This window comes from Micromonospora sp. NPDC005305 (assembly GCF_040607315.1).
Taxonomy (GTDB): Bacteria; Actinomycetota; Actinomycetes; order Mycobacteriales; family Micromonosporaceae; genus Micromonospora.
Genome location: NZ_JBEXGL010000008.1, coordinates 1 through 56,717 on the forward strand (window position 1 = coordinate 1; position 56,717 = coordinate 56,717).

At 73.7% G+C, this 56,717-nt stretch carries 49 protein-coding genes and 1 pseudogene (1 of these 50 running past the window's edge); 13 read left to right on the forward strand and 37 right to left on the reverse strand.

What is annotated here, in order from left to right:
- The 4 genes and pseudogenes from ABZS80_RS15520 to ABZS80_RS15535 form a co-directional block, all read right to left on the reverse strand.
- Positions 1–1,467, reverse strand: a pseudogene (locus tag ABZS80_RS15520) (hypothetical protein); the annotation flags it as partial.
- On the reverse strand, positions 1,467–2,957 hold the full coding sequence (locus tag ABZS80_RS15525; protein ID WP_355056313.1) for a replication-associated recombination protein A: 1,491 nt from the start codon (positions 2,955–2,957) through the stop codon (positions 1,467–1,469). The gene ABZS80_RS15525 and the pseudogene ABZS80_RS15520, both read right to left, overlap by 1 nt.
- Positions 2,958–3,031: 74 nt before the next feature.
- Positions 3,032–3,244: a hypothetical protein gene (locus ABZS80_RS15530; RefSeq protein ID WP_091309808.1), complete on the reverse strand. Its 213-nt coding sequence runs from the start codon at positions 3,242–3,244 to the stop codon at positions 3,032–3,034.
- Positions 3,245–3,353: 109 nt separating this feature from the next.
- Positions 3,354–3,908, reverse strand: a complete 555-nt coding sequence (locus ABZS80_RS15535; protein ID WP_355056314.1) for a GNAT family protein — start codon at positions 3,906–3,908, stop codon at positions 3,354–3,356.
- Between the two features lie 26 nt (positions 3,909–3,934).
- On the opposite strand from ABZS80_RS15535, the gene ABZS80_RS15540 reads away from it, so the two are divergent.
- Complete coding sequence (locus tag ABZS80_RS15540; protein ID WP_355056315.1) at positions 3,935–4,675, forward strand: GNAT family N-acetyltransferase; 741 nt, start codon at positions 3,935–3,937, stop codon at positions 4,673–4,675.
- A 134-nt stretch (positions 4,676–4,809) separates the two neighbouring features.
- Here the strand turns inward: ABZS80_RS15540 and ABZS80_RS15545 are convergent, their stop codons facing one another.
- The 4 genes from ABZS80_RS15545 to aspS form a co-directional block, all read right to left on the reverse strand.
- The gene (locus tag ABZS80_RS15545) at positions 4,810–6,186 is read right to left on the reverse strand and encodes an MFS transporter (protein WP_355056316.1); all 1,377 of its coding nucleotides are present in this window, start codon (positions 6,184–6,186) and stop codon (positions 4,810–4,812) included.
- A complete protein-coding gene (locus ABZS80_RS15550) occupies positions 6,183–6,776 on the reverse strand; it encodes a helix-turn-helix domain-containing protein (RefSeq protein ID WP_355056317.1) in 594 nt (197 codons plus the stop codon). Before ABZS80_RS15550 ends, ABZS80_RS15545 begins: the two co-directional genes overlap by 4 nt.
- 68 nt (positions 6,777–6,844) lie before the next feature.
- Positions 6,845–7,654 (reverse strand): sugar nucleotide-binding protein, encoded by an 810-nt coding sequence (locus tag ABZS80_RS15555; protein ID WP_355056318.1) that lies wholly within the window; start codon positions 7,652–7,654, stop codon positions 6,845–6,847.
- Positions 7,655–7,715: 61 nt separating this feature from the next.
- Positions 7,716–9,521: an aspartate--tRNA ligase gene (gene aspS, locus ABZS80_RS15560; RefSeq protein ID WP_151461866.1), complete on the reverse strand. Its 1,806-nt coding sequence runs from the start codon at positions 9,519–9,521 to the stop codon at positions 7,716–7,718.
- A gap of 137 nt (positions 9,522–9,658) precedes the next feature.
- Between aspS and ABZS80_RS15565 the strand changes: the two genes are divergently transcribed.
- Complete coding sequence (locus ABZS80_RS15565) at positions 9,659–10,372, forward strand: DUF998 domain-containing protein (RefSeq protein ID WP_355056319.1); 714 nt, start codon at positions 9,659–9,661, stop codon at positions 10,370–10,372.
- Here the strand turns inward: ABZS80_RS15565 and ABZS80_RS15570 are convergent.
- The 3 genes from ABZS80_RS15570 to ABZS80_RS15580 form a co-directional block, all read right to left on the reverse strand.
- Positions 10,341–11,945, reverse strand: a complete 1,605-nt coding sequence (locus tag ABZS80_RS15570; protein WP_355056320.1) for an MFS transporter — start codon at positions 11,943–11,945, stop codon at positions 10,341–10,343. The two genes, ABZS80_RS15565 and ABZS80_RS15570, sit on opposite strands and share 32 nt — an antisense overlap.
- Before the next feature lie 96 nt (positions 11,946–12,041).
- Positions 12,042–13,094, reverse strand: a complete 1,053-nt coding sequence (locus tag ABZS80_RS15575) for a S1 family peptidase (protein WP_355056321.1) — start codon at positions 13,092–13,094, stop codon at positions 12,042–12,044.
- Positions 13,095–13,301: 207 nt separating this feature from the next.
- Entirely contained in the window at positions 13,302–13,775 is a 474-nt protein-coding gene (locus ABZS80_RS15580) for a helix-turn-helix domain-containing protein (protein WP_355056322.1), read from the reverse strand.
- A 56-nt stretch (positions 13,776–13,831) separates the two neighbouring features.
- On the opposite strand from ABZS80_RS15580, the gene ABZS80_RS15585 reads away from it, so the two are divergent.
- Positions 13,832–14,341 (forward strand): PaaI family thioesterase, encoded by a 510-nt coding sequence (locus ABZS80_RS15585; RefSeq protein ID WP_355056323.1) that lies wholly within the window; start codon positions 13,832–13,834, stop codon positions 14,339–14,341.
- Between the two features lie 79 nt (positions 14,342–14,420).
- On the opposite strand, the gene ABZS80_RS15590 is transcribed toward ABZS80_RS15585, so the two are convergent.
- The 3 genes from ABZS80_RS15590 to ABZS80_RS15600 are packed head-to-tail and all read right to left on the reverse strand — an operon-like array spanning position 14,421 to position 17,525.
- Entirely contained in the window at positions 14,421–15,356 is a 936-nt protein-coding gene (locus tag ABZS80_RS15590; RefSeq protein ID WP_355056324.1) for an acyl-ACP desaturase, read from the reverse strand.
- Positions 15,357–15,407: 51 nt separating this feature from the next.
- Entirely contained in the window at positions 15,408–16,748 is a 1,341-nt protein-coding gene (hisS, locus tag ABZS80_RS15595; RefSeq protein ID WP_355056325.1) for a histidine--tRNA ligase, read from the reverse strand.
- Between the two features lie 57 nt (positions 16,749–16,805).
- Positions 16,806–17,525, reverse strand: coding sequence for an MBL fold metallo-hydrolase (locus ABZS80_RS15600; RefSeq protein WP_355056326.1), 720 nt, complete (start codon positions 17,523–17,525; stop codon positions 16,806–16,808).
- A gap of 258 nt (positions 17,526–17,783) precedes the next feature.
- Between ABZS80_RS15600 and ABZS80_RS15605 the strand changes: the two genes are divergently transcribed.
- Both ABZS80_RS15605 and ABZS80_RS15610 read left to right on the forward strand, forming a co-directional pair.
- Positions 17,784–18,653 (forward strand): peptidylprolyl isomerase, encoded by an 870-nt coding sequence (locus ABZS80_RS15605; protein ID WP_355056327.1) that lies wholly within the window; start codon positions 17,784–17,786, stop codon positions 18,651–18,653.
- Between the two features lie 65 nt (positions 18,654–18,718).
- Positions 18,719–19,558 (forward strand): peptidylprolyl isomerase, encoded by an 840-nt coding sequence (locus ABZS80_RS15610; protein WP_355056328.1) that lies wholly within the window; start codon positions 18,719–18,721, stop codon positions 19,556–19,558.
- Between the two features lie 72 nt (positions 19,559–19,630).
- Here the strand turns inward: ABZS80_RS15610 and ABZS80_RS15615 are convergent, their stop codons facing one another.
- From ABZS80_RS15615 to ruvC, 8 genes are all read right to left on the reverse strand, one after another.
- Complete coding sequence (locus tag ABZS80_RS15615) at positions 19,631–22,075, reverse strand: bifunctional (p)ppGpp synthetase/guanosine-3',5'-bis(diphosphate) 3'-pyrophosphohydrolase (RefSeq protein WP_355056704.1); 2,445 nt, start codon at positions 22,073–22,075, stop codon at positions 19,631–19,633.
- A gap of 257 nt (positions 22,076–22,332) precedes the next feature.
- Positions 22,333–22,899 (reverse strand): adenine phosphoribosyltransferase, encoded by a 567-nt coding sequence (locus ABZS80_RS15620; RefSeq protein ID WP_355056329.1) that lies wholly within the window; start codon positions 22,897–22,899, stop codon positions 22,333–22,335.
- Positions 22,900–22,994: 95 nt separating this feature from the next.
- Positions 22,995–24,188, reverse strand: a complete 1,194-nt coding sequence (gene secF / locus ABZS80_RS15625; RefSeq protein ID WP_355056330.1) for a protein translocase subunit SecF — start codon at positions 24,186–24,188, stop codon at positions 22,995–22,997.
- Between the two features lies 1 nt (position 24,189).
- On the reverse strand, positions 24,190–26,136 hold the full coding sequence (gene secD, locus ABZS80_RS15630; protein ID WP_355056331.1) for a protein translocase subunit SecD: 1,947 nt from the start codon (positions 26,134–26,136) through the stop codon (positions 24,190–24,192).
- A gap of 224 nt (positions 26,137–26,360) precedes the next feature.
- On the reverse strand, positions 26,361–26,723 hold the full coding sequence (gene yajC, locus ABZS80_RS15635) for a preprotein translocase subunit YajC (protein WP_355056705.1): 363 nt from the start codon (positions 26,721–26,723) through the stop codon (positions 26,361–26,363).
- Between the two features lie 123 nt (positions 26,724–26,846).
- The gene (ruvB, locus tag ABZS80_RS15640; RefSeq protein ID WP_355056332.1) at positions 26,847–27,911 is read right to left on the reverse strand and encodes a Holliday junction branch migration DNA helicase RuvB; all 1,065 of its coding nucleotides are present in this window, start codon (positions 27,909–27,911) and stop codon (positions 26,847–26,849) included.
- Positions 27,908–28,510, reverse strand: a complete 603-nt coding sequence (ruvA, locus tag ABZS80_RS15645; protein ID WP_151461879.1) for a Holliday junction branch migration protein RuvA — start codon at positions 28,508–28,510, stop codon at positions 27,908–27,910. The genes ruvB and ruvA overlap by 4 nt, the downstream gene beginning before the upstream one ends.
- Entirely contained in the window at positions 28,507–29,034 is a 528-nt protein-coding gene (gene ruvC / locus ABZS80_RS15650; protein WP_189196227.1) for a crossover junction endodeoxyribonuclease RuvC, read from the reverse strand. The genes ruvA and ruvC overlap by 4 nt, the downstream gene beginning before the upstream one ends.
- Before the next feature lie 181 nt (positions 29,035–29,215).
- Here ruvC and ABZS80_RS15655 point away from each other — a divergent pair, with 181 nt between their 5' ends.
- Positions 29,216–29,998 carry a 3-hydroxybutyrate dehydrogenase gene (locus tag ABZS80_RS15655; protein WP_355056333.1) on the forward strand — a complete coding sequence of 261 codons (783 nt, stop codon included), beginning with the start codon at positions 29,216–29,218 and terminating at the stop codon, positions 29,996–29,998.
- A gap of 14 nt (positions 29,999–30,012) precedes the next feature.
- Positions 30,013–31,932, forward strand: a complete 1,920-nt coding sequence (locus ABZS80_RS15660; protein WP_355056334.1) for a helix-turn-helix domain-containing protein — start codon at positions 30,013–30,015, stop codon at positions 31,930–31,932.
- 15 nt (positions 31,933–31,947) lie between these two features.
- On the opposite strand, the gene ABZS80_RS15665 is transcribed toward ABZS80_RS15660, so the two are convergent.
- The 8 genes from ABZS80_RS15665 to ABZS80_RS15700 form a co-directional block, all read right to left on the reverse strand.
- Positions 31,948–32,556 carry a TetR/AcrR family transcriptional regulator gene (locus ABZS80_RS15665; RefSeq protein ID WP_151461883.1) on the reverse strand — a complete coding sequence of 203 codons (609 nt, stop codon included), beginning with the start codon at positions 32,554–32,556 and terminating at the stop codon, positions 31,948–31,950.
- Between the two features lie 11 nt (positions 32,557–32,567).
- Positions 32,568–34,133 (reverse strand): MFS transporter, encoded by a 1,566-nt coding sequence (locus ABZS80_RS15670; protein ID WP_355056335.1) that lies wholly within the window; start codon positions 34,131–34,133, stop codon positions 32,568–32,570.
- A 281-nt stretch (positions 34,134–34,414) separates the two neighbouring features.
- The gene (locus ABZS80_RS15675) at positions 34,415–35,434 is read right to left on the reverse strand and encodes a branched-chain amino acid ABC transporter permease (RefSeq protein ID WP_355056336.1); all 1,020 of its coding nucleotides are present in this window, start codon (positions 35,432–35,434) and stop codon (positions 34,415–34,417) included.
- Positions 35,431–36,312 carry a branched-chain amino acid ABC transporter permease gene (locus ABZS80_RS15680; RefSeq protein WP_151461886.1) on the reverse strand — a complete coding sequence of 294 codons (882 nt, stop codon included), beginning with the start codon at positions 36,310–36,312 and terminating at the stop codon, positions 35,431–35,433. Before ABZS80_RS15680 ends, ABZS80_RS15675 begins: the two co-directional genes overlap by 4 nt.
- Before the next feature lie 10 nt (positions 36,313–36,322).
- On the reverse strand, positions 36,323–37,573 hold the full coding sequence (locus ABZS80_RS15685; protein WP_355056337.1) for an ABC transporter substrate-binding protein: 1,251 nt from the start codon (positions 37,571–37,573) through the stop codon (positions 36,323–36,325).
- Positions 37,574–37,621: 48 nt separating this feature from the next.
- Positions 37,622–38,314: an ABC transporter ATP-binding protein gene (locus tag ABZS80_RS15690; RefSeq protein WP_355056338.1), complete on the reverse strand. Its 693-nt coding sequence runs from the start codon at positions 38,312–38,314 to the stop codon at positions 37,622–37,624.
- Positions 38,301–39,062 (reverse strand): ABC transporter ATP-binding protein, encoded by a 762-nt coding sequence (locus ABZS80_RS15695; protein ID WP_262283812.1) that lies wholly within the window; start codon positions 39,060–39,062, stop codon positions 38,301–38,303. The genes ABZS80_RS15690 and ABZS80_RS15695 overlap by 14 nt, the downstream gene beginning before the upstream one ends.
- Before the next feature lie 220 nt (positions 39,063–39,282).
- Positions 39,283–40,482, reverse strand: coding sequence for an FAD-dependent monooxygenase (locus tag ABZS80_RS15700; protein ID WP_355056339.1), 1,200 nt, complete (start codon positions 40,480–40,482; stop codon positions 39,283–39,285).
- A gap of 144 nt (positions 40,483–40,626) precedes the next feature.
- On the opposite strand from ABZS80_RS15700, the gene ABZS80_RS15705 reads away from it, so the two are divergent.
- Positions 40,627–41,547 (forward strand): TetR/AcrR family transcriptional regulator C-terminal domain-containing protein, encoded by a 921-nt coding sequence (locus tag ABZS80_RS15705; RefSeq protein WP_355056340.1) that lies wholly within the window; start codon positions 40,627–40,629, stop codon positions 41,545–41,547.
- Here the strand turns inward: ABZS80_RS15705 and ABZS80_RS15710 are convergent.
- From ABZS80_RS15710 to ABZS80_RS15720, 3 genes are read right to left on the reverse strand one after another with little or no spacing between them, the layout of a single operon-like run.
- Positions 41,531–42,607 (reverse strand): zinc-binding dehydrogenase, encoded by a 1,077-nt coding sequence (locus ABZS80_RS15710; protein WP_355056341.1) that lies wholly within the window; start codon positions 42,605–42,607, stop codon positions 41,531–41,533. The genes ABZS80_RS15705 and ABZS80_RS15710 overlap by 17 nt on opposite strands.
- The gene (locus ABZS80_RS15715) at positions 42,604–44,046 is read right to left on the reverse strand and encodes an aldehyde dehydrogenase family protein (RefSeq protein ID WP_355056342.1); all 1,443 of its coding nucleotides are present in this window, start codon (positions 44,044–44,046) and stop codon (positions 42,604–42,606) included. Before ABZS80_RS15715 ends, ABZS80_RS15710 begins: the two co-directional genes overlap by 4 nt.
- 44 nt (positions 44,047–44,090) lie before the next feature.
- Positions 44,091–44,744, reverse strand: coding sequence for a TetR/AcrR family transcriptional regulator C-terminal domain-containing protein (locus ABZS80_RS15720; protein WP_355056343.1), 654 nt, complete (start codon positions 44,742–44,744; stop codon positions 44,091–44,093).
- 232 nt (positions 44,745–44,976) lie between these two features.
- Here ABZS80_RS15720 and ABZS80_RS15725 point away from each other — a divergent pair, with 232 nt between their 5' ends.
- Positions 44,977–46,149, forward strand: coding sequence for an acyl-CoA dehydrogenase family protein (locus ABZS80_RS15725; protein WP_355056344.1), 1,173 nt, complete (start codon positions 44,977–44,979; stop codon positions 46,147–46,149).
- Between the two features lie 43 nt (positions 46,150–46,192).
- Here ABZS80_RS15725 and ABZS80_RS15730 read toward each other — a convergent pair whose 3' ends face one another.
- Both ABZS80_RS15730 and ABZS80_RS15735 read right to left on the reverse strand, forming a co-directional pair.
- Positions 46,193–47,230 (reverse strand): aminotransferase class V-fold PLP-dependent enzyme, encoded by a 1,038-nt coding sequence (locus ABZS80_RS15730; RefSeq protein ID WP_355056345.1) that lies wholly within the window; start codon positions 47,228–47,230, stop codon positions 46,193–46,195.
- Between the two features lie 159 nt (positions 47,231–47,389).
- Positions 47,390–48,778: a cation:dicarboxylase symporter family transporter gene (locus ABZS80_RS15735; protein WP_355056346.1), complete on the reverse strand. Its 1,389-nt coding sequence runs from the start codon at positions 48,776–48,778 to the stop codon at positions 47,390–47,392.
- 135 nt (positions 48,779–48,913) lie between these two features.
- Between ABZS80_RS15735 and ABZS80_RS15740 the strand changes: the two genes are divergently transcribed.
- Both ABZS80_RS15740 and ABZS80_RS15745 read left to right on the forward strand, forming a co-directional pair.
- Positions 48,914–50,500: a sensor histidine kinase gene (locus tag ABZS80_RS15740; protein ID WP_355056347.1), complete on the forward strand. Its 1,587-nt coding sequence runs from the start codon at positions 48,914–48,916 to the stop codon at positions 50,498–50,500.
- The gene (locus ABZS80_RS15745; RefSeq protein ID WP_151464336.1) at positions 50,497–51,177 is read left to right on the forward strand and encodes a response regulator; all 681 of its coding nucleotides are present in this window, start codon (positions 50,497–50,499) and stop codon (positions 51,175–51,177) included. The genes ABZS80_RS15740 and ABZS80_RS15745 overlap by 4 nt, the downstream gene beginning before the upstream one ends.
- Before the next feature lie 22 nt (positions 51,178–51,199).
- Here ABZS80_RS15745 and ABZS80_RS15750 read toward each other — a convergent pair whose 3' ends face one another.
- The gene (locus ABZS80_RS15750) at positions 51,200–52,096 is read right to left on the reverse strand and encodes a hypothetical protein (RefSeq protein WP_355056348.1); all 897 of its coding nucleotides are present in this window, start codon (positions 52,094–52,096) and stop codon (positions 51,200–51,202) included.
- A gap of 11 nt (positions 52,097–52,107) precedes the next feature.
- On the reverse strand, positions 52,108–55,641 hold the full coding sequence (gene dnaE, locus ABZS80_RS15755; RefSeq protein ID WP_355056349.1) for a DNA polymerase III subunit alpha: 3,534 nt from the start codon (positions 55,639–55,641) through the stop codon (positions 52,108–52,110).
- 183 nt (positions 55,642–55,824) lie between these two features.
- On the opposite strand from dnaE, the gene ABZS80_RS15760 reads away from it, so the two are divergent.
- Together ABZS80_RS15760 and ABZS80_RS15765 are read left to right on the forward strand one after the other, a co-directional pair.
- On the forward strand, positions 55,825–56,166 hold the full coding sequence (locus tag ABZS80_RS15760; protein ID WP_151464333.1) for a PadR family transcriptional regulator: 342 nt from the start codon (positions 55,825–55,827) through the stop codon (positions 56,164–56,166).
- On the forward strand, positions 56,163–56,717 hold the 5' portion of the coding sequence (locus tag ABZS80_RS15765; protein ID WP_355056350.1) for a permease prefix domain 1-containing protein. It continues 396 nt past the right edge of the window; the window shows 555 of its 951 coding nt (coding positions 1–555); the start codon lies at positions 56,163–56,165; its stop codon lies off the right edge, out of view. Before ABZS80_RS15760 ends, ABZS80_RS15765 begins: the two co-directional genes overlap by 4 nt.

The window sequence follows — 56,717 nt, forward strand, 5'->3', positions numbered from 1 at the left end:
GGCTCGCCGGCCAGCCGGCGGAACGTCCGCGCCGGGCCGGGGGCCCGCTGCGGCGCCGGCCGTGTTGCGGCGCGGGGTCGGGGCGGCGCCGTCCGGTCGGCGCTCGACGTCGGGACCGGCGCCGGGCACCGCCGGGGCGTTTCCGCTGCGCGGCACCACCGGCTGGTCCGGTTCCTCGGCACGACGACGGCCACCGCTCCGACCGCCGGCACCGTCCACGGTGGGCACACCGGCGGTGGACGGCTCGGCGCGGTGCGGGGCGCGGCCACGACGCGGCTCGGGCTCGCCCGGCGGCGGCCCGCCGGGCACCGGGCCGGTGGGCCGGCCGAGGCCGGGCGCGGCGGCGCGCGCCGAGGGCACACCGGTGCGGCCGGGATCCACGGCGGGCCGGCGGCCGGCACCGGAGACGGGCCGGACCGCGGGGTCGGCGGGGCCCGCGGCGGCCCGGCGGCCGGCGGCGGGCGGCGCAGCGTCCGGCACCGCCCGCCGGCCACCGCCGGCGATCGGTGGGACGCCGGGAGCCTGGTCGGGTGCGCCGCGACGGCCGGGTGCGCCGCCCTCGGAAGCCGGCCGGCGACCGGCGCCGGAGACCGGGCGGACGCCCGGGTCGGCGCCGTCGGGCAGGGCCCGGCCGCCGCCGGGAACGGGTCGCACCGTCGGGTCGACGCCACCCGGCCGCGGGCCGCCGGCCGGGCCGGCGGGCGCCTCGGCGCCGTGCCGGCCGCGCGGCGTGGGCGGAACCGCGTTCGGGGCACCGTCCCGGCCGGGCCAGCCGGGACCGGGATTCGGGCCGCCGTGACCGCGTTCGGGGGTGGGACCGGCGCCCGGACCGGCGCGGCCGGGAACCGGGCCCGCGGGGGGCGCGACGCGCGGGCCGGGCGGGCCGCTCATCCGGCCGGGAGCCGGTGGCTGCTGGCCGGTCGGCGCGTCCGGGTTCCGGCGCGGCGGGCGGGACAGCTCGCCGGGGCCGCGGGTGGGCTCGGCGGGACGCCGGGTCGGCTCGGGTGCGCCGGGCCAGGGGCCGTCGACGGGGCGACGCGCTGCGGCCGGAGCGGGGCCGCCGGGGCGGGCAGGTGGCGTGGCGGGGCCCGCCGGGCCGGTCTCGGGGGCACGGCGGGCGGGTGGGGTCTCCGGCCCGGGCCGGGCGGCCGGGGGCGGTGGCACCGCGCCCGGGCGGGCGGGCGCGGGCGGCGGTTCGGGCGCGGGCGGGCCGGGCCGGGGCCGCGGAGCAGCGGGCGGCAACCCGCCGCGCGCCGGCGGCACCGCGGCGGGCGCCTCCCCGTCCGGACCCAGGTCGCTGCGCTGCTGCTTGGCCGTCCGCAGGTCGTCGATCCAGCCGAACTCCTCGCCGGCGGTCGCCTCGGCCGGCTCGGCGTCGGCCTTGCCCCGCCCCCACCGGCGGCCCTTGGCACGCGGGTCCCGCCGCTCGTCGGGGCCGTCCGCCGGCTGCTCCGGACCACGCGCCATCACTGCTGACCCTCCCCCACGGCGTCGCTGCCGCCCTCGTTCGCGCCGTCGGCCCGCCCGGCGTCCGCGGGGCGGCCGCCGCTCACCGCCGCCTCGACCCGTGCCGGCGGCGCGGGCAGCCCGCGCACGATCCGGCGCAGCAAGGGCAGCCGGGTGGCCACCGCCCGCTCCGCGCCGTGCCCGCTGGGCTGGTAGTAGTCGGTCCCGACGAGGTCGTCCGGAACGTACTGCTGGGTGACCACCCCGCGCTGGTCGTCGTGCGGGTAGCGGTAGCCGGCCCCGTGGCCGAGGCCCCGGGCGCCGGCGTAGTGGGAGTCGCGCAGCCCCCGCGGCACGCCCCCGCCGCGACCGGCGCGCACGTCCGCGATGGCCGCGCCGATGGCGGTGGTGGCCGAGTTGGACTTCGGGGCCGTGGCCAGGTGGATGACCGCCTGGGCCAGGTTGAGCTGGGCCTCGGGCAGGCCGACGTATTCGACGGCGTGCGCGGCGGCGGTGGCGACGGTCAGCGCGGTCGGGTCGGCCATGCCGACGTCCTCGCTGGCGAAGATCACCATGCGCCGGGCGATGAACCGGGCGTCCTCGCCGGCCACCAGCATCCGGGCCAGCCAGTGCAGCGCGGCGTCCACGTCCGAGCCGCGCATGCTCTTGATGAACGCGCTGGTCACGTCGTAGTGGGCGTCGCCGTCGCGGTCGTAGCGGACGGCCGCCACGTCGACCGCCTGCTCGGCGACGGCGAGGTCGATGCGGTCCGCGCCGCGGGCCGTCGCGGTGGCCGCCGCCGCCTCCAGGGCGGTGAGCGCCTTGCGGACGTCGCCGCCGGCGAGGCGGACGAGGTGGTCCTCGGCGTCGGTCGCCAGGGTGAGCGCACCACCCAGCCCGCGCTCGTCGACGACCGCGCGGCGCAGCAGGCCGCGCACGGCGTCGTCGTCGAGCGGCTGGAGGGTCAGCAGCACGCAGCGGGACAGCAGCGGCGAGATGACCGAGAAGTACGGGTTCTCGGTGGTCGCCGCGAGCAGGGTGACGGTGCGGTCCTCCACGGCGGCGAGCAGCGAGTCCTGCTGGGTCTTGCTGAACCGGTGCACCTCGTCGATGAAGAGCACGGTGGGCGGGCCACCGGCGCGGCGCTGCCGGCGGGCGGTCTCGATGACCGCGCGGACGTCCTTCACCCCGGCGGTCAGCGCCGACATGGCGACGAAGCGGCGGTCGGTGGCCCGGGCCACGAGGTGCGCGATCGTGGTCTTGCCGCTGCCGGGCGGCCCCCAGAGGATCACCGACATCGGCGCGGCGGCCTCGACGAGTTGGCGCAGCGGGGCGCCGGGCGCGAGCAGGTGGTCCTGACCGACCAGCTCGTCGATGCTGGCCGGCCGCATCCGGACGGGCAGCGGCGAATCCGCCGCGGCGGCGGTGAACCCGTCGACGCCGCCGGAGCCCGCGGGGGCGCTGGGCGCTCCGGCGGGTTCGCCGAGGGTGAAGAGGGCGTCAGATTCCATCACGAGAACAGTACCGGGCCGGGCCGACGACGCTGGAATCGCGCCGCCGCCCGGCCCCGGATGGTCGTTTCCGGTCAGCCTCGACCCGGGCGCCGGCCCCGGTACCAGCGGCCGCCGCCACCGCCGCGCGGGCCGGACCCGACCCCGGCCAGGTAGAGGGAGAGCAGCAGGAAGCCGATGAGCATGAGGGTGTGGGTGTTGAACAGGTCGGGCGCGCCGAAGTTCGTGTTCAGGAAGTCGATCAACAGGGCGAAGCCGAACACGATGGCCGCGAGAATGGCGAGCATGGTCGTTCCTCCGGTGGGGGGTCCCAGTAGGTCGGCGACGGATGTACCCAATCGGTCTGTTCGTCAATCTCCACCGTGGAACGCCCCTGCCGCGGACGGCGGTTTCCCGTCAGCGGTCGGTGGCGAGGATCGCGTACCGGACGGAGTCCCACCAGGAGCCCCGGACCAGCAGGTGGTCCCGGCTGATCCCCTCGCACCGCATGCCGCCCTTCTCCAGCACCCGCCGCGAGGCGGCGTGGTCCGGCCGGGTCGTCGCCTCCACCCGGTGCAGCCCCACCGGCCCGAACGCGAGGTCGAGCAGCAGTCCGGCGATCCCGGTGCCGAGCCCCCGGCCCCAGTGGTCGGGGTGCACCACGTAGCCGATCTCGCCGCGCCGGTGCGGCATGCTCTCCACGGTGAGCGTGCCCAGCCCCAGCAACCGGTCACCGTCGACGGCGGCCAGCCGGTACGCCGGCCGCGGCTCGCCGCCCGCCTCCTCCCGCCAGGTGGACACGGCGTCGTGGACCTCGTCGCGGGTGGGCGCCCGCTCGTCCAGCACCCGGTCCAGCACGCGCGGCTCGGTCAGCAGCGCGTGCAGTGCGGGCACGTCCTCGTCGGCCCATTCCCGCAGCCCGAAGCCTCGGCCGGACAGTCGCACCGCTCGTACGGAGTGGATGGGGGTCATGAGTTCTCCTCTCGTAGGCTGGCCGCATGATCGCTGCCGACCAGGTCCTGCTGGGCCGGGACACCCTGCTCGCCGCCGCCGGCCACCACCCGTACGCCCGGCACGCCCTCTGGCGCGACCGGGCGGCGCGGGGCTGGCGGCGGGACGGCGCGGTGGGCTGGCTGCTCCCGCCGGAGCACGGGCCGGCGGGCGGCGCGCTCGGGGCGGCCGGGCCGGCGCTGGACGTGTTCGCGGGCCTGGTGGCGGACGGGACGCTGCACGCCGGCCAGTGGCTGCACCTGCCCCGGACCGACCCGGCGGAGGTGGCCGGCCGGTTCACGGTGGCGCGCCTCGACGAGTGGGACTTCCTCTGGACCACCACGGCCCCGCCGGAGCAGCCGGAGGAGGAGCGCGTCGTCCGCCTCACCGAGGCCGACCATCCGGCGCTGGCCGCGCTGATCGACGAGGCCTTCCCGAGCACGACCTCCCGCCCGGGCGACCCGCGCATCGTCGACTGGTACGGCATCCGCGCCGGCGACCGCCTGGTGGCCTGCGGCGCCGACCGCAGCCGGGGCGACATCGGCTTCCTGGCCGGGCTGACCGTGGCGCCGGACTGCCGGGGCCGCGGGCTGGGCGCGGCGCTCACCGCCGGGATGACCCGCGCCCTGCTGGCCCGGTACGACCAGGTGGCGCTCGGCGTCTACACCGCCAACGTCGGGGCGATCCGGCTCTACCGCCGGCTCGGCTACACCGGCACCGAGCCCCGCACCTCGGTCCACCTGGGCTGATCCACCGACCACGACCACCTCCCCGCTGCGGCTTCCCCGTCCACCCGGCCTGGCCACCGGGCCGGGCCGGCGACTGTCCCGCCGGCCCGGCCCCGCCCCTCGCCCGGCCTGGGCGGCGGGGCCGGGCACGGCGGTCAGTCCGACCGGGCGGGCGTGGAGACCGAGAGCTGCACGGGGTCCACCGGGCCGGCCGGGTCGAGCGCCGGGCCGGGGTGGCCCGGACCGGCAGCCGGCTCGCCGGGCCGCTGCTCGCCCGCGTCGGGCTCCGCCGCCGCCGTCCGGCGCCCGGCCCGCCAGGCGGGCACGTAGAGCGGGGCGGCCACGGCGAGCACCACGCCGCCCACCAGCATGGCGACGGTGATGCTGGTGGCGTCGGCCAGGGCGGTCAGCACCACGGCACCGAGCGCGCCGGCCGGCTGGGCCATCATCGAGTTCAGCGAGAGCACGCTCGTCCGGTAGGGGCCGTCGACCTGCCGGTGCAGCAGCCCCATGTGCAGCGGGTTCGAGGCGCCGTGCACGGTGTAGCAGGCCAGGTAGGCGATGAGCACGCCGACCGGGCCGGCGAGCAGGCCCATCCCGACCACGGTGACGCCCTGCAGGATCCGCATGAGCGCGGCGGCGGGCGCGGCGCCCAGCCGGCGCAGCATGAGCGGGGTCAGGGCGGCGCCGGCCGCGTTGGCCAGCCAGGCCGCCGAGCTGGCCGGGCCGAGCAGCGCGGCGGCCCGGTCGCTGTCGCCGACCACCTCGGCGAGGCGCACCGGGAGCAGCGACTCGAAGGTGATCATGCCGAAGCCCCAGAACAGCTCGACGGCGACCAGGGCGAGCAGCACCCGGTTGCGGCGCAGCAGGCCGAGCGCCTGGCCGACCATCCGGGGCGCCTCGGCCACGGAGGCCCGCACCGCGGCGGCACCCTGGGCCGGACGGTGCTCGACCAGCAGGACGGTGAGCGCGACCAGCGCGACCGCCTGGAGGGCGATGGCCACCAGCACGGGCAGGGTCAGCGCGCTGACCGGGCCGAGCGGGCCGAGCGCGACCAGGCCGCCGCCGATCAGCGCGCCGGCGCCGATGGCCACGCCGATCACGGTGCCGGCCCAGCCCAGGCCGCGCTCGTACTCGGCCTTCGGATCGGCGGCCAGGGTGGCGTCGACGTACCAGGACTCCAGGGGGCCGCTGTCGAGCGCCCGGTAGATCCCCTGCAATGCCCACACCAGGAAGAACATCCAGAACGAGTCGGCGAAGACGAAGAGCACCAGCGAGACCAGGCAGACCACCCAGGCGGCGAGCAGCACCGGCTTGCGGCCGAGCGCGTCGGCGAGGCCGCCGGTGGGCAGCTCCAGGGCCAGCACGAGCAGGCCCTGCGCGGTGGCCACCAGGCCGATCTGGGACAGCGACAGGCCGCGCTCCTGCATCAAGAGGATCATCACCGGGATGAGCAGGCCGGTGGGCAGCCAGCGCAGGCCGTAGAGGGTGAGGTAGCGGGACCGGACCTGGCGTACCGAGAGCGCGGTCACCGGAACTCCTTCAGCAGGGGGTAGGTGGCGAGGAAGATCTGCACCGGCTCGGCGCCGGGCTCGGCCGGGTCGGCCTCGACGCGGTGGCGTTCGAGGATCTCCCAGACCTCGGCCTGGATCTCCTTCAGCCGGGCGGCCGGGACGGTAAGGAAGCTGTCGCTCATGCCGAAGGCGTCCCGCCATTCGGGCGCCCACTCGTGCTGGGTGGCGAACCACTGCTCCGCGTGCTGGGCCAGGAGGCGCACCTGGTCACCCTGGATCCAGTCGATCGCGGCGCGGGCGTCCGGGTCGTCGTCGAAGTCGGTCGGTTCCCAGTTGGTGACGTCGTGCGCGGCCTGCCACCAGCGCTGCCGGCCGGTGCCCCGGTCCGGGTCCTCCACGACCAGCCCCACCTCGGCGAGCTGGCGCAGGTGGTAGCTGGTGGCCCCGGTGTTGGTGCCGAGCATCTCGGCCAGCGCCGTGGCGGTCGACGGGCCCTTCACCCTCAGGGCGCCGACCAGGCGCATCCGCAGCGGGTGGGCCAGCACCCGCACCTGTCGGTGGTCCAGCCGCACCTCACGCGGCTCGGGACGCGACGTCTCGTTCTCCATGCCATGCACAATATCTGTGCACAGTTTCTGTGCACAAGAGTTATGCACAGAAACTGTGCATCAGGTGGTCAGGCCAGCACCTCGCTGATCCCGCGCAGCCGGGTACGCAGCAGGCCGGCGGCCCGGGACGAGTCGAGGCGCACCTCGGCAGGGCGGTGCGGGCCGGCCTCGGCGATGGTCGACGTCTTCAGACCGGCCGGGTCGAGGCCCTCGTGCCGAGCCACCAGCAGCCCCATCCCGGCGCGGCTGACCGCCTCCGGGCCGGCCACGTTGAGCGGGCCGGCCAGGTCGGTGGGCACCAGTTCCAGCACCGCCGCGGCCAGGTCGGTCACGTGCACCGGGCAGCGGGCCTCGTCGGTGAAGAGGACGGCCCGGCCGGCCAGGGCGTCCCGGCAGAGCTGGATCTGCTTGCTCCCCTCCCCCACGATCAACGACGTCCGCACCAGCACCGCCCCCGGGTCGAGCGCCCGCACCGCCGTCTCGGCCGCCGCCTTCGCCGCCCCGTACGGGTGCAGCGGCGTGGGCACGTCGTCGTCGGCGTACGGCGTCGGCCGGCCGGCGTGCAGCGCGTCGCTGGACAGGTGCACGAGCCGCGCCCCCACCTCGGCGGAGGCGCACGCGATGTGGGCCGCCCCATCGGCGGTGACCGCCCAGTCGTCGTACCGGTAGGGGGTGGCCACGACGGCCTCGGGGCGTACCTCGGTCATCAGCGCGCGCACGGCGGCCCGGTCGGTGACGTCGAGCCGGCGCGGCGCGACGCCCGGCACCGCGACGGCGGCCGAGTGGTACGTGCCGCTCACCCGGTGCCCGGCCGCCACCGCCTGCCGGCACACCTCGGCGCCCAGGAAGCCGCTGGCCCCCACCACGAGCAGGTTCATCCGTCCTCCACACGTCGAAAGGCCCGCGCCATCATGACGCGGGCCCTTCGTCGACTCGGGATCAGGTGGGGTCGGCCACCGGGGCGGCCGGGCCGGCGGTGCCGGCGTGCGGGCCCGTGGGCGCCTTCGGCTTGGCGTCGATGCCGGCCTCGGCGCGCTGCTGGGCGGTGATCGGCGTCGGCGCGCCGGTCAGCGGGTCGAAGCCGCCGCGGGTCTTCGGGAAGGCGATGACCTCGCGGATCGAGTCCGCGCCGGCCAGCAGCATGCAGACCCGGTCCCAGCCGAAGGCGATGCCGCCGTGCGGCGGGGCGCCGTACTTGAACGCCTCCAGCAGGAAGCCGAACTTGTCCTGCGCCTCCTCGGCCGTGATGCCGAGCAGGTCGAACACCCGCTGCTGCACGTCGCCGCGGTGGATACGGATCGAGCCGCCACCGATCTCGTTGCCGTTGCAGACGATGTCGTACGCGTAGGCCAGCGCCCGGTCCGGCGCCTCCTCGAACCGGTCCACCCAGTCGGCGTTCGGCGAGGTGAACGGGTGGTGCACGGCGGTCCAGCCGCCCTCGTCCGTCTTCTCGAACATGGGCGCGTCGACCACCCAGCAGAACGCCCAGGCGCTCTCGTCGACCAGCTTGGCCCGCTTGGCGATCTCGATCCGGGCGGCGCCGAGCAGCTCCTGCGCCTCCCGGGCGTCGGCGCCGGCCGCGAAGAAGACGGCGTCGCCCGGCTTCGCGCCGACCGCGTCGGCCAGGCCGGCCAGGTGCGCCTCGGAGAGGTTCTTGGCCACCGGGCCGCGCGCCTCGCCGGTCTCCGCGTCGAGCACCACGTAGGCCAGGCCCCGCGCGCCGCGCGCCTTGGCCCAGTCCTGCCAGCCGTCCAGCTCCTTGCGGGTCTGGCTCGCGCCGCCCGGCATGACCACGGCGCCCACGTAGCCGCCCGCGTCGATGGCGCCCGCGAAGACCCGGAACTCGGTGCCGCGCAGGTAGTCGGTCAGCTCGGTCAGCTCGACGCCGTAGCGCAGGTCGGGCTTGTCGGAGCCGTAGCGGGACATGGCGTCGTGCCAGGTGATCCGCGGGATCGGCCGGGGGATCTCGTAGCCGGCCAGGTCGGACCAGAGCGCCGCGACGATCGCCTCGCCGAGGTCGATCACGTCGTCCTCGGTGACGAAGGACATCTCGATGTCGAGCTGGGTGAACTCCGGCTGCCGGTCGGCGCGGAAGTCCTCGTCCCGGTAGCAGCGGGCGATCTGGTAGTAGCGCTCCATGCCGCCGACCATGAGCAGCTGCTTGAACAGCTGCGGCGACTGCGGCAGCGCGTACCAGCTGCCCGGCTGCAGGCGGACCGGGACCAGGAAGTCGCGGGCGCCCTCCGGCGTGGAGCGGGTCAGCGTCGGGGTCTCGATCTCCAGGAAGTCCCGCTCGTGCAGCACCGAGCGGGCGAGCTGGTTGGCCCGCGAGCGCAGCCGCATGGCCTTCGCCGGGCCGCCGCGGCGCAGGTCGAGGTAGCGGTACTTGAGCCGGATGTCGTCGCCGGCCTCGATCTGGTCGTCGACCGGGAGCGGCAGCGGGGCGGCCTCGGAGAGCACCTCCAGCGCCGTGGCGGTCACCTCGACCTCGCCGGTCGGCAGGTCGGGGTTCTCGTTGCCCTCGGGCCGGCGGGTCACCTCGCCGGTGACCTTCACGCAGAACTCGTTGCGCAGCGCGTGCGCGTCCTCCTCGCGGAAGACCACCTGCACGACGCCCGAGGCGTCGCGCAGGTCGACGAAGATGACACCGCCGTGGTCGCGCCGGCGGGCCACCCACCCGGCGAGCGTCACCGTCGAGCCGGCGTCCGCGGCGCGCAGGCTTCCGGCATTGTGGGTACGGATCACGGCTTGCGTCTCCTCATCTGGTCCACGTCTGCTCCCCGCATTCTGTCAGGGCGGGCGGGCCGGCTCCCCGGCACCCGGCGGGCCGGTCCTGCGGCGAACCCCGGGCCGGGGCCGGGCCGGGCGGTTACCGTGGCCGGGTGCGTGCCGTACCGACCTGGACCGTGGTCACGGCGGCGGCCGCGCCCGTCCTGCTGGTGGCGGGCTGGACGGTGGCCGGCGCCCGCCAGCCCTCAGGCTACGACCCGGTGCGGGACACGATCAGCGAGCTGGCCGGCGAGGGCGCGACCGACTCGTGGCTCATGGCGGGCTGCCTGGTCCTGCTCGGCTGCTGCTACCTGGGCACCGCGCTGGTGCTGCACGCGGCCGGGCTGCCCAGCCGGTTCCTGCTCGCGCTCGGCGGGGCGGCCACCATCGCGCTGATCGCCTTCCCCCGGCCGCAGGTCGGCGGTTCGCCGGCACACGGGACGGTGGCGACGGTCGCGGTGCTCGCCCTGTCGCTCTGGCCGGCCGGGTCGGCGCTGCGGCTGCCCCGGGCGGTCCGGCGCGGCGTGGCCGCCTCGCCCGCCGGCACGCCGCCGTGGGCGTTCCGCCGGCCGGTGGCGCTGGCCGCGACCGCGCTGCTGCTGGTCCTCTTCGGCTGGTTCGTCGTGGAGGTGACCGGCGGGTCGCGGACCGGGCTGGCCGAGCGGGTGGCCGCGCTGGCCGTCGCGCTCTGGCCGTTGGCCGCGGTCCTCTCCGCCCGCCGGGCCCACCGGCACCTGTCGGCGCGGCGACCCGACCCGCCCCGGGCGGACCCGTCCCGGCCGGGCCGGCCGCCGGTCACTCCGGGTCGGCCGGGAGCAGGTGGTTGACCCGTACGTCGTCGTCGGCCAGCGCCCGGGCGCGCTCCTCGGCCGCCCGGTCCGCCCCGGTGAGCCGGCCGCCGTGCTGGCGCAGGTGCTCCTCCCAGGACGGGACCTGGTAGACCTCCACGAAGCCGTGCGTCCGCTCCCCGGCCCGGAACAGTCCCCAGCGCATCGCCCCGGTCCGCCGACGGGACCGCCCGACCGCCCGCATGGCCTCGACGAACTCGGCCTGCCGCTCCGGGCGGACCGTGTAGGAGACGGTGACCAGGACCGGGCCGCCGCGCGGCTGCGGCTCCAGGGCCAGGTTCGGCTCGGGCCAGTAGATCGCCGGGTCGCGGTCCACGCCGCGGGTCTCCCGCAGCGGCCAGAGCAGCACGCTGAGCGCGCCGACCGCCATCACCACGGCGGCCGCCGTGAGCGCCCCGACCAGGCCGGTGACCTCGCCGAGCGCGCCCCAGGCGACCGCGCCGAGCGCCTGCCCGCCGGCGAAGACCATCTGGTAGACCGACAGGCCGCGGGCGCGTACCCAGCCGGGGAGGAACAGCTGCATGGCGGCGTTGACGCTGGACAGGACGGTCATCCAGGCCAGCCCGGCGGGCACCAGCGCGGCCACCGCCACGGCCGGCTGCGGCACCAGCGCGAGCACCAGCAGCACCCCGGCGTAGAGCAGGCCGGCGAGGAGCAGCAGCCGGTTGGTGGAGAGCGCACGGCGCACCCGGGGCAGGACCAGGGCGCCGGCCACCGCCCCGACGCCGAGGGCGCCGAGCAGCACGCCGTACCCGCCGGCGCCCAGGCCGAGCCGGCGGCTGGCGACCAGCGGCAGCAGCGCCCACAGCGCGCTGCCCGGCACCACGAACAGGGCGGCCCGCAGCAGGATCCGGCGCACCACCGGGGAGTGCCGCACGTACCGGCCGCCGGCCCGCAGCGCCGCGGTGAACCGCTCCGGCGCCGGCTCGTTCTCCGGCCGGTCGGGACGCCAGCGCAGCAGCGCCAGCGCGAAGATCGCGAACGAGACGGCGTTGACCGCGAAGACCACCGCGACGCCGGCCCGGGCCACCAGCACGCCGGCCACCGCGGGCCCCACCGAGCGGGCCAGGTTGACGCTGATCGAGCCGAGCGCCGAGGCGGAGACGAGTTGCGCCCGGGGCACCAGTTCGGGGATCACCGCCTGCCAGGCGGGCAGGGTGAGCGCCTGCCCCACGCCGAGCCCGAAGGTCAGGGTGAGCAGCAGGGCCGGCGGCATCCGGTGGGCCGCGGTCAGCGCGGTGAGCAGGACGCCGACCGCGGCCAGGAAGCACTGCACGGCGATCAGCAGCCGCCGCCGGTCGAAGGTGTCGGCGAGGGCGCCGGCCGGCAGGGCCAGCAGCAGCACCGGCAGCATGCTGGCGGTCTGCACCAGGGAGACGAGGGTCGGCGCGTTGGGCTGGTCCACCAGCAGCCACTGCGCGCCGACGGTCTGCATCCAGGTGCCGACGTTGCTCGCCAGCACGGCCAGCCAGAGGCTGCGGAACGCGGCGATCCGCAGCGGCGCCCAGGCGGACGCCGGCTGCGCCGTCGGGGTGGTCGCGGGGGTGCTCACCGGGCGGAACGTACCCCGCCCGGCGGCGGTCAGTCCGGTGATCCACGAACGCGGACGGGCCGCCGGTCGCCCGGCGGCCCGTTCACGTGCGGTCGATCAGTAGACGCTGACGCCGTAGCGGCTCAGCACCTCGGTGACCGGCTGGAAGTAGGTGGTGCCGCCGGAGGAGCAGTTGCCGCTGCCACCGGAGGTGAGGCCCAGCGCGGTGCTGCCGGCGAAGAGCGAGCCGCCGCTGTCACCGGGCTCGGCGCAGACGGTGGTGCGGATCAGGCCGGAGACGCTGCCCTCGGCGTAGTTGACGGTGGCGTTGAGGGCGGTCACCGAGCCGCTGCGCACGCCGGTGGTGCTGCCGGAGCGCCGGACGCTCTGGCCCACGTACGCGTTGCCGGCGGCGGTGATGTCCTGGTAGCTGCCGTTGTAGAGGTAGACGTTGCCCGGCTGCGCGGTGGTCTGGTTGCTGTACCGCACGATGCCGTAGTCGTTGCCGGGGAAGCTGGTGCCGTAGCGGCTGCCCAGCAGGCTGGTCTGGGCGGAGTTGCTGTACCAGCTCGACGAGATGTTGGTGCAGTGCCCGGCGGTGATGAAGTAGTAGGTGCTGCCGGCGCGCACGTTGAAGCCGAGCGAGCAGCGCCCGCCGCCGCCGGCGTAGATCGCCTGGCCGCCGGAGATCCGGGTGCTGAGCACGCCGGCCTCGGCCTCGATCCGGACCGCGCCACCGGTGCGGGCGGCGGCGGCCTTGACCCGCTCCAGCTTGGCGCCGGTGACGGTGCTGTCCACGGAGACGACGACCTGGTTGGTGGCCGGGTCGGTCCACCAGGCGGTGCCCGGGATCTTGGCGGATCGCTCCAGCTCGTTGGTGGCCGCCGCGAGCTTCGCGGCGCCCCGGGTGACGAGCTTCGGGGTGGCGCCCGCGGCGCGGACCTGGCGGGCGGCCGCAGCGTCGGTCACCGCGACGACCATGCTGCCGCTGCTGTCGGCGTACGCGCCGGCGGCGCGGTCACCGAGCTTCGTGGCGAGAGCGGCGGCGGCGTCGGGCGAGGCGGGCGCGGGGGCCGCCTGGGCGGGCGCACCGAGCAGTGATCCGGTGACCAGGGTGCCGGCCACCGCGACGGCAACGGCGCGGCGGAGCGTGGACCTCGTGGGTCGCATGTAACAACCTCCGGGTGGGGGTAACGGGCACTGTCACGCGGACGCGCCCGGGGACAACCCGGCCGACCTGGGGAAACCGGCCGGGCGACCCAAGTATTCACATATTTAAGATCCTAAGCAAGACGTGACTTTGCCCGAATTCGCGGGGCCGTGCGATGTAACCGCGAAGCAACACCGACGACATCGGCTGTCAGAGCCGGCCGGCCACTAGACGCGGCGGTGGGCGCCCGGGCCGGGGCGCGGCAGGACGTCGCGCGGGTCGGTCACCTCGTGCCCCTCGGCGCACCGCAGCGTCGCCCGCACCTCGGCGCCGCAGTCGCGGTGGGTCACCGCCAGCGGCGAGCCCTCCGGGTCGGCCAGGTAGCGGTCGCCCCAGCCGAGCACCGCCACCAGCACCGGCCAGAGGTCGAGCCCCTTGCCGGTGAGCCGGTACTCGTGCCGCAGCCGGCTGCCCGGCTCCCGGTACGGCTCCCGGCGCAGCACACCCTGCTCGACCAGCATGGCCAGCCGGTTGGTGAGCACCTGCCGGGGGATGCCGGTGCGCACCCGCATGTCGTCGAAGCGGCGCACGCCGTTGAAGACCTCCCGGAGCACGACCAGGGTCCACCGCTCGCCGAGGATCTCCATGGCGCGGGCGATCGTGCAGTTGTCGACCGACCAGTCCAGTGCCGCGGGTCTCATGCCGACCAGGCTAAGTCTGATTGACAGACTCAGCAACGCGCTGCGAGGCTGAGTCCATGACACAGACGCAGGAGCGCACCCGCACCTTCACCTGGTCTGACCCCGTCGCCGGTGCCGCGCACATCGGCCGGCTCGGTGGCCTGGAGCTGCTGCGCGCCATGATCGCCGGGGAGCTGGCCGCGCCGCCGGTCATGCACCTCATCGACATGGCCCGGATGGAGGCCGACGAGGGCCCCGTCGCGGTCGAGCTGGTGCCGCAGGAGTTCCACTACAACCCGCTGGGCACCGTGCACGGCGGAGTCCTCTCCACGCTGCTGGACACCGCCGCCGCGTGCGCCGTCCACACCACCCTGCCGGCCGGCGTCGGCTACACCTCGCTGGACCTGAACGTGAAGTTCCTCCGCCCGGTCACGGTCGCCAGCGGCACCCTGCGCTGCGAGGGAACCGTGCTGCAGCGGGGCCGCCGCACCGCCCTGGCCGAAGCGCGGCTGACCGACGCGCGGGACCGGCTGGTCGCGCACGCCACGTCGAGCTGCCTGATCTTCCCCCTCGACCAGCCCGCCTGACCGGGGCGGAGCGCCGGAGCCGCTCCGGGCGCCGGCCGCCGTCCCGAGAGCCGGCGGCGGCCGCGCCCGGAGCCCGCGCTCAGCGGGCCGCGGCGAGGCGGGCGGCGCGGGCCGCGCGCTTCTCCTCGAACCGGGACGCCTGGGTCTCCAGGCTCTCCAGGTGGGCAGCGATCTCGTCGCGAGCGGCCTCGCCGTCGGCGTCCAGGCCGGTCGCCTCGAAGAGGTTCCACTGGCGCAGCACCGGGACCACCACCTCGTCCCGGTGCTGGCGCAGGTCGTAGATGCCGGCCAGGGCGATCGCCACCGACTTGCGGGCGAAGCCGTCGATGCCGACACCCGGCATCTGGAAGTCGGCCAGCACGTCGGCCACGGCGCGCATCGCCTGGCTCGGCGCCAGCTCGAAGGCGGCGCCGAGCAGGTTGCGGTAGAAGACCATGTGCAGGTTCTCGTCGGCGGCCACCCGGGCCAGCAGGGCCTCGCAGGCCGGGTCGCCGGTCGCCCGCCCGGTGTTGCGGTGCGAGACCCGCGTGGCCAGCTCCTGGAACGAGACGTACGCCAGCGAGTGCAGCACCTCGTCGTCGTGGGTGTTCACGTAGCCCGCCGACATGTGCGTCATCCGGGCCCGCTCCAGGGCCACCGGGTCGACCGCCCGGGTGACCGTCAGGTAGTCGCGGATCGCCGTGCCGTGCCGCCCCTCCTCGGCGGTCCACCGGTGCACCCAGGTCCCCCACGCGCCGTCCCGCCCGAACAGGGTGGCGATCTCGTGGTGGTACGAGGGCAGGTTGTCCTCGGTGAGCAGGTTGACGATCAGCGCGGTCCGCGCCACCTCGGGGATGGTCGAGTCGCTCTCCGTCCACGGCTCGCCGCCGAGCGGGCCGTCGAAGGTCCGGCCCTCGCTCCACGGCACGTACTCGTGCGGGAACCACTCCTTGGCCAGCGACAGGTGCCGGTCGAGGTTCTTCTCGACCACGGGTTCGAGCTCGAGGAGCAGGGCGGTCTGGCTGAGCACGGTCACGGCGATCTCCCTACGGTGGCGTAACTTACGCCACCGTAGGTCCAATCGTCGTCAGGCGCCAGCCGTCGACGGCCCGACCAGCGGCTTCAGGTCGGCCCGGGGCGGCGTCCACTCCCCCGCCGCGGCGGCCACCTGCTCGCCCGAGCGGATGTCCTTCACCTCGTCGCCCTCGGCGCCGGGGAACCAGACGTACGGGATGCCGCGCCGCTCGGCGTACCGGATCTGCTTGCCGAACTTCGCCGCGCTCGGCGACACCTCGGTGGGAATGCCCCGCGAGCGCAGCGCCTCGGCCACCCGGTTGCTGGCCGCCCGCTCCTCCTCGGCGGTCACCGCGACCAGCACGCAGGTCGGCACGTCCCGGGAGACCGACAGCGCGCCCGCGCCGAACAGCAGGCCGAGCAGCCGGGTCACCCCGATCGAGATGCCCACCCCCGGGAAGCGGGTGGCGCCGGAGCTGGCCAGGTTGTCGTACCGCCCGCCGGAGCAGATCGAGCCGAACCTCTCGTAGCCGATCATCTGGGTCTCGTAGACCGTGCCGGTGTAGTAGTCCAGGCCGCGGGCGATCCGCAGGTCGGCGACGCAGAGACCGGGCGAGTGCGCGGCGGCGGTCTCCACCACCCCGACCAGCTCCGCGATGCCCTCGTCCAGCAGCGGGTCGGTCACCCCGAGGGCGCGCACCGCGTCGGCGAACGAGGCATCCGGCGCGGAGATCTCGGCCAGCGCCAGGCACGCCTTGGCCTGCGCCTCACTCGCCCCGGCGGTCTCCGCCAGCAGCTCGGCGACCTTCGCCGGGCCGATCTTGTCGAGCTTGTCGACCGCGCGCAGCGCCGCCTCCGGGTCGGTCAGCCCCACGCCCCGGTAGAAGCCCTCGCAGATCTTGCGGTTGTTGACCTGGATACGCACCGGCGGGATCGGCAGCGAGCGCAGCGCGTCGCCGATCACCAGCGGCATCTCGGCCTCGTAGTGGGCCGGCAGGGTGTCCCGGTCGACGATGTCGATGTCGGCCTGGAGGAACTCCCGGTAGCGCCCCTCCTGCGGGCGCTCGCCCCGCCACACCTTCTGGATCTGGTAGCGGCGGAACGGGAACTGGAGCTTGCCGGCGTTCTCCAGCACGTACCGGGCGAACGGCACGGTCAGGTCGAAGTGCAGGCCCAGCGCGTCGTCACCGGCGGGGCCGTCGGTGTCGGCCTGCAGCCGGCGCAGCACGTAGACCTCCTTCGAGGTCTCCCCCTTGCGCAGCAGCTGGTCGAGGGGCTCGACCGAGCGGGTCTCCAGCGGCGCGAAGCCGTACAGCTCGAAGGTGGCGCGGATCCGGTCGAGCACGAACTGCTCGATCATCCGCTGGGCAGGCGTCCACTCCGGGAAACCGGAGATGGGCGTGGGCTTGCTCATCGCGTACTCCTTGGCCGCCGCGCGGACCGCGCGGTGAGGTCGTGGGTCGCGGCCGGGTTACAGGCCGCGGGTGGGCGCGGTCGGGCGCGCGCCGCCGGTGCCCGACACCTCGACGAGGTACGGGTTGGTCGCGCGCTCGCGGCCGATGGTGGTCTGCGGGCCGTGGCCGGGCAGGACGACGGTGTCGTCGGCCAGCGGGAGGACCTTCTCCCGGAGGCTGGCCAGCATGCGGGGCATGCTGCCGCCCGGCAGGTCGGTGCGGCCGATCGAGCCGGCGAACAGCACGTCACCGGAGAGGCAGATCTCGTCGGCCTCCCAGGGCGAGCCGGCGCCGGGCATCCGGAACAGCACCGACCCGCCGGTATGGCCCGGAGCGTGGTCGACGGTGATCTCCAACCCGGCCAGCGACAGGGTCGCGCCGTCGGTCAGCTCTGCCACATCCTCCGGCTCGGCGTACGGCAGCCGCCCGCCGAAGAGCTGCGTGAGGTCCATCGAGAGCGCCTTGGCCGGGTCAGCCAGCAGCTCCCGGTCCTCCGGGTGGACGTAGGCGGGGATGCCCCGCGCGCCGCAGACCGGGGCCACCGAGAAGGTGTGGTCGAGGTGGCCGTGGGTGAGCAGCACGGCGGCCGGGTGCAGGCGGTGCTCGGCGAGCACGGCGTCGAGCCGGTCGAGCACCCCGATGCCGGGGTCGACCACCACGCACTGCTCCCCCGGCGCGGTCGCCACCACATAGCAGTTGGTGCCGAAGGCGTCCGCGGGAAAGCCGGCAAAGAGCACGTCCGCTCCCCTTCCGTCCGGTCGTCGTCCCTGTCAGCAGCCTAGCCGCACGGGCGACCGGGTTTCGCCGACCACCGGCCCCAGTCGCCCCTCCAGGCACAGTGACAACGCCCGATAAACCGAGGCTGGACCTCGTACACCACTTTCCCAGCCGGTACCCGTACACTCTGGCGGGCGTGTGGCGTGGCGCACCCCCGCGACAGCGGGCGGGCAGCGCCCGGCGCCGGCGAGGACCAGGGTAGAGGAAGGGGAGCACGGGTGGCTTCCAGCAGGGACCGGCAGCGCAAACTGGCGCGCGCCAAGCTCGACCGGCAGCTGGCCCGGCGGGCCGCGGCCGCCAAGCGCCGCCGGCAGATCCAGGCCGGCGTCGGCGCCGCCGTGGTGCTCGCGTTGATCGTGGCCGGTTCGGCCTGGGCGCTCGGCGCCTTCGACTCCGATCCGAAGAAGCAGGCCGCCGAGGACACCTGCCTCTGGACGCCGCAGGACGCCACGGCCAACACCAACCTCAAGGACGTGGGCACCCCGGCCACCACCGGGCTGCCCACCGAGGGCACCCGGACCATGACGGTCACCACCAACCAGGGCGGCCCGATCACCGCCGACCTGGACGTGGCCGCCGCCCCGTGCGGCGCCGCGAGCATCTCGTTCCTGGCCGGCAAGTCGTTCTACGACAACACCAAGTGCCACGAGATCACCACCGAGGGGGCGCTGCGCTGCGGCGACCCGAGCGGCAGCGGCATCGGCGGCCCGACCTACTCGTTCTACAACGAGAACGTCCCCACCGCGCCGGAGGCCAGCCCGTCCGCCTCGCCGGCGCCGGCGCAGCCCCCGGCGTACCCGAAGGGCACGGTCGCCATGATCGGCAACCCGCCCGGCAGCAACGGCAGCCAGTTCCTGATCTTCTTCAAGGACTTCAACCCGGCCAAGCCGGCGTACACCGTCGTCGGCAAGGTCACCGGCGGCCTCGACGTGGTGGAGAAGATCGGCGCCCTGCCGACCGTGGACAATGGGAGCGGGGCCAAGGTCAAGCCGAAGACGGACGTGGTGATCCAGAGCCTCACCGTCGGCGAGCCGAACGCCGCGCCGGCCGCCACGAGCGCGCCGGCGGCGAGCCCCAGCGCCGGCTGACCCGGCCGCCCCACCCTGAGCAGCGGCGAGCAGCGCCGTACCCGAAAAGCATGTGAGGAGTGACCGTGACGTCCACGAGAGAGCGGCAGCGCGCGGCAGCGCGGGCCCGCCTCGAGCGGGAGATGGCCGAGCGGGCCGGCAAGGCCCGCAAGCGCCGGCAGACCCAGGCCATCGTCGGCGCCGCGGCCGTGCTGGTGCTCGTCGTGGCCGGCACCGTCTGGCTCGCCACCTCGCTCGGCGGTGACGACAAGAAGCAGAACACCGCCGGTGGCAAGGGGTTCTCGCAGTGCGCCTACACCGAGGTCCCCAAGGAGGGGCGCCCGAAGCAGATCAAGGACGTCGGGTTGCCCCCGGCCCAGCAGGGCAACAAGGGCACCCAGACGATGACGATCGACACCAACCTGGGCCCGATCACCGCGAAGCTCGACCGCGGCCTGGTGCCCTGCACGGCGGGCAGTTTCACCCACCTGGCCAGCAAGGGCTTCTTCGACAACACCAAGTGCCACCGGCTCGTCACCCAGGGCATCAAGGTGCTCCAGTGCGGCGACCCGAGCGCGACCGGCAACGGCTGGCGGGAGACCGACGGCACCGGCGGCCCGAGCTACAACCTCGCCGAGGAGAACCTGCCCACCGACAAGCGGCCCCCCTACCCGGAGGGCGTCATCGCGATGGCCAACTCGGCCCAGCCGGGCAGCACGGGCAGCCAGTTCTTCATCGTCTACGGCGACTCGCAGCTCGACCCGAACTACACGGTGCTCGGCACCATCACCGGCGGCATGGACCTGGTGAAGCAGGTCGCCGCGGCCGGTGACGACGGCGCCTTCGCCCAGCAGTCCGGCGGCGGTCACCCGAAGAAGGAGATCGTCATCAACAAGCTGAGCATGAGCGACATCCAGGGCGCCTGACCCGCCCGCACGACGACGAAGCGCCCGCCGGCAGACCGCCGGCGGGCGCTTCTCCGTGTGCCCCTGTCGCTGTCAGGCGCCCGAGGTGACCCGGTAGGCGTCGAAGACGCCGTCGACCTTGCGGACGGCGGCCAGCAGGTGCCCGAGGTGCTTCGGGTCCGCCATCTCGAAGCTGAACCGGCTCACCGCCACCCGGTCCCGGGTGGTGGTGACCGTCGCGGACAGGATGTTGACCCGCTCTTCGGAGAGCACCCGGGTCACGTCCGCGAGGAGCTTGTGCCGGTCGAGGGCCTCCACCTGGATGGCCACCAGGAACGTGGAGGCGGAGGTGAGCTTCCAGCTCACCTCGACGACCCGCTCGCTCTGCGCGCGCAGGTCCTCGGCGTTGGCGCAGTCGTCCCGGTGCACGCTCACCCCGCCGGAGCGGGTGACGAAGCCGAACACCGCGTCCGGCGGCACCGGGGTGCAGCAGCGCGCCAGCTTGATCCAGACGTCGCTGACGCCCCGGACCACGACGCCGGGGTCGCTGCTGCTCTGCCGGCTGCGCGGCGGCCGGGTGGCGACGGCGGTCTCGGCGATGTCCTCCGCCGCGCCCTCCTCGCCGCCGTACGCGGCCATCAGCTTCTGCACCACCGACTGGGCGGAGACCTGACTGTCGCCGACCGCCGCGTAGAGCGAGGCCACGTCGGCCAGGTGCAGGTCCCGGGCGATCGCCATGAGCGCGTCCGAGGTGAGCATCCGCTGCAACGGCATGCCCTGCTTGCGCATGGCCTTGACGATCGAGTCCTTGCCGGCCTCGATCGCCTCCTCGCGCCGCTCCTTGTTGAAGTACTGCCGGATCTTGGTGCGGGCGCGCGGGCTCTTGACGAAACCGAGCCAGTCCTGGGTCGGGCCGGCCGTGTCGGACTTCGAGGTGAAGATCTCGATCACGTCGCCGTTGGACAGCGTCGACTCCAGCGGCACCAGCTTGCCGTTGACCCGCGCGCCGATGCACTTGTGCCCGACCTCGGTGTGCACCGCGTACGCGAAGTCCACCGGCGTCGACCCGGTCGGCAGCGGGATGACGTCACCCTTCGGGGTGAAGACGTACACCTCCTGGCTGGACAGGTCGAACCGGAGCGCGTCGAGGAACTCGCTCGGGTCGGCCGCCTCCCGCTGCCAGTCCAGGAGCTGGCGCAGCCAGGTCATCTCGTCGATGTGCGCCGGCGGGCCGACCACCGGAACGCCCTTGTGCTCCTTGTACTTCCAGTGCGCGGCGATGCCGAACTCGGCGGTGCGGTGCATCGCGTAGGTGCGGATCTGCATCTCCACCGGCTTGCCGGTGGGCCCGATGACCGTCGTGTGCAACGACTGGTACATGTTGAACTTGGGCATGGCGATGTAGTCCTTGAACCGGCCCGGCACCGGCTGCCAGTTGGCGTGGATGACGCCCAACGCCGCGTAGCAGTCGCGCACCGTGTCGACCAGGATCCGCACCCCGACCAGGTCGTAGATGTCGTTGAAGTCGCGCCCCCGCACGATCATCTTCTGGTAGATCGAGTAGAGGTGCTTCGGCCGGCCGGTGGTCTCCGCCTTGATCTTGGCGGCCTTGAGGTCGGTGGAGACCTTCTGGGTCACCTGGCGCAGCAGCGCCTCACGCTGTGGCTGGTGCTCGCCGATCAGCCGGTTGATCTCCTCGAACCGCTTCGGGAACAGCGTGCCGAAGGCCAGGTCCTCCAGCTCCCACTTGATCGTGTTCATACCGAGGCGGTGGGCCAGCGGGGCGAGGATCTCCAGCGTCTCCTTGGCCTTCTGCTCCTGCTTGGGACGGGGCAGGAAGGTCAGGGTGCGCATGTTGTGCAGCCGGTCGGCCAGCTTGATGACCAGGACCCGCGGGTCCTTCGCCATGGCGACGACCATTTTGCGGATCGTCTCCGCCTTGGCCGCGTCGCCCAGCTTGACCTTGTCGAGCTTGGTGACGCCGTCGACCAGCAGGGCCACCTCGCCGCCGAAGTCGGCGCGCATCTGGTCGAGGGTGTATTCCGTGTCCTCGATCGTGTCGTGCAGCAGCGCCGCGACCAGGGTGGTGGTGTCCATGCCGAGGTTGGCCAGGATCGTCGCCACCGCGAGGGGGTGGGTGATGTAGGGGTCACCGGACTTGCGGTACTGGCCGGAGTGCCAGCGCGCGGCCGTGTCGAAGGCGCGCTGGAGCAGCCGGGCGTCGGCCTTGGGGTGGTTCTCGCGGTGGGTGGCGATCAGCGGCTCCAGCACCTCGCTGACCTGCGAGGTCTGCCAGGGCGCGTTGAAGCGGGCCAGCCGGGCGCGCACCCTGCGGCCGGTCGGCGCGTTGGAAAGGGCGAAGCCGGCGCCGGGCGTGGGGTCCGCCGCGCCGTCGGTCGGGAACGGCACCACGACCGCCCCGCCGTCCGCCTTCCCGTCGGGCGCGTCGGCCGGGCCGGTCACCCGCGCCGGCGGGTTGCCGCTGCGCTCGGTCACCGAGCCGTCCGCGTCGCCTGTCGGGTGCACCGTGCCCTCCACCGGAGGGACGACATCGTGGGACACCGGCCTCCTCACCGCTCGCCGGGAAGCGCCGGCCGTGCGGCCGACGTCCTGTCCAACCGGCCGAGGGGCCGGAGTTGTTCCGCGCCGGGCATCGGAACCTCGCGGCCCCGGCAGCCCCGCGCCGCCGGACGGTCACCCGCCCGGTCAAGCAAAGGGCAATGCTACCCGTACGCAGGGTACGCCGCCGCTCCGCCGGACGGACCGTGCCCGGTCCGCCCGACGGGCCGATGGGGTCAAACGGTCAGCAGGGCATGGACCGGACGCGGAGCGAGCCGCTCCCGCCCCTTGAGGAAGCTCAACTCCATCAGGACCGTGAAGCCGGCCACCGTGCCGCCGGCCCGCTCCACCAGGTCCAGGGTGGCCTCGGCGGTGCCGCCGGTGGCGAGCACGTCGTCCAGCACCAGGACCCGGTGGCCGGCCGTGAAGGCGTCCTGGTGCACCTCCAGGGTCGCCTCGCCGTACTCCAGCGCGTAGGAGGCCGAGTGGGTGGCCCGGGGCAGCTTGCCGGCCTTGCGCACCGGCACCACGCCGACCCCGGTGGCGTACGCGACCGCCGCCGCCAGCACGAACCCGCGCGCCTCGATGCCGACCACGGCGTCGAACGAGTCCCGCCCGTGGTGCGCGATGATCCCGTCGATCACCTCGCGGAAGGCCGTGCCGTCGGCGAAGAGCGGCATGAGGTCCTTGAACATGACACCGGGCTTCGGGAAGTCCGGCACGTCCAGCACCCGGCTGGCGACCAGTCGGGCGACCTCCGGGCCGCTGTCTCCCCGTACCCCGGTGGTGTGGGTCTCCGTCACGTGCGTCCCATGTCCTCTCGAACGACGGCGGCGTCCGTCATGCCGCTTTCACAGCATGGCGGACGCCGCCGGGTCGATCCCTACCGGGTGGGCGGTCAGCGGCGCTTCGCGCCACCGGGCCGGTTGCCCCCGCCGCCGGCCGGGCGCCCGCCGCGGGCGCCGCTGGGGCGCTTGCCGGCCGGCCGGGCGCCGACCTTCGGGGCGGCGCCGGCCAGGGCGGCCGCCTCGGGGTCGATGGTCTCGTCGGGGGTGGCCGCGGCGGCCCGCGGCGCGCCCTTCGGGGTGACCTCGCCGCGGGTGATGGCGCCCCGGCGGCCCAGCACCCGCTTGTTGTGCGCGCTGATCCGCGGGTCCTGGTTCTTGAGCAGCACCAGCAGCGGGGTGGCCAGCAGGATCGAGGTCAGGAAGGCCACCGCCATGCCGACGAAGAGCACCAGACCCAGGTCCTTCAGGGTGCCGGCGCCCAGCAGGCCGGCACCGATGAAGAGCAGGCCGCCGACCGGGAGCAGGGCGACCACCGAGGTGTTCAACGACCGCATGAGGCTCTGGTTCAACGCCAGGTTGGCCGCCTCGCCGTAGGTCTGGTTGTTGTTCGCGGTGATGCCCCGGGTGTTCTCCTGGACCTTGTCGAAGACCACCACCACGTCGTAGAGCGCGAAGCCCAGGATCGTGAGGAAGCCGATGATCGTCGACGGGGTGACCTCGAAGCCCACCAGCGAGTAGATGCCGGCCGTGAGCATGAGGTTCGTGAACAGCGACGCGATCGCGGCGGCCGCCATCCGCCACTCGAAGCGGAGGATCAGGTAGATCGCCACCACGGCCACGAAGATCACCAGGCCGAGCAGGGCGCGGGAGGTGACCTGACTGCCCCACGCCTCGGAGACCTGGCTGCCGCTGATCTGGTCGGCCTTGATGCCGAACGACTGCGCCATCTCGGTCTTGACCTGGTTGGCCTGCTCCGCGGTGAGCTGCCCGGTGCGCAGCTCGTAGTACTCCCCGCTGGTGCCGCCGACCTTCTGCGCGGTGACCACCTCGGCGCCGCCACCCTTGGCGGCCAGCGCGGCATCCACCTTCGTCTCGGCCTGCTCCAGGGTGCCGACGCTGGCCGGCACCTGGAACGAGTTGCCGCCGGCGAACTCGATGCCGAGCTTGAAGCCGCTCAGCGCGAAGCTGAGCACGGCGATCAGCACCAGCACCCCGGCCACGCCGAACCAGAGCTTGCGCTTCCCGACGATGTTGAGATCGGCCTCGCCCCGGTAGAGCCGGGCGGCCAGACCACTCTTAGCCATCTCAGGCCTCCTTGACGCGCGGGTTGCGGGCGGCGCCCGGCTCGGCCGACCGGGCCGGCAGGGCCCGGCCGAGACCGCTGACCCGCGGGGACAGGAACGCCCGGGTCCGGGCGAACATCGTCATGATCGGGTGGCGGAAGAGGAACACGACGACCAGGTCGAGGACGGTCGCCAGGCCGAGCGCGAAGGCGAAGCCCTTCACCGCGCCGACCGAGACGATGTAGAGCACCACGGCCGACATCAGGGTGATGGCGTTCGCCGAGATGATCGTCCGGCGGGCCCGGATCCACGCCCGCGGCACCGCGCTGCGCGGGCTGCGCCCCTCCCGGATCTCGTCCTTGAGCCGCTCGAAGTAGATGACGAACGAGTCCGCCGCCACACCGAGTGAGACGATCATGCCGGCGATGCCGGCGAGGGTGAGGGTGAACCCGATCGACCGGCCGAGCACCACGAGCGCGCCGAAGACCAGCAGCGCCGAGAGCACCAGGCTCAGGAAGATGACCGAGCCGAGCAGCCGGTAGTAGAAGAACGAGTAGATGATGACCAGCAGCATGCCGATGCCGGCCGCCAGCAGACCCGCCTTGAGGTGGCTGTCGCCCAGGGTCGCGGTGACGTTCTGCTGCTCCTGCGGCTCGAAGGTCACCGGCAGCGCGCCGTAGCGGAGCTGGCTGGCCAGCGCGTTCGCGCTCTTGTTGTCGAAGCTGCCGGTGATCTGCGAGTCACCGGTCAGCACGCCCTGGATCTCCGGGGACGAGACGATCTCGTTGTCCAGCACCACGGCGACCTTGCACTTGCCGTCCGGGCCGAGCGCGGTCTGGTCGCAGGCCTGACCCTCGTTGTTGAACGCCTCGCGGGTCAGCGCGGTCCACTTCTCCTGGCCCTTGCCGGTGAAGTTCAGGCTGACCACCCAGGAGCTGGTCTGGTCGAGCTGGGCGGAGGCGTTCTTGACGTCGGTGCCCAGCACCTTGGCCTTGTCGAGCAGGTACTTGGCGCCGGACTCGCAGGCCACCGCCTGCTGGTTCTCGTCCTTGATCGACGCCGCCGGGCGGTCGTCGAGCTGGGCGCAGGTGATGGTCGGGACGTTGAACTGCATCCCGACCGGCAGCACCGCGATCTCCTGCGGGGAGAGCGTGCCGAACGGCTTGAGCTTGTCGGCCAGCGACGGGTCGGCGGTGAGGTCGGCCGGCGCCTGGAGGCCCGAGGCAGCAGCCCAGGCGGCCGCGCCCACCTTCTGCTCGATGGCCTTGCGCTGCTGCTCGATGCTCTGCGGCACCGGCTCGGCGCTGGCGCTCGGGCTCGGCGCGGCGGCGCTCGGCGTGGCCGACGGGGTCGGCGCGCCGGCGCTGGCGCTCGGCGTGGGGGCCATGCCGCCCTGCCCGCCGGCGCTCGGCGACGCGGTGGCCTTGGCCCCGGCGCTCGGGGTCACCTTCGGCGAGGCGCTGCCGGACGGCTTCGGCGTCGCGCTGCCCGACGGAGCCGGGGTGGCGCTGCCCGAGGGAGCCGGGGCGGCGCTCGCCGTCGGGGCCGGCGCGGCGGCGGCGCCGCTGCCGTCGGTGGCCTTGAGCACCTTGCGGAAGCGCAGCTCGGCGGCCTCACCGACGTCCGTCAGGTCCCGGTTCTGGCCGGGCAGGGAGATGACGATGTTCCGGTTGCCCTCGGTGACCACCTCGGCCTCGGCCACGCCGTAGGCGTTGACCCGGTTCTCGATGATCTGGCGCGCCTCCTCCAGGTTGGCGGAGGTCGGGGGCTTGCCGTCCACGGTGTTGGTGGCCTCGAGCGTCATCCGGGTGCCGCCGATGAGGTCCAGGCCGAGCCGCGGCTCCAACCGATCCTTCCAGCCACCGCTGGCGCCGCCCGAGAAGAACACCAAAAGATAGAGGACGACGAAGATGAACCCGAGGACGGCGAGCTGCCGTCCGGGGCGCATCTGTCCCTGAGGTGGTGCCACGGCTGTCCTGTCTCCCTGTACGGTCGCGCCGCTTCGGCAGCGGCGGGATTGTCGGGCCGGGGGTGTCCGCCCGACTGCTCCGGGGGGTCGGCGCCGCCGGACGGCACGCCTCCCCGGCGCACGACGCGGCGGCGTCGCGCGGGGTTCCCCGCGTACCGGCGTCGGACGCCGACCCAACTATCCACTTGTGTGAGTGAATCCGCTGCCCCGTCCGGGGCCGGCGGTCACTCCTTGACCGACTCGGCTTCCTCGGAGATCGTCTCGGCCTCCGGAACCTCGACCCGCTTGACCACGCGGGCGATCGCCGGGCGGGCGTACCGGGTCTGCACGCCCGGGGCCACCTCGAGCAGAACCGTCTCGTCCTCGACGCCGGTCACCGTGCCGTAGAGCCCGCCGATGGTGACCACCTCGTCGCCCACGCCGAGCGCGGACTGCATCTGCTCGGCCTCACGGCGACGCTTCTGCTGGGGGCGGATCATCATGAAGTACATGACGCCGAAGAGCAGAGCGATCATCAGGATCGGCGTCAGACCGCCTGCCCCTCCGCCACCCGCTGCAAGGTTTTGCACGGTTGTCGACCTTCCCATTGGCTCCACTCCGCCCCCTGCGGGGTGCCGGAGCGGAGGCGACTTCTCACGTCCTGTACAAGCCGCGGCGAAGTCTAATCCCTGCACCTGAGAACACCGAATGCGGCACAGATCACGTTCGGATCACGGCTGATCGGTCTGCGCCGAGAACAGATCGGGCACCGGAGCGGCATCCGTGCCAAATGTACCATTCGGCGGCGTACGCCCCAGATGGTGCCAGGCGGCCGGGGTGGCCACCCGGCCGCGCGGCGTACGCGCCAGCAGCCCGGCCCGGACCAGGAAGGGCTCGCACACCTCCTCCACCGTGTCCGGCTGCTCCCCCACGGCCACGGCCAGGGTGGAGAGCCCCACGGGGCCGCCCCGGAACGAGTCGACCAGGGCCGTGAGCACCGCACGGTCCAGCCGGTCCAGGCCGAGGGCGTCGACGTCGTAGACGGTCAGGGCGGCCCGGGCGGTCTCCAGGTTCACGACACCCTCGGCGCGGACCTCGGCGAAGTCGCGGACCCGGCGCAGCAGCCGGTTGGCGATCCGGGGCGTGCCCCGGGACCGGCCGGCGATCTCCGCCGCACCCTCCTCGGTGATCGGCACGCCGAGGATCCGGGCGGAGCGGTGCAGCAGCGTCTCCAGGTCGGCCGGTGAGTAGAAGTCCAGATGCGCGACGAAGCCGAACCGGTCCCGCATCGGCCCGGTGAGCAGGCCGGACCGGGTCGTCGCGCCGACCAGGGTGAACGGCTCCACGTCGAGCGGGATGGCGGTCGCCCCCGGACCCTTGCCGACCACCACGTCGACCCGGAAGTCCTCCATGGCGCTGTAGAGCAACTCCTCGGCCGGCTTGGCGATCCGGTGGATCTCGTCGATGAAGAGCACGTCGCCCTCGGCCAGGCTGGTCAGGATGGCGGCCAGGTCGCCGGAGCGCTCGATCGCGGGCCCGCTGGTCACCCGGATCCCCGAGCCCAGCTCGGCGGCCACGATGTTGGCCAGGCTGGTCTTGCCCAGGCCCGGGGGGCCCGACAGCAGGATGTGGTCGGGTGGAGAGCCGCGCCGCATGGCGCCCTGCAGCAGCAGGTCGAGCTGGTCGCGGACCCGGTCCTGGGCGATGAACTCGGAGAGGCGCTTCGGCCGGACGCTGGCCTCCGCGTCGAGTTCCGCGTCGCTGACGTACGCCGAGACCAGGTTCTCGCCCGTCATCGCGTGCGGCCCAGGAGGCGGATGGCCTGCTTGAGCAGGACCGGCACGGGCGGGGTCTCCCCGTCGACGGTCTCCGCGACCGCGGCCACCGCCTGCTCGGCCTGTGCGGCGGTCCAGCCGAGCCCGACGAGGGCCTGGCGGACCTGGTCCGGCCAGGCGCCGGCGGTCACCCCGGCCGCGCCGTCGGCGCCCACCGGCACGGGGCCGACCCGGTCGCGGAGTTCGAGGACGAGCCGCTCGGCGCCCTTCTTGCCGATGCCGGGCACCCGGGTGAGCGCCGCGGTGTCGGCGTTGGCGATGGCCTTGCGCACCGCGTCCGGGGTGTGCACGGCGAGCACCGCCTGAGCCAGCCGCGGCCCCACCCCGCTGGCGGTCTGGAGCAGCTCGAAGAGCTGCTTGGCGTCGTCGTCCGGGAAGCCGTAGAGGGTCAGCGAGTCCTCCCGGACCACGAGGCTGGTGGCCAGCCGGGCGGGCTGGCCGACCCGCAGGTCCGCGATGGTGCCGGGGGCGCACTGCACGGCCAGGCCGATGCCGCCCACCTCCACCACGGCGTGGTCCGGACCGGTCGCGGTCACCGTGCCGCGCACGCTGGCGATCATCGCGTTCCTCCTCGTCGTGCCCGCTCGGCGGCGGCCGCCAGCTTGGACCGGGTGCCGCCGCGCCAGATGTGGCAGATGGCCAGGGCCAGGGCGTCGGCGGCGTCGGCCGGGCGGGGCGGCTCGGGCAGCCGCAGCAGCCGGGTGACCATGGCGGTCATCTGCGCCTTGTCGGCCTGGCCGGAACCGGTCACCGCCGCCTTCACCTCGCTCGGGGTGTAGGTCTGCACGGGCAGCCCGGCCCGCGCCCCGGCGAGCACGGCGATCCCGCTCGCCTGGGCCGTGCCCATCACGGTGCGGACGTTGTGCTGGCTGAAGACCCGCTCGACGGCCACCGCGTCCGGGCGGTGCTCGGCGACCAGGTCGGTGAGCGAGCGGTCCAGGTGCAGCAGGCGCAGCGGCAGGTCGTCACCGGGGTCGGTGTAGACCACGTAGTAGGCGACCAGGGTGCAGGGGCGGCCCGGCACGCCCTCGACCACGCCGACCCCGCACCGGGTCAGCCCCGGGTCGACGCCCAGCACGCGCACGCCGCCTCCTCCCCGAGCCACCGGCAGAACGTGTGTTCGACACCCTACTGGTGCGTCCCGGCGCCCGGCCGGGCGGACACGCCGGGAGCGGCGGACACGATCCGCGCCACACACTGAAGCGGTCGAGTATGTGTCGCTGCCCCATGTGCCGCCGGCCACACAGCTCGTAACTTCTTGCGCCATGACGGCAGAACCCGTGGCGGTCCCCCACGTCGTGCACGTCGACCTCTCCGGTCGCGCTGCGCTGGTGACCGGTGGTGGCAGCGGCATCGGACGGGCCTGCGCCCTGCGCCTGGCGGCGGCCGGCGCGGCGGTGCTCGTGGTCGACCGCAACGTGGAGGCGGCCAAGGCGGTGGCCGCCGAGGCGGGCGGCCGGGCGGAGGGCGTCGACCTGGCCGACCCCGAGGCGGTGGACCGGCTCGACGTCGACGTCGACATCGTCGTCAACAACGCCGGCCTGCAGCACGTCGCGCCGGTGCAGGAGTTCCCCGTCGAGCGCTTCGAGTACATCCAGCGGGTGATGGTGGAGGCCCCGTTCCTGCTGATCCGCCGGGCGCTGCCCCGGATGTACGCGAACGGGTGGGGCCGGATCGTCAACATTTCCTCGGTGCACGGGCTGCGCGCCTCGCCGTTCAAGGCCGCGTACGTCTCGGCGAAGCACGCCCTGGAGGGGCTGTCGAAGGTGGTGGCGCTGGAGGGCGCCGCGCACGGGGTGACCGCCAACTGCATCAACCCGGCGTACGTGCGGACCGCGCTGGTGGAGAGCCAGATCGCCGACCAGGCGGCCAGCCACGGCATCGGCGAGGACGAGGTGGTCGAGAAGATCATGCTGGCCCGGGCGGCGATCAAGCGGCTGATCGAGCCGGAGGAGGTGGCGGAGCTGGTCGCGTACCTGTGCTCGCCGCCCGCCGCGTTCATCACGGGCGCGTCGATCGCCCTCGACGGGGGCTGGACGGCCAACTAGTGGCCTCGCGCACAATGTCGGTCATGTCGTCGCCGGTCGAGTTCCTGGAGCTGCTGGCGCGGGAGGCCGCCCCGGTCGAGTTCGAGGGTCCGCTGGTCGCCGCCCGCGCCGCCGGCCTGCCCGCCGAGCGCCTCGCCGAGCTGGAGCAGGCGAAGCTGGTGGCGCTGCGGGTCCGCGCGCTGCTGGAGCGGCGGCGCCGCCGGGAGACCGAGCTCTCCGGCCTGTACGACACGGCCAGCGACCTGGCCGGGCTGCGCGACCTGGACGACGTGCTGCGGGCGATCGTGCACCGGGCGCGGATCCTGCTCGGCACCGACGTGGCGTACATGACGCTGAACGACGACGAGCGCGGCGACACGTACATGCGGGTCACCGACGGCTCGATCTCGGCGCGGTTCCAGCGGCTGCGGCTGGAGATGGGCGACGGCCTGGGCGGCCTGGTGGCGCAGACGGGCACCCCGTACGTCACCTCGAACTACCAGGAGGACGAGCGGTTCCGGCACACCGGGGAGATCGACGGCGGGGTGGGCGAGGAGGGCCTGGTCGCCATCCTGGGCGTTCCGCTGCGGTTGGGGTCGAGCGTGATCGGCGTGCTGTACGCGGCCAACCGCTCGGCCCGGCCGTTCGCCCGGGAGGAGGTGTCGCTGCTGGTGTCGCTGGCCGCGCACGCCGCGGTGGCGATCGACACGGCCCGGCTGCTGGCCGAGACCCGGTCGGCGCTGGAGGAGCTGTCGGCGGCGAACAGCACGATCCGGGCGCACAGCAGCTCGGTGGAGCGGGCCGCCGCCGCACACGACCGGATGACCGCCCTGGTGGTGCGCGGCGGCGGGATGGAGGACGTGGCCGCGGCGGTCACCGAGGTGCTCGGCGGGGCGCTGCTGGCGCTGGACGCCGAGGGGCGGCGGCTGGCCCGGGTGGGCGAGATCGAGGAGCCGGACCGGGCGGACATCGTCGAGGCGGTGGCCGCGTCCCGCACCGAGGGGCGCAGCGTCCGCCGGGGTCCGCTCTGGTACGCCGCCGTGGTGGCCGGCGCGGAGAACCTGGGCGCCCTGGTGCTGCGCCCGGACGGCGAGCTCGTCGACGCCGACCAGCGGATCCTGGAGCGGGCCGCGCTGGTCACGGCGCTGCTGCTGCTGTTCCGCCGGACGGTGGCCGAGGCGGAGGGTCGGGTGCGGGGCGAGCTGCTGGACGACCTGATCGCCCGGCCGCTGCGGGACACCGACGCGCTGCGCAGCCGGGCCCGCCGGCTCGGTGTCGACCTGGACGCCCCGCACGTGCTGGTGGCGGTCGGGGACGACGCGATCGCGGCCACCGGCTCGGCCCGGCAGCGGGTGCTGTCCTGGGCCACCACGTACGCCTCGACGCGGGGCGGCCTGGCCGCGGCGCGCGACGGGCGGGTAATGCTCATGCTGCCCGGCCGGGACGCGGGCGGCGCGGCGCGGGCGGTGGCCCGGGACCTGTCCCGGGTGACCGGCCGTCCGGTGACCGCCGGGGCGAGCGGGCCGTCGACCGGTCCGGCGTCGCTGGCCGCCACGTTCGCCGAGGCGGAGCGGTGCCTGACCGCGCTGGGCGCGCTGGGCCGGGCCGGGCAGGGGGCGAGCACGGCCGAGCTGGGCTTCGTCGGGTTGCTGCTGGGCGCGGTCGGCGACTCGGGCGACCGGGACGTGGCCCGCTTCCTCACCACGACGGTGGGGCCGGTGGTCGACTACGACGCCCGGCGGGGCACGGCGCTCGTGAAGACGCTGGAGGCGTACTTCGGGGTGGGTGGCAGCCTGGCCCGGGCGGCGGAGCTGTTGCACGTGCACGTCAACACGGTGACCCAGCGGCTGGAGCGGGTCGGGCAGCTGCTGGGCGCGGACTGGCAGAAGCCGGAGCGCGCCCTGGAGGTGCAGCTCGCCCTGCGCCTGCACCGCCTGCGCACTCCGGCCACCTGACCCCGCCGGGGGTCGTCAGCGGGCGCGGAGGCCTTCGAGGACGGCGTCCACGACCCGCTCGGGGAGGATCTGGTCGTCCAGCTCGGGGTGCCAGCGCAGCACCCGCTGGAGCAGCATGGGGCCGGTGAGCAGCGCCATGGCCAGCTCGATGTCGAGGTCGGCCCGGAGTTCGCCGCTGTCCACCCCGCGGCGCAGCACCTCCCGCATCAGCTTCCGACGCGGGGCGACGATGTTCTGGTAGAGCTGGAAGTGGTCGGGGCTGCGGTTCACCTCGGGCACCAGGCACGGCATGATCTTCGCGGCACGCGGGTCGACGTTGTGGCCGACCGCGCCGACCAGCAGCACCAGGTCGTCGCGGACGGACCGCCCGGCGGGCTGGGGCGGCACCCCCTTGAGCCGGCCCAGCGCGTCCATGAGCAACGCGTCCTTGCCGGACCAGCGGCGGTAGATGGTGGCCTTGCCCACCCCGGCGCGGGCGGCGATCGCCTCGATGGAGAGCGCCTCGAGCGTGCTGCCCTCGGCGAGCAGGTCGAGGGTGGCCTCCACGATCGCCTCGTCCGCGCGGACGCTCCGCGGTCGCCCGGGCGACCGCGGAGCATCAGCCATGGAAGTCATGTCAGACATTGTCGCCGAACCTACGCCGTCCCGGCCAACTCCGGCTCGGCGGCCGGCCGGGACTCGGTCTCGACCACCGGGCGGCCCGGCATCCAGCGCAGCACGATGCCCATGCCGAGCAGCGCCACGAGCGCGGAGATTCCCGCCGCCCAGTGCATCGCCGAGACGAACGAGTCGTTCGCCGCGGCGATGAGCCGGGGCGCGCCGGCCCCGAGCCGGCCGGCGACGGCGTACGCCCCGGAGATCGACTCCTGGGCCGCGTCGCGGACCGGGGCGGGCAGGCCGGACAGGGTCGAGGCCACGTCGTTGCGGTAGACCGCGGAGAGCACCGAGCCGAGGACCGCCACGCCGAGCGCGCCGGCCACCTGGCGGACGGTGTTGCTCACGGCCGAGCCCACGCCGGCCTTCTCGCGGGGCAGCGCCGACATGATCGACTCGGTGGCCGGCGGCATGATGTTGGCCATTCCGGCGCCCTGGACGAAGCCCAGCGCCGAGAAGATCCAGATCGGGGTGTCCGCGTCGATGAGCACGAACGCGCCGAGCGCGGCGGCGGTGAGCAGCAGCCCGACGGCGGCCACGGCCCGACCCCCGTAGCGGCGGACCATGGCGGCGCTGCGCGGCGCGAAGATCAGCTGCGCGGCGGCGAAGGGCAGGAAGAGCAGGCCGCTCTCCAGCGGGCTGTAGCCGCGGACCAGCTGGAGGTAGAACGCGCCGAAGAACATCACGCCCATGGCGGCGAAGAAGACCAGGCCGACCAGCGCCACCGGCGCGGCGAACCGGGGCACCCGGAACAGCCGGACATCCAGCGACGGGTGGTCGCTGCGCAGCTCGTGGCTGACGAACCAGCCGAGCACCGCGAGCCCGCCGAGGATCGCGACCCACACCCGCGCCCGGTCGAAGCCGTGCTCGCCACCGTCGATGATGCCGTAGGTGAGGGCGACGAGGCCGACCACGGACAGCAGCACGCCGAGCAGGTCGACCCGACCCGGCCGGGGGTCGCGGGACTCCGGGACGAGGGCGGCGACGAGCACCACGCCGAGCACCACCACCGGAACGTTGATCAGGAAGACCGAGCCCCACCAGTAGTGCTCCAGCAGGGCGCCGCCGAGCACCGGGCCGATGGCCACGGCCAGGCCGACCGCGCCGGCCCAGACGCCGATCGCCTTGGCGCGCTCGCGGGGGTCGAAGACGTTGGAGATGATCGACAGGGTCACCGGCATGATGGCCGCGCCCCCGACGCCCATGAGGGCGCGCGTGGCGATCAGCTGGCCCGGGTCCTGCGCGTACGCGGAGAGCAGCGAGGCCAGCCCGAACAGGGCCAGGCCGACCATCAGGAAGCGCTTGCGACCGAAACGGTCGCCGAGGACGCCGAAGGTGAAGAGCAGCCCGGCGAAGACCAGGGTGTAGGAGTTGATCGCCCACTCCAGCTCGCCCTGGCTGGCCCCGAGGCCGTGCACCGGGTCGGCGAGGGTACGCAGGGCGACGTTGAGGATCGTGTTGTCGAGGACGACCACGAGGAGGCTGATCACCAGCACCCCCAGGATCGCCCACCTCCTCGGGTGTCCGGTGTTCTCGTGCGGTTCCACTCGGGTTCTCCCCCCGGCTCACCCGCGTCAAAATACGATACGGGACAGACTCGTAAACGCAGTTGAGCGTAGGTGAGAGTGTTTCGATACGGAACCGATCCGTATCGTTTGTGTCCCAGGTCACCCGGCCAGACAGGCGGCGGTCGCCTCGCCCAGCGTGCTGAGCCGGGGCGGGCCTCGGCCGGCAGGCGTCGGGTCAGCACAGGACGAACCCCCGGGTAGCACTCCACTACCCGGGGGTTCGTCGCGTCGGCGCGGTCCGGATGCGCCGTCGCGGGAATTCACCGGCGGCGGGCCGCTGCCCGCCGTCGCGCCAGGTGGGCGACCGTGCCCCAGATGCCGCGCCGGAACAGCAGCACGACGAGGACGAAGATGCCGCCGGTGACCAGGCCGATGGCCTCGAAGCCGGAGAACGACAGCCAGTCCTCCAGCCGGACCACCAGGGCCGCCCCGAGCACACCGCCCCAGAGGGTCCCGATGCCGCCGAGCACCACCACGATGACCGCCTTGCCGGAGGTGGTCCAGTGCAGCACGTCCAGCGAGACGAACCGGTGGCCGACCGCGAAGAGCCCGCCGCCCAGACCGGCCAGGAAACCGGACAGGACGAACGCGGTCAGCTTGTAGCGGTGCACCGGGTAGCCGAGCGCGCGGGCCCGGGCCGGGTTGTCCCGGATGCCGACCAGCACCCGGCCGAAGGGCGAGTGCACGATCCGCCAGGCGGCGAACAGGCCGAGCACCACGATCGGCAGGATCGCGTAGTAGAAGTAGTAGTCGTCGGACAGATCCGTCCCGAAGAACTCCCGGGGCACGCCCTGGAGACCGTTCTCGCCCTGGGTGACCGAGCGCCACTCGTTGGCCACGTAGTAGACCATCTGCGCGAACGCGAGGGTGACCATGGCGAAGTAGATGCCGGTGCGCTTCACCGCGAGGTAGCCGATCGGCAGGGCGAGCAGCGCCGCGGCCAGGGCGCCGGCCAGCACGGCCGCCGGGAAGGGCAGGCCGGCGTGGATCGCGACCAGGCCGGTCACGTACGCCGAGGTGCCCCAGAACGCGGCGTGCCCGAAGGACATCAGCCCGGTGAAGCCGAGCAGCAGGTCCACCGAGACGGCGAACAGCGCCCAGCAGAGGATGTCCACGGCCACGGCCGGGTAGAGCCCGTTCGGCAGCCAGAGGGCCACGACCAGGCCGGCGGCGAGCAGCGCGTACCGGACCCAGCCGGGCGCCCGGGCGACGGTGAGCAGCCCGGACGGTGGAGCGGGCCGGGCCGACTCCTCGGCGGGGGTGTCGACAGCACTCGTCATGCCGGTGCCTCCTCACGGCCGAACAGGCCGGCCGGCCGCCAGAGCAGCACCGCGGCCATCACCACGAACACGACGGTCTGCGACACGATCGGGAAGTCCGACAGGTACGCCTCGCCCCACGCCTGGATCAGGCCGATGCCGAAGCCGGCGGCCACCGACCCGAAGATCGAGCCGAGCCCGCCGATCACCACCACCGCGAAGACCACGATGATCAGGTCGGCGCCCATGAGCGGGTTCACGGCCCGCATCGGGGCGGCGAGCACCCCGGCCAGCCCGGCCAGGGCGATGCCGAAGCCGAACACCGGGGTGACCCACCTCCCCACGTCGATGCCGAAGGCCCGGGTCAGCTCGGGGCGCTCGGTGGCGGCCCGGACCACCATGCCGACCCGGGTGCGGCCGAGCACCCACCAGACCGCGACGCAGAGCAGCACGGTGAACCCGAGGATGAAGACCCGGTAGGTGGGAAAGTCGAACAGTCCGAAGTCGACCGTCCCGCTCAGCTCGGCCGGGGTGGCGTACGGGCTGGACTGCACGCCGTACCGGGACTTCACCAGGTCCTGCAGGATCAGCGTGAGGCCGAAGGTGAGCAGGAAGTTGTAGAGCGGGTCGAGCCGGGTCAGCCGGTGGATCACCGCCCGCTCCAGCACCATGCCGAGCAGGCCCAGCGCCAGCGGCATGATCACCAACGCGGCCCAGAACGGCACGCCCGCCTCGGCGAGCAGCACGTACGCGCCGAAGGCGCCGAGCATGTAGAAGGCGCCGTGGGCGAAGTTCACCACCCGGAGCATGCCGAAGATGACCGCGAGCCCGAGGGCGAGCAGGGCGTAGAACGCCCCGCCCACCAGCCCGTTGAACGTGTTCTGCAGGAAACCTGACATCAGCCCGTCTTTACATCTTGCAGTCGGCCGACGGGGCCCGGAACGCCTCGGCCGCCGGGATGGTCTTGAGGATCTTCACGTAGTCCCACGGCTCGCCGACCTCGGCCTGCGGCTTCACCTGCGCCAGGTAGGCGTCGTGGAGGACCCGGTGGTCCTCGGCGCGGATCTTGCCGTTGCGCAGGAACAGGTCGTTGACCTCCTTGCCCTCCAGGCCCTTGACCACGGTGTCCGCGTCGTCGGTGCCGGCGGCCTGCACAGCCTCCAGGTACTGCATGGCCGCGGAGTAGTTGGCCGCGTGGGCGAAGGACGGCCGGGTGCCGGTCTCCTTCTGGAACTTGTCCGCCCACTCCCGGTTCTGCTGGTCGAAGTTCCAGTACCAGGCGTCGGTGTAGGTGGTGCCGGCGAGCGCGGCCGGGGTGAGCGAGTGGATGTCGGTGATGAACATGAGGCCGACGGCCAGCCCGACGCCCTTGTCCCGCAGCTTGAACTCGTTGTACTGCTTCACGACGTTGACCAGCTCGGCGCCGGCCTGCATGGTGCCGAGCACCTGCGGCTTCGGGTTCAGCGTGGGGGCCTTGAGCAGGAACGAGGAGTAGTCGCCGCTGGTGTTCGGGAACGGCGCGCCGTCCTTGCCGACGACCTGCCCGCCGGCGGCCGTGATGGCGGCGGAGAAGCTCTTCTCCATGTCCTGCCCGAAGGCGTAGTTCGGGTAGAGGATGTACCAGTTCTTGCCGACCTGCTCGGTGGTCACCGTGCCGGTGCCGTGGGCCAGCATGTAGGTGTCGTAGGCGTAGTGGAACGTGTACTTGTTGCAGCTCTTGCCGGTCAGGTCGGTGGTCGCCGCGCCGATGTTGAAGTAGAGCTTCTTCTTCTCCTTGGCCACGTCGGCGACCTTGAGGGCGGCCGAGGAGGTCGGCACGTCGAGGATGGCGTCGACCCCCTTGCGGTCGTACATCTCCTGGGCCTTGCTGTTGGCCACGTCCGGCTTGTTCTGGTGGTCGGCGGTCTCCACGCTGATGTTCTTGGTGACGGCCTTGTCGCCGTACTTGGCCTTGAAGTCGGCGATGGCCATCTCCACGGCCTTGACCGAGTTCCGCCCGGACAGCTCCGAGTAGGCCCCGGACTGGTCGTTGAGGACACCCAGCACGATCTTGTCGCCGGTCAGCTTCTGGTCGCCGCCGGACTGCGGCCCACCACCGCCGCATCCGGCCACCAGCACCGCCGCCGCCGAGGCGGCGGCCACACCCACGCTCCTGCGCATGTCGAATCCTTCCCTGCCGCGCGGTCCGCGCGGGTCAGCCGTCGTGTGTCAGATCCCGAGGTACGCGAGCAGCTCGCGCTCCCGCGAGCGCACCTCGGAGTTGTCCATCGCCTCCGCGATCCGTCCCTCGGCCAGCAGGTAGTGCCGGTCGGCGACGCCGGTGGCGAAGTGCAGGTTCTGCTCGACCAGCAGCACGGTCACGCCGTGCTTCTTGGCCTCGCGCAGCAGGTCGCCGACCTGCTGCACGAGCAGTGGGGACAGGCCCTCGGTGGGCTCGTCGCAGAGCAGCAGCCGGGCGCCCATGCGCAGCACCCGGGCCAGGGCGAGCATCTGCTGCTCGCCGCCGGAGAGCATGGTGGCCGCCGAGTCCCGCCGGGTGTACAGGGCGGGGAACGCCTCGTAGACCCGTTCGAGGGGCCACGGGTCGGGGCCGACCCGGGGTGGCAGCGTCAGGTTCTCGGTGACGGTCAGGGTGGCGTACGCGCCCCGGTCGTCGGGGACCCAGCCGAGCCCGAGCCGCGCCCGCCTGTGCGCCGGCAGCTTCGTGACGTCCCGGTCGCCGAAGCTGACCCTGCCGCGCTGGCCGGGGTGCAGCCCCATGACGGAGCGCAGCAGCGTGGACTTGCCGGCGCCGTTGCGCCCGACCAGGGTGACCACCTCGCCGGTGGCCACCTCCAGGCTCACCTCCCGCAGCACCTGGGCCTCGCCGTACCAGGCGGAGAGGTTCTCAATGCGCAGCATCGGCGGCTCCCAGGTAGGCGGTGATGACCCGCTCGTCGGCGCGGACCTGCTCGTACGGGCCCTCGACAAGGACCTTGCCGGCCTGCAGGACGGTGACCGTGTCGGCGAGCCGGCCCACCACGCTCATGTTGTGTTCGACCATGACCACGGTCCGGCCCGCGCGGACCCGGGCGATCAGGTCGACGGTGCGGTCCACGTCCTCCAGCCCCATCCCAGCGGTGGGCTCGTCGAGCAGCAGCACCTTCGGGTCGAGGGCGAGCGCGATGGCCAGCTCCAGGGCGCGCTTGCGCCCGTACGCGAGGGCCTCGGCCGGGGCCTCGGCCAGCTCGGCGAGGCCCACCATGGCGAGCAGCTCGTCGGCCCGGTCCCGGTAGCGGCGCATCAGCTTCGCCGAGCGCCAGAACCGCCAGCCCAGCCCGCTGGGCGCCTGGAGGGCCAGCTCGACGTGCTCCCGCGCGCCCAGCTGGGGGAAGAGGCTGGTGATCTGGAAGGAGCGGGCCACGCCGAGCCGGGCGACCCGTTCCGGGGGCAGGCCGGTGACGTCCCGGCCGGCCAGCTCGATCCGCCCGGCGCTGGGCGGCAGGAAACCGGTGAGCAGGTTGAACAGGGTGGTCTTGCCGGCGCCGTTCGGCCCCACCAGCGCGTGCACGGTCTCCGGCGCCACGTCGAGGTCGACCCCGTCGACCGCCCGGAAGCCCCGGAAGTCCCGGGTCAGCCCACGGGCCGACAGGATCGCTTGCCCGGCCATCGCCTCACCCTCCGCAGGTCCACAACCGCGCCGGCCAGGTCGGTGACCGGGGTCACAGGGCCGTCGCGTGCAGGAAACCTACGGCGCACCGGCAGAGTCGAGCCATGTCGGTCCCCCACACATTCACCCCCGACGGGACGGGCCCGCTCCCCATAGGGGGCGGGCCCGTCCGCCGAGATCGCAACGGATCGGCGGGTGTCGACATGTGGTGGCGCCACCGTCACGGGGCGGCCGCGTACTCCGGCAGGTCGATCCCGTCGGCCCTGCTGAAGAAGAGCCGGGTGGCGAGCCCGCGCAGCGGGCGGGAGGCCATGGCCCGCATCGACGCGTCGCGCATCCGGATCGCGGCCCGGCTGTCCGGCAGGAAACCGGAGATGCCACCACCCGGGATCTCCTGGCTGCGCGTCACGTGCGGGCGCAGCAGTTCCTCGTAGCGGCGGTAGGCCGCCGCGTGGTCGCCCCGCGCCGCCGCCAGCTCCCCGGCCAGCAGGTACGCGCCGACCAGCGCGAGGCTGGTGCCCTGCCCGGTGAGCGGGGACGGGCACCAGGCGGCGTCGCCGAGCAGCGCCACCCGCCCGTTGCTCCACGACTCCATCCGCACCTGGCCGTACCGGTCGAAGTAGAAGTCGCCGGCGTCCGGCGCGGCGGCCAGCAGCTCGGCGGCGCGCCAGCCGACGTCGGCGAAGCGCGCGGCGAGCAGCCGCTGCTGGGCGGCGCGGTCCCGCCGGTCCACGTCGAGTTCGCCGGAGCGGAAGCTGAAGAACGCGGCGGTCCGGCCGTCCCGGGTCGGGCGGGTGCCGACGACCCGCCCGCCCGGCGCGTTGTGCAGCAGGAACCAGCCGGTGTCGTCCCGGAACGGGGTGGAAAAGTAGGCCAGGTACGCGCCGAGCGGCCGGACGTACGCCGACTCGGGGCCGAAGGCGAGCGCCCGGGTGCGGGAGTGCGAGCCGTCCGCGCCGATCACCAGGTCGACGGTGCGCGGGGCGGAGCGGGCGAAGGTGAGCCGCACCCCGTCCCCGGTCTGGTCCAGCGTCTCGATCGAGTCGTCGAAGACGTACTCGACGTCGTCCCGGGTGGCCTCGTGGAGCAGCCGGGCCAGGTCGCCGCGCTCGATCTCGATGTCGGCCACGATGCCCTCCCCGCCGAAGGCGTGCACCGGCAGCCGGGCGCGCGTCTCCCCCCGCTCGCCGACGTACGCCATGCCCTGCTCCCGGACGGTCGCGGCCCGGATCCGGGCGGTCAGCCCCATCCGGTCGACCACCTCGCGGGCGGCCCCCCGCACGTCGACCGCCTGCCCGCCGGGACGCAGCCCGGGGGCCTGTTCCACCACGGTCACGGCGAAGCCGTGCCGGCGCAGCCAGAAGGCGAGGGCCGGGCCGGCCACGCCGGCGCCGGAGATGAGCACGGTCTTATCGTTCATGGTGTTCTCCCGAGATCGCGCGTACACCGTCCATCAGGTGCGGTGAGGACGCTAGGGTCGGGGCGCCCCAGGCGCTTCCGGCGACCTAGTACGCTGCCGGCCGGAGGGTGTCCCGAGGAGCGGGTGTACTAGTACGCTGCCGGGATGTCGCCGCACGGCCAGGAGCCGCCGTACCGCCGGATCGCTGCGGAGATCCGGCGCCGCATCGAGCTGGGCGAGCTGCGGCCCGGCGACCGGGTGCCCTCGGCCCGTCAGCTCACCCGCGAACACGGGGTGGCCATCGCCACCGCGACCCGGGTGCTCGCCCTGCTCCGCGCCGAGGGGCTGGTGCTGACCCGCCCGGGCGCCGGCACCGTCGTCGCCGCACCCCGGCCACAGTCCGGGCGGGCGGAGCCGGAGCTGAGCCGGGAGCGGGTGCTGCGCACCGCGGTCGCGCTGGCGGACGAGGGCGGCCTGCCCGCGGTGTCCATGCGCCAGATCGCCGCCGAGCTGGGCGTGGCCACCATGTCGCTCTACCGGCACGTGCGCGGCCGCGACGAGCTGATCCTGGCGATGGCCGACGCCGTGCTGGCCGACGCCCCGCTGCCGGCCACCGAGCCGGCCGGCTGGCGCGCCCGGCTGGACGTGCTCGCCCGGGCGCAGTGGGCCGTCTACCGGCGGCACCGCTGGGTGCCGCACGTCATCTCGATCGCCCGGCCGCAGCCGCTGCCGCACGGCATGGCGCACACCGACCTGGCCCTGCGGGCCACCGCCGGCCTGGGCCTGGACCGGCAGGTGCGCTGGCACGTGGCGATCACCCTGATGGCCTACGTGAAGGGCATCGCGACCAACCTGGAGATGGGCGCGCAGGCGGTGCAGGACAGCGGCCTCACCCACGACCAGTGGGTGGACCGGCAGCAGGCCACGTTCCAGCAGGTGATGGCGGGTGGCGGGCTGGCCACCATGGACGCCCTGACCACCGGCGGCGTCGACCTGGACCTGGAGACCGTCTTCGACTTCGGCCTGCGCCGGCTGCTCGACGGCTTCGCCACGCTGGTCGACGGCGGCGTCAGCCCGGGAAGGTGACCACCCAGCGGGCGCCCTCGCCCCGGGCCAGCCGGTCCAGCGCCGCGGGCGCCTCCGCCAGGGGGATGGCGCCACTGACCAGCGGAGCCAGGTCCAGGCTGCCGTCGGCGAGCGCGGCGGCCAGCTCCGGCACCTCCCGGTCCGGGTCCGAGGAGCCGTAGACCGAGGAGCGCAGGGTGCGGGCCGAGTGGAAGATGTCCAGCGCCGACAGGCTGAGCAGGTCGTCCTTCGCGCCCATGCCGACCACGGTGACCGCTCCCCCGCGCCGCGTCGACCGCCAGGCGGCCCGGATGGTGACGGACCGGCCGACGCACTCGAAGGCGTGGTCGACGCCCCGCCCCTCGGTGCGCGCCCGGATCTCCTTGCCCAGGGTGTCGTCGGAGCGGAGGAAGTCGGTGGCCCCGGTGGCGAGGGCGAGGTCCCGCTTCGCCTCGGCCACGTCGACCGCGAGGATCGGGGCCGCGCCGGCCCGCCGGGCGGCGGTGAGCACGGCGAGGCCGACCCCGCCGAGCCCGATCACCGCGACCGACTCGCCGGGGGCGACCCGGGCGGTGTTGCGGACCGCGCCGGTGCCGGTGAGCACGGCACAGCCGAGCAGCGCGGCCTGCTCCGCCGGCAGGCCGGCCGGGATCTCGATGGCGGCCCGCTCGGGTACCACCACCTCCTCGGCGAGGGCGCCGAGCCCCAGGGTGACGTGGAGCGGGCCGCCGTCGGCGGTCTCGCCCCGGGCCGCCGAGGCCCCTGTGTTGGCGGCGCAGAGCCACGGCTCGCCGTGCCGGCAGTGCCAGCAGGCGCGGCAGGCGGGGGCCCAGTTGAGCACCACGGGCGTGCCGACGGCCAGCCGGGTGCCGGGGCCGGCCTCGGCCACCACGCCGGTGGCCTCGTGCCCGAGCACCAGGGGGTACGCGGGCGCCACCGTACCGTCCACCATGGCCAGGTCGGAGTGGCAGATGCCGGCGGCCCGGATGCGGACCCGCAGCTCGCCGGGGCCGGGGTCGGGCAGGCGTACCTCCTCGACGGCCGGGGTGGCGCCCCGGCCGCGGACCACGAGCGCCCTCACCGCTGGATCGCCTTCAGCTCGGTGAACTCCTCGATGCCGTAGCCGCCCAGTTCGCGGCCGAGGCCGGACTGCTTGTAGCCGCCGAACGGGGCGAGCGGGTTGAACGCGCCGCCGTTGACGTCCACCTGGCCGGTGCGCAGCCGCCGGGCCACGGCCAGCGCCGCCTCCCCGTCGGCGGACCAGACCGCGCCGGCCAGCCCGTACCGGGAGTTGTTGGCGATGGCGACGGCCTCGTCGGTGTCGGCGAACGGGATGACCGCGAGCACCGGGCCGAAGACCTCCTCCTGGGCGAGGGCGCTGTCCGGGTGGACGTCGGCGAGGACGGTGGGTGCGACGAAGTGCCCGCGCGGCGGCAGCGGCGCGTCCGGGCCGCCCGCGACCAGGCGGGCGCCGTCGGCGAGCGCCCGGTCGACGTGCCCGCGGACCCGCTCGGCCTGGGCGGCCGAGACCAGCGGGCCGAGCCGGGTGGCCGGGTCGAACGGGTCGCCCAGCCGGTATCCGGCCACGGCCGCCGCGACCAGGTCCAGCGCCTCCGCGTAGCGGTCGCGGTGGACCAGCATGCGGGTCCAGGCCGTGCAGGTCTGGCCCGAGTTGAGCAGCCCGTTGCCGACCCCGACCTTGACGGCGGTGGGCAGGTCGGCGTCGGCGAGGATCACGTTGGCCGACTTGCCGCCGAGTTCGAGGGCGACCCGGGCGATCCGGTCGGCGGCCAGGTGCGCGATCCGCCGGCCGGTGGCCGTGGAGCCGGTGAACGAGACGAGGTCGACGTCGGGGTGGGCGGCCAGGGCCTCCCCCACCACCGGCCCGGTGCCGGGCACCAGGTTGACCACCCCGGGCGGCAGCCCGGCCTCGGCGACGGCGTCGAAGAGCAGGTACGCCGTGAGCGGCGTCAGCTCGCTGGGCTTGAGCACCACCGTGCAGCCGGCGGCGAGCGCCGGGGCCACCTTGGCGACCACCTGGTGCAGCGGGTAGTTCCACGGGGTGATCGCGCCGACCACGCCGACCGGCTCGCGGACCACGAGGGAGTTGCCGACGGTCCGCTCGGCCGGCGGGCGGCCGGCCAGGTCGACCATGCTCCGCAGCACGGTCAGCGGCAGGCCGGCCTGCACCCGGGTGGCGAGCTTGAGCGGGGTGCCGAGTTCGAGAGCGACGGTGCGGGCGATGTCCTCGGCCCGGGCGGCGAGCGCGGTGTGCAGCCGGTCGAGGTGGGCGGCCCGCTCGGCGGGGGCCGTGGCGGCCCAGCCGGGGAAGGCGGCCCGGGCGGCGGCCACGGCGCGGTCCACGTCGGCCGGGGTGCCGGCGGGGACCTGCCCGACGATCTCTCCGGTGGCCGGGTTCTCGACCGGGATCGTCCCGCCGTCCGCCGGGTCGACCCAGTCCCCGGCGAGGTGCAGATGGCGGCGGACCAGCAGGGCGGGGGGCGCGTCGGCGAGATCCATGGCGTCCCTTCGTGGGCGGGAAACTAGCAGTGGGAGTTTTGACGCTACCCCGGACCGGTTCCGCGTTCCAGGGGGGTCACGGCCCGGGCGTACTCGGCGGCGAGGCCGTGCAGCAACGCGTCCAGGCCGAGGGTGAACGCGCCCTCGTCGACGCTGCGCTGGTGGCCGCGCAGCCGGTGCGCCTGGTTGAGGTGCGGGTGGGCCAGGTACAGCTCCGGGTCCTCGACGAAGCCGCGGGCGAACGAGCCGAGCGCCGAGCCGGCCACGAAATAGCGCATCGCGGCACCGATGTGGGTGGCCCGGGCCGGCGGCCAGCCCGCCCGGACCAGGCCGCCGTAGACGGCGTCGGCCATGGCCAGCGCGGCCGGCCGGCGCCCCGGCCCCTGCGCCAGGTAGGGAACGATGTTCGGGTGGACGGTCAGGGCCTGGCGGTAGGACCGGGCCCAGCGGCGCAGCGCCTCGACCCAGTCGCACCGGTCGAAGACGGTGACGTCGACGGAGGCCGTGACGCTGTCCGCCACCGCGTCGAGGATCTCGTCCTTGGTGGCGAAGTGGTTGTAGAGCGAGGGGCCCTGCACGTTCAGCGCGGCGGCCAGCCGGCGGGTGGACAGGGCGCCCAGGCCGTCGGCGTCGATCAGCGCGAGTGCGGTCTCCACGATCCGGTCGCGGTTGAGCAGGGCCTGCCGGGGACGGGGCACGTCAGGCCACCCACGCCGGGCCCACGCCGCCGGCCCCTCGCCGGTCGAATCCCGCCACGCCGCCTCCCCCGTCGGAACACCTGCTCACGCACCCTAACCGGGGCGGGGCCGCGGAGCCTCACCACGACGGCCGGAGGAGGGGTCTGGACGGATGAAAACTTACACCGCTAGTTTAAGAGCGACCGCCGCCGCCCGCCGCGGTCTCCACCGCCACGCCGACCGAGGGAGCAACGTGGACTTCGCACTGTCCGACGAGGAACGGGCCGTCCGGGACACCGTGCGCGCCTTCGTCACCCGCGAGGTGCTGCCGCTGGAGCAGGAGGTGCTGCGCCGCGAGCGCGCCCACCAGCCCGGCCTGGACCGCTCCGAGCTGCGCGAGCTGCAGCTCAAGGCGAAGAAGTTCGGCTTCTGGGGCCTGGCCACCCCCGAGGAGTACGGGGGGATGGACCTGCCCGCCGTGCTCCAGTCGCTGATCTGGACCGAGCTGGGCCGCTCCTTCGTGCCGTTCCGCTTCGGCGGGGAGGCGGACAACATCCTGTTCCACGCCACCGAGGAGCAGAAGCGGGAGTTCCTCCTCCCGACCATCGAGGGGGAACGGATCTCCTGCTTCGCGATCACCGAGCCGGGCGCCGGGTCCGACGCGGCGAACATCAGGCTGCGGGCCCGCCGCGACGGCGACGACTGGGTCCTCGACGGCGAGAAGACGTTCATCACCAACGGCAACGACGCCGACTTCGCCATCGTGGTGGCGGTGACCGACCCCGAGAAGGGCGCCCGCAACGGCGGCGCGACCGCGTTCCTGGTGGACCGGTCGATGGGCTGGCGGTCGGAGTTCATCCAGACCATGGGCGAGGGCGGGCCCGCGTCCCTGATCTTCGACGGCGTCCGCGTGCCGCACCGCAACATCCTCGGCGGGATCGGCCAGGGCTTCACGCTGGGCATGGAGTGGATCGGCAAGGGCCGCTACACGATCCCGTCGCACGCCATCGGCATCGCCGAGCGGGCCCTCCAGATGGCGATCGACTACGCCAACACCCGGGAGACCTTCGGCGCGAAGATCGGCACCAACCAGGCGATCCAGTGGATGATCGCCGACTCGGAGACCGAGCTGGAGGCGGCCCGCTGGCTGGTGCTCAGGTCGGCGTGGACCGTCGACCAGGGCCTCGACCCGCGGCACGCCTCGTCGATGGGCAAGCTCTACGGCGCCGGCATGGTCAACCGGGTGGTCGACCGGGTGCTCCAGATCCACGGCGGCATGGGCTACACCCGGGAGCTGCCGATCGAGCGCTGGTACCGGCAGGTGCGGCTGTACCGGATCTTCGAGGGCACCGACGAGATGCAGCGGCTGATCATCTCCCGGGACCTGCTGCGCGGCTACACGAAGATCGGCGGGCACCTGGCCTGAGCCGGCGTGGCTCCCGCCCGGTCCCGGGGCGGGAGCCACCGCCTCAGCCGGTCAGCGCCGCCAGGGCCAGGTCGACGTCTTCCTCGGTGGTGTAGAGGTGGAACGCGGCGCGGACCCGCCCGGCGCGGACCGCTGCCCGCACCCCGGCCCGGGCCAGCTTCTCCTGCGCGCCCGGCACCTCGACGGCCACGATCGCGCTGTCGCCGGGCGGCCGGCCCAGCCCGGCGAGGAACCGGTTGGCCAGCGCCACGTCGTGGGCGTGCACGGCGGGCAACCCGATCTCGGCGAGCAGTTCGAGGGCGGGGGCGGCGCCCACATAGCTGAACCAGGCCGGCGAGATGTCGAAGCGCCGCGCGTCGTCGGCCAGCCGCAGCGGGGGGCCGTAGTAGGAGGCGTGCGGGTCGGCGCCCGCGTACCACCCGGCGGCGTCGGGCCGCAGCCGCTCCCGCAGCGCCGGGGCCAGGTAGCCGAAGGCCGCGCCGCGCGGCGCCATCAACCACTTGTACGCGGCCACGGCCACCACGTCGGCCAGTCCCGCGTCGAAGGGCAGCCACCCGGCGGCCTGGGTGGCGTCGACCGCGACGAGCGCGCCGTGCGCCCGCGCCGCCGCGACGATCGTCTCGTACGGGGCCACGGCCCCGTCGGCGGACTGCACGAGGCTGAACGCGACCAGGTCGGTGTCGCCGTCGATCGCGTCGGCCAGGCCGGCGAGCGGCACGGTCCGGACCCGGACGCCCCGCTCCTGCTGCACGAGCCAGGGGAAAAGGTTGGAGGTGAACTCCACCTCCGGGACGACCACCGTCGCGCCGGCCGGCAGCGCGGCGGCCACCGGGGCGAGCAGTTGCGAGGCGGTGCTGCCGATCGTCACGTCCGTCGGGGCCACCCCGACCAGCCGGGCGAACCCGGCGCGGGCCCGCTCGGCGGCCCCGCCCCAGCCCTCCCAGGAGATCCGGCCGACCCGCCAGTCCGCCAGGGCGTCCTGCAACGCCTGCCAGGCTGGCTCGGGCGGCAGCCCGTAACTGGCGGTGTTCAGCCAGCCGGGCTCCGGCTGCCACAGCTTCTGCGCCTGCTCCACGTCCATGCCATCGACGCTAACCATCATCTCCGGCCACCGGGACGGCCAATCCCGGGCTCGTGGTCCCCACCGGCCGGGGCCACCGGCCACGCCAGGGGCGCCGGAAGGGGTACGCCGGCCGGGCCCGCCGAACGGGGGTCGGGCGGGCCCGGGGCGCAGGTCGGCTCAGGCCGTCGTGTCGGCCAGGGCGGCCGACGGTGTGGCCGGCTCGGCCCTCTCGTCGTCCGGGTCCTCGTCGTCGAGCATGGTGGTCTCGTCGAACGGCCGCTGCCCGCTGAGCACGGCCTGGGCCTGCGCCCGGTCGAACTCGCCGGTCCAGGTGCCGACCAGCACGGTGGCCACCGCGTTGCCGGCGAAGTTGGTCAGCGCCCGGGCCTCGGACATGAACCGGTCGATGCCGACGATCAGGCCGACCCCGTCGACCAGGTCCGGCCGGTGCGACTGGAGACCGCCGGCCAGGGTGGCCAGGCCCGCGCCGGTCACCCCGGCCGCACCCTTCGAGGCGATGATCATGAAGGCCAGCAGGCCGATCTGCTCGCCGATCGCCAGGGGCTTGCCCAGCGCGTCGGCGATGAACAGCGCGGCCATGGTCAGGTAGATCGCGGTGCCGTCGAGGTTGAAGGAGTAGCCGGTCGGCACCGTGATGCCGACGACCGGCTTGCTGACGCCGAAGTGCTCCATCTTGGCGATGAGCCGGGGCAGCGCCGACTCCGACGACGAGGTGGAGAGGATGAGCAGGAACTCCCGGCCCAGGTAACGCAGCAGGGAGAAGATCGAGACACCCGACACCAGGCGCAGCAGCGTGCCGAGCACCACGATCACGAAGATCAGGCAGGTGGCGTAGAAGCCGAGCATGATCTGGGCCAGGCTGGTCAGCGCGTCCACGCCGGTCGCACCGACCACCGCGGCGATCGCACCGAACGCGCCGATCGGGGCCACCCACATGATCATCGCGAGCACCTTGAAGACGAGGCGCTGGATGATCCCCACGGCCCGCAGCACCGGCTCACCGCGCCGGCCCATGGCCTGCACGGCGAAGCCGACCAGCAGGGCGACGAGCAGCGTCTGGAGCACCGAGCCCTCGGTCAGCGCCGAGAAGAGCGAGGTGGGAATGACGCCGAGCAGGAACTCGACGGTGTCGCCGCTCTCCCCGCCGGCGGCGGACTTGCCCGCGTCGGCCACCTCCGGGCCGAGGTTCAGGCCCGAGCCGGGATGGACGATGTTGCCGACCACGAGGCCGATGGCGAGCGCCACCGTCGACATGAGCAGGAAGTAGCCGAGCGCGAGGCCGCCGACCTTGCCGACCCGGGCCGCCTGCCGCACGGACCCGACGCCCAGGACGATGGTGCAGAAGATGACCGGGCTGATCATCATCTTGATCAGGTTCACGAAGCCGGTGCCCAGCGGCTTCAGCTCCTTGCCGACCTCGGGCGCGGCGAGGCCGACCACGATGCCGGCGACGACGGCCAGGATGACCGCCAGGTAGAGGTACCGGGTCCGGTCCCGGCGGGCGGGCCGGGCGTCCGCGGGGGTGGGTGGGGTGGTGGTGTCCATGCCCACAATGTGAGGCCAATCTCACCCCGGGGCACGCTTGCGTTCATTCTGTTCACCCGTGCAGCGCACGGCCGAAACCGCACCGGGAGCGTGCGCCAGACTTGCCGGCGACCCGGTGACGGAAGGAGGGGGAACGTGGCCCGACGGCAGTGGAGCATCGCGGGGCAGCTCTTCGCCCTCCAGGCGGTGGTGGTGACGCTGCTCGTGCTGGCCGGCGCGGCCGGCGCCGTCTGGCTGGCCCGCAGCGACTCCCACCAGGCCGCCGAGGACGAGGTGCTGGCCGTGGCGCAGGCCGTCGCCGGCTCCCCCAACGTCCGCGCCGCGCTCACCAGCGCCGACCCGCCGGCCACCCTCCAGCCGTACGCGGAGGCCACCCGCGTCGCCACCGGAACGGACTTCGTGGTGGTGATGGCCCCGGACCGGACCCGCTACTCGCACCCGAGCCCGCAGCTCGTCGGGCAGCCGTTCATCGGCGACATCGGCCCGGCCCTCTCCGGCGAGCCGTTCACCGTCACCAACGTCGGCACGCTCGGCGAGTCGGTGCGCGCGGTCGTCCCCGTGTACGACGACCGGCACCGGATCATCGGGCTGGTCTCGGTGGGCATCACCACCCGGGAGATCAACCGGAAGCTGCTCGCCCAGGTGCCGGTGCTGCTCGGCGCCGCCGCACCAGCCCTGGCCCTTGCGGCCACCGGGTCCTGGCTGCTCAGCCGCCGGCTCCGCCGGCAGACACACGGTCTCGGCCCGAGCCAGATGACCCGGATGTACGAGTACTACGACGCGGTCCTGCACTCCGTCCGCGAGGGGCTGCTGGTGCTGACCCGGGACCGCCGGGTGGCGCTGGTCAACGACGAGGGGCGCCGGCTGCTCGGGCTGGCCGACGACGCCGCGGTGACCGACCGGCCGGTCGCCGGGATCGAGCTGCCTCCGGCGGTGGCCGAGCTGCTCGACTCCGGCCGGGACGCGCACGACGAGCCGATCCTGGCCGGCGACCGGGTGCTGGTGGCCAACCAGCGCACGACCCGCTTCGAGGGCGCGGCGCTCGGCACCGTGCTGACCCTGCGCGACCAGACCGAGCTACGAAACCTGGCCAGCGAGCTGGACTCGGTCCGCGCCCTCACCGAGGCGCTGCAGGCGCAGACCCACGAGTCGGCGAACCGCCTGCACACCGTGCTCACCCTCGTGGAGCTGGGCCGCACCGACGAGGCGGTCCGGCTGGCGACCCGCGACCTGGCGCTCGCCCAGCAGCTCACCGACCGGGTGGTCGGCGCGGTGACCGAGCCCGCGCTGGCCGCCCTGCTGCTCGGCAAGTCGGCGCGGGCCGGCGAGCGCGGCGTGGACCTGGTGGTCGAGCCGGACTGCCGGCTCGACGACAGCCCCCTGCCCACCACCGACCTGCTCACCGTGGTCGGCAACCTGGTCGACAACGCCCTGGAAGCGGTCGCCGGCACCCCGCCGCCGCGCCGGGTGCGGGTCTTCGTCGGCACGGTCGACGACGAGCTGGTGGTCCGGGTCGGCGACAGCGGCCCCGGGCTGGACCCGGACCGGGTGGCGGACGCCTTCCGGCGCGGCTGGTCCACCAAGAGCGCCGGCCGGGGGCTCGGTCTGGCGCTGGTCGGGCAGGTGGTGCGCCGGCACGACGGCGCGTCGGAGGTCACCCGCACCGACGACGGGGAGACGGTGTTCACCGTCCGGCTGCCGGTCCCGCGGGTGGCCCGATGAGCGACGTCCGGGTGCTGGTGGTGGAGGACGAGCCGCTGCTGGCCGAGGCGCACCGGGCGTACACCGAACGGGTGCCCGGCTTCGTGGTGGTCGGCGTGGCGCACACGGCGCGGGACGCGATGGCGGCGCTGCGCCAGCGCGGCGGCGCCGACGTCGACCTGGTCCTGCTCGACTTCCGGCTGCCCGACCTGCACGGCCTCGACGTGTGCCGGGCCCTGCGCGCGGCGGGCAGCAGCGTGGACGTGCTCGCGGTGACCTCGGCACGTGACCTCGCGGTGGTGCGCACCGCGGTGTCCCTCGGGGTGACCCACTACCTGCTCAAGCCGTTCACCTTCGCCGCGTTCCGCGACAAGCTGGAGCGGTACGCCGACTACCGGCGCCAGGCCCTCGCCGACGGCGAGGTGGCCGCCCAGCACGAGGTGGACCGGATGTTCGCCACCCTGCGCGGCGCGACCCGCCACACCCTGCCCAAGGGCCTGGACGAGCAGACCCTGCACACCGTGCTGGCCGCCCTCGGCGACGGCGGGCTCTCCGCCACCGAGGTCAGCGGGCGCACCGGGATCTCACGGGTGACCGCGCGGCGCTACCTGGAATATCTGGTGTCCGCCGACCGCGCGGTCCGGGCACCCCGCTACGGCACCCCCGGCCGCCCCGAGGTCGAGTACCGGCCGGTGTGACCGTCGGGCAGGACGCCGGGGCTCAGGCGGGCACGGGGAGGTCCACGAGCGCCGCGCCCAGCTCCGCCCGGACCCGGCGCAGCGGCCAGGCGGCGATCTCCGGCAGTGTGTGGCGCTCCCGGAGCCGCCGCACCGCCGCCAGGCCGACCAGGTAGCCGCACCGCTTGGGCAGGTCCCCGCCGAGCGGCGAGTCCCGCATGAGGAAGTAGGCGGCGTGGTGCTCCCGGTCGGTGGCGTCGAGGTCGGCGCGGACCCGGCCCAGGATCTCCGGCCAGCGGTCGCGGCACTCCGCCAGCCAGGCCCGGTAGCCGGGGCGACCGAACCACAGATAGTCCTCGTCCGGCCGGCCGGGGTCGACCTCCGCCGACACCTGGGTGGCCAGGCCCTCGGTGAACAGGGCGTTCGCCACCCCGTGGTCGGGCCACGCGTGGATCCCCGCCCGGCGGTCGTGCACGACGTGCGCGGCCTCGTGCAGCACGAGAAGCCGGTCGTCGCCGGGCGGGCCGAGTTGTTCCACGGCGAGGAAGAGCGCGAACCGGCCGTCGAGTTCGTCGGCCCACCCGTTGGCCCGGTGCAGCCCGACCAGCACCACGCACTCGACCGGGTCGGCGGTGTCCGACCAGGCCAGCGCGTCACATACCGCGGCCACACCGGACGGCAGGAGGGCGCGTACCGCCTCGGTGCGGTCCGCTAGGTCGGCGGCCCGGTCGCGGAGCCCGAGCAGCACCTCGGCCACCTCCTCGGCGCCGGACCAGGTGCCGCCCCGGTCCAGCGCCCGGAACACGTCGGGGTGCCGGGCAAGGTACCGGGACCGCCAGCGGTCCGGCCAACCCGCCGCGGGCGTCCCCGCGCACTCGTCGAGGCAGGCGAGGAAGTCGGGCACCAGGTCCCGGACGCGCAGCAGCGGGGTGGCGGGCACGCGACGGGCGGTCAGCTCACGTTGGCCGGGCCGAGGACGCTCTTCAGGTCGCCCATCAGCGCGGTGGTGGCCGCCACCCGGAACGGGCCCAGGCGCAGCGTGGTGGTCTTGCCGCCGTTGAGCAGCTTGACGTGCACCTCGGTGTCGCCCGGGTGCAGCACCAGGGTCTCCTTGAGTTTCTCCACGAGCGGCGGCGTGCAGCGGTGCACCGGGATGGTGAGGGTGACCGGCTTGTTCGCCGGGTTGCTGCTGATGTCGGGCATCTGCATGTCCATCGCCATGATCCGGGGCGTGTCGTCGCGGCGGTCGACCCGGCCCTTCACCACGACGATGGCGTCCTCGGCGATGTACTGCCCGATCACCTCGTAGGTGTTGGGGAAGAACAGCGTCTCGACCCCGCCGGCCAGGTCCTCCAGGGTGGCCGAGGCCCACGCCCGGCCCTGCTTGGTGACCCGGCGCTGCACGCCGGAGAGGATGCCGGCGAGGGTGACCACCGCGCCGTCGGGCACGGTGCCCTCCTCGGAGAGGGCGGCGATGGTGGTGTCGGCCGCGGCGCCGAGCACGTGCTCCAGGCCGAAGAGCGGGTGGTCGGAGACGTACAGGCCGAGCATCTCGCGCTCGAAGGCGAGCTTGTCCCGCTTGTCCCACTCGCTGTCGCCGATGACCGGCATCACCGTGGTGCTGCCGCCGGTGTCCGCGTCGCCGAAGCCGGCGCCGAACAGGTCGTACTGGCCGACGGCCTCCTTGCGCTTGACGTCGGCGTACGCGTCGATGGCGTCGGCGTGCACGGCGAGCAGGCCCTTGCGGCTGTGCCCCAGCGAGTCGAAGGCGCCCGCCTTGATCAGCGATTCGATGGTCTTCTTGTTGCAGGCGACCGCGTCCACCTTGGACAGGAAGTCGTAGAAGTCGGCGTACTCGCCCTTCTCCTCGCGGCACCGCATGATCGCGGCCACCACGTTCGCGCCGACGTTGCGCACGGCGGCCAGGCCGAACCGGATGTCCTCGCCGACCGGCGTGAACGGCCCGGCGGAGGTGTTGACGTCCGGCGGGAGGACCTGGATGCGCATCCGGCGGCACTCGGAGAGGTAGAGCGCCATCTTGTCCTTGTCGTCGCCGACCGAGGTGAGCAGCGCCGCCATGTATTCGGCCGGGTAGTGCGCCTTGAGGTACGCGGTCCAGTACGACACCAGGCCGTAGGCGGCGGAGTGCGCCTTGTTGAACGCGTAGCCGGCGAACGGGACGAGGACGTCCCACACGGCCTGGATGGCCTCGTCGGAGTAGCCGCGCTCGCGGCAGCCGTCCCGGAACGGGATGAACTCCTTGTCGAGGATCTCCTTCTTCTTCTTGCCCATCGCCCGGCGCAGCAGGTCCGCCTGGCCCAGGGTGTAGCCGGCGAGGATCTGCGCGGCGCGCTGCACCTGCTCCTGGTAGACGATCAGGCCGTAGGTGGGGGCGAGGATCTCCTGCAGCGGCTCCTCCAGCTCCGGGTGGATCGGGGTGATGTCCTGGAGGCTGTTCTTGCGCAGCGCGTAGTTGGTGTGCGAGTCCACGCCCATGGGGCCGGGCCGGTAGAGCGCCAGCACGGCGGAGATGTCCTCGAAGTTGTCCGGCTTCATGAGCCGCAGCAGCGAGCGCATCGGCCCGCCGTCGAGCTGGAACACGCCCAGCGTGTCGCCGCGGGCGAGCAGCTCGTAGGCCGCCTTGTCGTCCAGCGGCAGGCCCAGCAGGTCCAGCTCCTTGCCGTGGTTGAGCTGGATGTTCTTGACCGCGTCGTCGATGATCGTGAGGTTGCGCAGGCCGAGGAAGTCCATCTTCAGCAGCCCGAGCGACTCGCAGGTCGGGTAGTCGAACTGCGTGATGATGACGCCGTCGGCGTCGCGCCGCATCAGCGGGATGTGCTCGATGATCGGCTCGGCGGACATGATGACGCCGGCGGCGTGCACGCCGGTCTGCCGGATCAGGCCCTCGATGCCCTTCGCCGTCTCGATGACCTTCTTGACGTCCGGGTCGGACTCGTAGAGGCCGCGGATCTCGCCCGCCTCCGCGTAGCGCGGGTGCTTCGGGTCGAAGATGCCGGACAGCGGGATGTCCTTGCCCATGACGGCCGGGGGCATCGCCTTGGTGATCCGGTCGCCCACCGCGTACGGGTAGCCGAGCACCCGCGCCGAGTCCTTGATCGCGGCCTTCGCCTTGATGGTGCCGAAGGTGGCGATCTGCGCGACCTTGTCCTCGCCCCACTTGTCGGTGACGTACCGGATCACCTCACCGCGCCGGCGCTCGTCGAAGTCGATGTCGACATCCGGCATCGAGATGCGCTCGGGGTTGAGGAACCGCTCGAAGATCAGGCCGTGCGGGATCGGATCCAGGTCGGTGATGCCCAGGGCGTACGCGACCAGCGAGCCGGCGGCCGACCCACGGCCCGGGCCGACCGCGATGCCCTGGCTCTTGGCCCACTGGATGAAGTCGGCGACCACGAGGAAGTAGGACGGGAAGCCCATCTGGATGATGACGCCCAGCTCGTACTCCGCCTGGACCACGTGGCCCTCGGGGATGCCGTTCGGGAAGCGGCGGGCCAGCCCCGCGAAGGTCTCCTTGCGGAACCAGGACTCCTCGGTCTCGCCCTCGGGGATCGGGAACCGCGGCATCAGGTTGTGGAACTCGAACATCCCGGCCGGGTCGACCTTCTCGGCCACCAGCAGGGTGTTGCGGCAGCCCTGCTGCCACAGCTCGGACGAGTCGACGGCGCGCATCTGCTCGGCCGACTTCACGAAGTAGCCGCCGCCCTCGAAGCGGAACCGGTTGGGGTCGGCCACGTTGCTGCCGGTCTGCACGCAGAGCAGGACGTCGTGCGCCTCGGCCTGCGCCTCGTGGGTGTAGTGCGAGTCGTTGGTGACCACCGGCGGGATGTCGAGCTTGCGGGCGATCTCGGTGAGCCCGTCCCGGACGCGGCGCTCGATGTCGAGGCCGTGGTCCATGATCTCCAGGAAGTAGTTGTCCCTGCCGAAGATGTCCTGGTAGGCGGCGGCGACCTTGAGCGCCTCGTCGAACTGGCCGAGCCGCAGCCGGGTCTGCACGGCGCCGGAGGGGCAGCCGGTGGTGGCCATGATCCCCTCGGCGTGCTCGGCGATCAGCTCCATGTCCATCCGGGGCCACTTGACGTAGTGGCCCTCCATGGAGGCGCGGGAGTTGAGTTTGAACAGGTTGTGCAGGCCGTCGCGGTTCGCCGCCCACATGGTCATGTGGGTGATGGCGCCGTTGCCGGAGACGTCGTCGCTCTTCTGCTCCGGGCGCCCCCACTTGACCCGCTGCTTGTGGAAGCGCGACTCGGGCGCCACGTACGCCTCGACGCCGAGGATCGGCTTGACCCCGGCGGCCGTGGCCTGCTTGTAGAAGTCGTTCGCGCCGTGCATGTTGCCGTGGTCGGTGATCGCCACCGCCGGCATGCCGAGCCGCGCGGCCTCGGCGAAGAGGTCCTTGAGCCGGGCCGCCCCGTCGAGCATCGAGTACTCGGTGTGTACGTGCAGATGCGCGAACGAATCGCCCATGCGTGGCGCCCCCCAGCTATGGATCTTGGGCGGTCGGAACCGACCGGGATCCACCCTACCGAGGTCAACTCCGCGGCTCCACCGGCCGCGCCGACGGTGGTCGGCGTCTCCTCCACAGCATCGTGCGTCACACGATGGTGTGGGACTAGACAATGGTGTGTGGCACACACTATCGTGTGATGCATGGTCACCGACGAGATCCTCCGGACCCACCTCCAGGAACTGCGTCGGGGCACCGTCGTGGTGGCGAGCCTGGTCGCCCTGCGCCGTCCCGACTACGGCTACGCACTGCTGCAACGGCTCACCGGCCACGGCTTCCCGGTGGACGCCAACACGCTCTACCCGCTGCTGCGCCGCCTTGAGGAACAGGGGCTGCTGACCAGCGAGTGGAACACCGAGGAGAGCCGACCGCGCAAGTTCTACCGGACCAGCGACGAGGGCGAGAGCCTGCTCCGGCGACTCCTCGACGACCTGGCCGCCGTCCAGACCTCTCTCACCAGCCTGATCGAAGGAGTGGAGCGATGAGCTCGCTGACCGACCGTTACCTCGCCGCCACCCTGCGGACGGTGCCAGCCGCCCGGCGCGCCGAGATCGAGACCGAGCTGCGCGGCTCGATCGAGGACATGATCGACGGCCGTCGCGCCGACGGCCGGGACGCCGACACCGCCGAACGCGAGGTCCTCACCGAGCTGGGCAACCCCGCGCAGCTCGCCGCCCGCTACGCCGACCGGCGCCTCCAGCTCATCGGCCCGACCTACTACCTGGCCTGGGAGCGGCTGATGAAGCTGCTGCTCAGCTTCGTCCCGGCCACCGTGGGGATCATCGTCGGCCTGCTGGAGGCCACCGACGGGGAGAACCCCGGCGGCGCGGTCGGCGCGGGCATCGCCACCGCCCTGGAGGTCGCGGTCCAGATCGCCTTCTGGGTCACGCTGGCCTTCGCGGTGCTCGAACGGACCAACACGTCGCTGAACCTGCCGGCGTGGAGCGTCGACCAACTCCCCGAGGTGCAGACCAACCGGCAGATCACCCTGGTCGACGTCACCGCCGCGATCGGCTGGCTGGTGCTGGTCATCGCC

What these genes read in the sequence shown, in the direction of transcription:
- ABZS80_RS15525 (WP_355056313.1), bottom strand. Translation starts at nt 2,957, where the DNA reads ATGGAATCTGACGCCCTCTTCACCCTCGGCGAACCCGCCGGAGCGCCC.
- ABZS80_RS15530 (WP_091309808.1), bottom strand. Translation starts at nt 3,244, where the DNA reads ATGCTCGCCATTCTCGCGGCCATCGTGTTCGGCTTCGCCCTGTTGATC.
- ABZS80_RS15535 (WP_355056314.1), bottom strand. Translation starts at nt 3,908, where the DNA reads ATGACCCCCATCCACTCCGTACGAGCGGTGCGACTGTCCGGCCGAGGC.
- ABZS80_RS15540 (WP_355056315.1), top strand. Translation starts at nt 3,935, where the DNA reads ATGATCGCTGCCGACCAGGTCCTGCTGGGCCGGGACACCCTGCTCGCC.
- ABZS80_RS15550 (WP_355056317.1), bottom strand. Translation starts at nt 6,776, where the DNA reads ATGGAGAACGAGACGTCGCGTCCCGAGCCGCGTGAGGTGCGGCTGGAC.
- ABZS80_RS15555 (WP_355056318.1), bottom strand. Translation starts at nt 7,654, where the DNA reads ATGAACCTGCTCGTGGTGGGGGCCAGCGGCTTCCTGGGCGCCGAGGTG.
- ABZS80_RS15575 (WP_355056321.1), bottom strand. Translation starts at nt 13,094, where the DNA reads ATGCGACCCACGAGGTCCACGCTCCGCCGCGCCGTTGCCGTCGCGGTG.
- ABZS80_RS15580 (WP_355056322.1), bottom strand. Translation starts at nt 13,775, where the DNA reads ATGAGACCCGCGGCACTGGACTGGTCGGTCGACAACTGCACGATCGCC.
- ABZS80_RS15585 (WP_355056323.1), top strand. Translation starts at nt 13,832, where the DNA reads ATGACACAGACGCAGGAGCGCACCCGCACCTTCACCTGGTCTGACCCC.
- hisS (WP_355056325.1), bottom strand. Translation starts at nt 16,748, where the DNA reads ATGAGCAAGCCCACGCCCATCTCCGGTTTCCCGGAGTGGACGCCTGCC.
- secF (WP_355056330.1), bottom strand. Translation starts at nt 24,188, where the DNA reads ATGGCTAAGAGTGGTCTGGCCGCCCGGCTCTACCGGGGCGAGGCCGAT.
- yajC (WP_355056705.1), bottom strand. Translation starts at nt 26,723, where the DNA reads ATGGGAAGGTCGACAACCGTGCAAAACCTTGCAGCGGGTGGCGGAGGG.
- ruvB (WP_355056332.1), bottom strand. Translation starts at nt 27,911, where the DNA reads ATGACGGGCGAGAACCTGGTCTCGGCGTACGTCAGCGACGCGGAACTC.
- ruvA (WP_151461879.1), bottom strand. Translation starts at nt 28,510, where the DNA reads ATGATCGCCAGCGTGCGCGGCACGGTGACCGCGACCGGTCCGGACCAC.
- ABZS80_RS15655 (WP_355056333.1), top strand. Translation starts at nt 29,216, where the DNA reads ATGACGGCAGAACCCGTGGCGGTCCCCCACGTCGTGCACGTCGACCTC.
- ABZS80_RS15660 (WP_355056334.1), top strand. Translation starts at nt 30,013, where the DNA reads ATGTCGGTCATGTCGTCGCCGGTCGAGTTCCTGGAGCTGCTGGCGCGG.
- ABZS80_RS15665 (WP_151461883.1), bottom strand. Translation starts at nt 32,556, where the DNA reads ATGTCTGACATGACTTCCATGGCTGATGCTCCGCGGTCGCCCGGGCGA.
- ABZS80_RS15675 (WP_355056336.1), bottom strand. Translation starts at nt 35,434, where the DNA reads ATGACGAGTGCTGTCGACACCCCCGCCGAGGAGTCGGCCCGGCCCGCT.
- ABZS80_RS15680 (WP_151461886.1), bottom strand. Translation starts at nt 36,312, where the DNA reads ATGTCAGGTTTCCTGCAGAACACGTTCAACGGGCTGGTGGGCGGGGCG.
- ABZS80_RS15685 (WP_355056337.1), bottom strand. Translation starts at nt 37,573, where the DNA reads ATGCGCAGGAGCGTGGGTGTGGCCGCCGCCTCGGCGGCGGCGGTGCTG.
- ABZS80_RS15690 (WP_355056338.1), bottom strand. Translation starts at nt 38,314, where the DNA reads ATGCTGCGCATTGAGAACCTCTCCGCCTGGTACGGCGAGGCCCAGGTG.
- ABZS80_RS15695 (WP_262283812.1), bottom strand. Translation starts at nt 39,062, where the DNA reads ATGGCCGGGCAAGCGATCCTGTCGGCCCGTGGGCTGACCCGGGACTTC.
- ABZS80_RS15700 (WP_355056339.1), bottom strand. Translation starts at nt 40,482, where the DNA reads ATGAACGATAAGACCGTGCTCATCTCCGGCGCCGGCGTGGCCGGCCCG.
- ABZS80_RS15705 (WP_355056340.1), top strand. Translation starts at nt 40,627, where the DNA reads ATGTCGCCGCACGGCCAGGAGCCGCCGTACCGCCGGATCGCTGCGGAG.
- ABZS80_RS15715 (WP_355056342.1), bottom strand. Translation starts at nt 44,046, where the DNA reads ATGGATCTCGCCGACGCGCCCCCCGCCCTGCTGGTCCGCCGCCATCTG.
- ABZS80_RS15730 (WP_355056345.1), bottom strand. Translation starts at nt 47,230, where the DNA reads ATGGACGTGGAGCAGGCGCAGAAGCTGTGGCAGCCGGAGCCCGGCTGG.
- ABZS80_RS15735 (WP_355056346.1), bottom strand. Translation starts at nt 48,778, where the DNA reads ATGGACACCACCACCCCACCCACCCCCGCGGACGCCCGGCCCGCCCGC.
- ABZS80_RS15745 (WP_151464336.1), top strand. Translation starts at nt 50,497, where the DNA reads ATGAGCGACGTCCGGGTGCTGGTGGTGGAGGACGAGCCGCTGCTGGCC.
- dnaE (WP_355056349.1), bottom strand. Translation starts at nt 55,641, where the DNA reads ATGGGCGATTCGTTCGCGCATCTGCACGTACACACCGAGTACTCGATG.
- ABZS80_RS15760 (WP_151464333.1), top strand. Translation starts at nt 55,825, where the DNA reads ATGGTCACCGACGAGATCCTCCGGACCCACCTCCAGGAACTGCGTCGG.